The organism is Anaerotruncus massiliensis (ex Togo et al. 2026), from assembly GCF_030825285.1.
In the GTDB taxonomy this organism is placed as follows: domain Bacteria; phylum Bacillota; class Clostridia; order Oscillospirales; family Ruminococcaceae; genus Anaerotruncus; species Anaerotruncus massiliensis.
Genome location: NZ_JAPJQF010000002.1, coordinates 68,673 through 125,916, shown reverse-complemented (window position 1 = coordinate 125,916; position 57,244 = coordinate 68,673). Strand labels below are relative to the sequence as shown.

General features: G+C 63.8%; 54 protein-coding genes (1 of these 54 running past the window's edge). 40 read left to right on the top strand and 14 right to left on the bottom strand.

Annotation, left to right across the window (positions count from 1 at the left end; all coding sequences use genetic code 11):
- The 10 genes from RCI06_RS01675 to RCI06_RS01630 all read left to right on the top strand — a co-directional run.
- Positions 1-886 carry the 3' portion of a M20 family metallopeptidase gene (locus tag RCI06_RS01675; RefSeq protein ID WP_121586044.1) on the top strand. The gene continues 335 nt to the left of window position 1, outside the view, so 886 of the gene's 1,221 nt are visible here — the last part of the coding sequence; its start codon lies beyond the left edge, outside the window; the stop codon is at positions 884-886.
- Positions 879-2,117, top strand: a complete 1,239-nt coding sequence (thrC, locus tag RCI06_RS01670; protein WP_306573825.1) for a threonine synthase — start codon at positions 879-881, stop codon at positions 2,115-2,117. The genes RCI06_RS01675 and thrC overlap by 8 nt, the downstream gene beginning before the upstream one ends.
- A gap of 19 nt (positions 2,118-2,136) precedes the next feature.
- Positions 2,137-2,877 carry an MBL fold metallo-hydrolase gene (locus RCI06_RS01665; protein WP_101552164.1) on the top strand — a complete coding sequence of 247 codons (741 nt, stop codon included), beginning with the start codon at positions 2,137-2,139 and terminating at the stop codon, positions 2,875-2,877.
- A gap of 17 nt (positions 2,878-2,894) precedes the next feature.
- Positions 2,895-4,064, top strand: coding sequence for a pyridoxal phosphate-dependent aminotransferase (locus RCI06_RS01660; protein ID WP_306573823.1), 1,170 nt, complete (start codon positions 2,895-2,897; stop codon positions 4,062-4,064).
- Between the two features lie 18 nt (positions 4,065-4,082).
- Complete coding sequence (locus tag RCI06_RS01655) at positions 4,083-4,838, top strand: SDR family NAD(P)-dependent oxidoreductase (protein ID WP_306573821.1); 756 nt, start codon at positions 4,083-4,085, stop codon at positions 4,836-4,838.
- Positions 4,811-5,818 (top strand): hypothetical protein, encoded by a 1,008-nt coding sequence (locus RCI06_RS01650; protein WP_306573819.1) that lies wholly within the window; start codon positions 4,811-4,813, stop codon positions 5,816-5,818. Before RCI06_RS01655 ends, RCI06_RS01650 begins: the two co-directional genes overlap by 28 nt.
- 30 nt (positions 5,819-5,848) lie before the next feature.
- On the top strand, positions 5,849-7,372 hold the full coding sequence (locus tag RCI06_RS01645) for a sugar ABC transporter ATP-binding protein (protein ID WP_306573817.1): 1,524 nt from the start codon (positions 5,849-5,851) through the stop codon (positions 7,370-7,372).
- 3 nt (positions 7,373-7,375) lie between these two features.
- On the top strand, positions 7,376-8,383 hold the full coding sequence (locus RCI06_RS01640; RefSeq protein WP_306573815.1) for an ABC transporter permease: 1,008 nt from the start codon (positions 7,376-7,378) through the stop codon (positions 8,381-8,383).
- 58 nt (positions 8,384-8,441) lie between these two features.
- Positions 8,442-9,515 (top strand): substrate-binding domain-containing protein, encoded by a 1,074-nt coding sequence (locus tag RCI06_RS01635; protein WP_306573813.1) that lies wholly within the window; start codon positions 8,442-8,444, stop codon positions 9,513-9,515.
- A gap of 166 nt (positions 9,516-9,681) precedes the next feature.
- Positions 9,682-10,461, top strand: coding sequence for a hypothetical protein (locus RCI06_RS01630; protein ID WP_306573811.1), 780 nt, complete (start codon positions 9,682-9,684; stop codon positions 10,459-10,461).
- Between the two features lie 66 nt (positions 10,462-10,527).
- Here RCI06_RS01630 and RCI06_RS01625 read toward each other — a convergent pair whose 3' ends face one another.
- From RCI06_RS01625 to RCI06_RS01595, 7 genes are all read right to left on the bottom strand, one after another.
- Positions 10,528-11,460, bottom strand: a complete 933-nt coding sequence (locus RCI06_RS01625; protein ID WP_276870980.1) for a thiamine pyrophosphate-dependent enzyme — start codon at positions 11,458-11,460, stop codon at positions 10,528-10,530.
- Between the two features lie 12 nt (positions 11,461-11,472).
- Positions 11,473-12,651, bottom strand: a complete 1,179-nt coding sequence (gene porA, locus RCI06_RS01620) for a pyruvate ferredoxin oxidoreductase (RefSeq protein ID WP_306573808.1) — start codon at positions 12,649-12,651, stop codon at positions 11,473-11,475.
- Entirely contained in the window at positions 12,638-12,973 is a 336-nt protein-coding gene (locus RCI06_RS01615; RefSeq protein ID WP_101552181.1) for a 4Fe-4S dicluster domain-containing protein, read from the bottom strand. The genes porA and RCI06_RS01615 overlap by 14 nt, the downstream gene beginning before the upstream one ends.
- Complete coding sequence (locus RCI06_RS01610) at positions 12,970-13,548, bottom strand: 2-oxoacid:acceptor oxidoreductase family protein (protein ID WP_256151577.1); 579 nt, start codon at positions 13,546-13,548, stop codon at positions 12,970-12,972. Before RCI06_RS01610 ends, RCI06_RS01615 begins: the two co-directional genes overlap by 4 nt.
- Position 13,549: 1 nt before the next feature.
- Positions 13,550-14,524, bottom strand: coding sequence for a PHP domain-containing protein (locus RCI06_RS01605; RefSeq protein ID WP_306573806.1), 975 nt, complete (start codon positions 14,522-14,524; stop codon positions 13,550-13,552).
- On the bottom strand, positions 14,521-15,363 hold the full coding sequence (locus RCI06_RS01600) for a class II fructose-bisphosphate aldolase (protein WP_158595546.1): 843 nt from the start codon (positions 15,361-15,363) through the stop codon (positions 14,521-14,523). Before RCI06_RS01600 ends, RCI06_RS01605 begins: the two co-directional genes overlap by 4 nt.
- A 76-nt stretch (positions 15,364-15,439) precedes the next feature.
- Complete coding sequence (locus RCI06_RS01595; protein ID WP_101552190.1) at positions 15,440-16,171, bottom strand: GntR family transcriptional regulator; 732 nt, start codon at positions 16,169-16,171, stop codon at positions 15,440-15,442.
- Positions 16,172-16,505: 334 nt separating this feature from the next.
- On the opposite strand from RCI06_RS01595, the gene RCI06_RS01590 reads away from it, so the two are divergent.
- The 8 genes from RCI06_RS01590 (at position 16,506) to RCI06_RS01555 (ending at position 25,771) form a co-directional block, all read left to right on the top strand.
- Positions 16,506-17,303 carry a helix-turn-helix domain-containing protein gene (locus RCI06_RS01590; protein WP_101552193.1) on the top strand — a complete coding sequence of 266 codons (798 nt, stop codon included), beginning with the start codon at positions 16,506-16,508 and terminating at the stop codon, positions 17,301-17,303.
- Positions 17,304-17,640: 337 nt separating this feature from the next.
- Positions 17,641-18,822 carry a PLP-dependent aspartate aminotransferase family protein gene (locus RCI06_RS01585; protein ID WP_121586124.1) on the top strand — a complete coding sequence of 394 codons (1,182 nt, stop codon included), beginning with the start codon at positions 17,641-17,643 and terminating at the stop codon, positions 18,820-18,822.
- A gap of 24 nt (positions 18,823-18,846) precedes the next feature.
- A complete protein-coding gene (locus RCI06_RS01580) occupies positions 18,847-20,289 on the top strand; it encodes a sodium:alanine symporter family protein (protein ID WP_121586059.1) in 1,443 nt (480 codons plus the stop codon).
- Positions 20,290-20,363: 74 nt separating this feature from the next.
- Complete coding sequence (locus RCI06_RS01575; RefSeq protein ID WP_276870996.1) at positions 20,364-21,710, top strand: amidohydrolase family protein; 1,347 nt, start codon at positions 20,364-20,366, stop codon at positions 21,708-21,710.
- A gap of 71 nt (positions 21,711-21,781) precedes the next feature.
- Positions 21,782-22,954, top strand: coding sequence for an iron-containing alcohol dehydrogenase (locus tag RCI06_RS01570; RefSeq protein WP_306573802.1), 1,173 nt, complete (start codon positions 21,782-21,784; stop codon positions 22,952-22,954).
- 18 nt (positions 22,955-22,972) lie between these two features.
- The gene (gene deoC, locus RCI06_RS01565) at positions 22,973-23,680 is read left to right on the top strand and encodes a deoxyribose-phosphate aldolase (protein WP_101552201.1); all 708 of its coding nucleotides are present in this window, start codon (positions 22,973-22,975) and stop codon (positions 23,678-23,680) included.
- 25 nt (positions 23,681-23,705) lie between these two features.
- Entirely contained in the window at positions 23,706-25,241 is a 1,536-nt protein-coding gene (locus RCI06_RS01560; RefSeq protein WP_306573799.1) for an FGGY-family carbohydrate kinase, read from the top strand.
- An 83-nt stretch (positions 25,242-25,324) separates the two neighbouring features.
- The gene (locus RCI06_RS01555) at positions 25,325-25,771 is read left to right on the top strand and encodes a VOC family protein (RefSeq protein ID WP_101552205.1); all 447 of its coding nucleotides are present in this window, start codon (positions 25,325-25,327) and stop codon (positions 25,769-25,771) included.
- A gap of 61 nt (positions 25,772-25,832) precedes the next feature.
- On the opposite strand, the gene RCI06_RS01550 is transcribed toward RCI06_RS01555, so the two are convergent.
- Both RCI06_RS01550 and RCI06_RS01545 read right to left on the bottom strand, forming a co-directional pair.
- Positions 25,833-26,954 carry a 4Fe-4S binding protein gene (locus tag RCI06_RS01550; protein WP_306573797.1) on the bottom strand — a complete coding sequence of 374 codons (1,122 nt, stop codon included), beginning with the start codon at positions 26,952-26,954 and terminating at the stop codon, positions 25,833-25,835.
- 16 nt (positions 26,955-26,970) lie between these two features.
- Positions 26,971-28,038, bottom strand: coding sequence for a LacI family DNA-binding transcriptional regulator (locus tag RCI06_RS01545; RefSeq protein WP_306573795.1), 1,068 nt, complete (start codon positions 28,036-28,038; stop codon positions 26,971-26,973).
- Between the two features lie 370 nt (positions 28,039-28,408).
- On the opposite strand from RCI06_RS01545, the gene RCI06_RS01540 reads away from it, so the two are divergent.
- Positions 28,409-29,728: a uracil-xanthine permease family protein gene (locus RCI06_RS01540; RefSeq protein ID WP_101552211.1), complete on the top strand. Its 1,320-nt coding sequence runs from the start codon at positions 28,409-28,411 to the stop codon at positions 29,726-29,728.
- Between the two features lie 10 nt (positions 29,729-29,738).
- On the top strand, positions 29,739-31,139 hold the full coding sequence (locus tag RCI06_RS01535) for an amidohydrolase family protein (protein WP_306573793.1): 1,401 nt from the start codon (positions 29,739-29,741) through the stop codon (positions 31,137-31,139).
- Positions 31,140-31,295: 156 nt separating this feature from the next.
- Here the strand turns inward: RCI06_RS01535 and RCI06_RS01530 are convergent, their stop codons facing one another.
- A complete protein-coding gene (locus RCI06_RS01530; RefSeq protein ID WP_158595548.1) occupies positions 31,296-32,249 on the bottom strand; it encodes a sugar-binding transcriptional regulator in 954 nt (317 codons plus the stop codon).
- 416 nt (positions 32,250-32,665) lie between these two features.
- Between RCI06_RS01530 and RCI06_RS01525 the strand changes: the two genes are divergently transcribed.
- The 14 genes from RCI06_RS01525 (at position 32,666) to RCI06_RS01460 (ending at position 45,911) form a co-directional block, all read left to right on the top strand.
- Complete coding sequence (locus RCI06_RS01525) at positions 32,666-33,562, top strand: dihydrodipicolinate synthase family protein (RefSeq protein WP_306573791.1); 897 nt, start codon at positions 32,666-32,668, stop codon at positions 33,560-33,562.
- 27 nt (positions 33,563-33,589) lie between these two features.
- Complete coding sequence (gene deoC / locus RCI06_RS01520; RefSeq protein ID WP_276872535.1) at positions 33,590-34,249, top strand: deoxyribose-phosphate aldolase; 660 nt, start codon at positions 33,590-33,592, stop codon at positions 34,247-34,249.
- A gap of 27 nt (positions 34,250-34,276) precedes the next feature.
- Positions 34,277-35,593 (top strand): amidohydrolase family protein, encoded by a 1,317-nt coding sequence (locus RCI06_RS01515; protein ID WP_306573789.1) that lies wholly within the window; start codon positions 34,277-34,279, stop codon positions 35,591-35,593.
- 56 nt (positions 35,594-35,649) lie between these two features.
- Positions 35,650-36,750 (top strand): BMP family ABC transporter substrate-binding protein, encoded by a 1,101-nt coding sequence (locus RCI06_RS01510; protein ID WP_242970868.1) that lies wholly within the window; start codon positions 35,650-35,652, stop codon positions 36,748-36,750.
- A gap of 108 nt (positions 36,751-36,858) precedes the next feature.
- A complete protein-coding gene (locus RCI06_RS01505) occupies positions 36,859-37,680 on the top strand; it encodes a nucleoside phosphorylase (RefSeq protein WP_276872533.1) in 822 nt (273 codons plus the stop codon).
- 33 nt (positions 37,681-37,713) lie between these two features.
- Entirely contained in the window at positions 37,714-38,526 is an 813-nt protein-coding gene (locus tag RCI06_RS01500) for a nucleoside phosphorylase (protein WP_101552227.1), read from the top strand.
- 5 nt (positions 38,527-38,531) lie between these two features.
- A complete protein-coding gene (locus tag RCI06_RS01495; RefSeq protein WP_306573787.1) occupies positions 38,532-40,061 on the top strand; it encodes an ABC transporter ATP-binding protein in 1,530 nt (509 codons plus the stop codon).
- Positions 40,051-41,130 carry an ABC transporter permease gene (locus RCI06_RS01490; protein WP_158595549.1) on the top strand — a complete coding sequence of 360 codons (1,080 nt, stop codon included), beginning with the start codon at positions 40,051-40,053 and terminating at the stop codon, positions 41,128-41,130. The genes RCI06_RS01495 and RCI06_RS01490 overlap by 11 nt, the downstream gene beginning before the upstream one ends.
- Positions 41,114-42,070 (top strand): ABC transporter permease, encoded by a 957-nt coding sequence (locus RCI06_RS01485; protein ID WP_306573784.1) that lies wholly within the window; start codon positions 41,114-41,116, stop codon positions 42,068-42,070. The genes RCI06_RS01490 and RCI06_RS01485 overlap by 17 nt, the downstream gene beginning before the upstream one ends.
- Positions 42,071-42,082: 12 nt before the next feature.
- A complete protein-coding gene (locus tag RCI06_RS01480) occupies positions 42,083-43,264 on the top strand; it encodes a phosphopentomutase (RefSeq protein ID WP_276872532.1) in 1,182 nt (393 codons plus the stop codon).
- Positions 43,265-43,288: 24 nt separating this feature from the next.
- Positions 43,289-43,630, top strand: a complete 342-nt coding sequence (locus tag RCI06_RS01475; protein ID WP_306573782.1) for a phenylpyruvate tautomerase MIF-related protein — start codon at positions 43,289-43,291, stop codon at positions 43,628-43,630.
- Between the two features lie 139 nt (positions 43,631-43,769).
- Positions 43,770-44,582 (top strand): AraC family transcriptional regulator, encoded by an 813-nt coding sequence (locus RCI06_RS01470; RefSeq protein WP_306573780.1) that lies wholly within the window; start codon positions 43,770-43,772, stop codon positions 44,580-44,582.
- A 7-nt stretch (positions 44,583-44,589) separates the two neighbouring features.
- On the top strand, positions 44,590-45,522 hold the full coding sequence (locus RCI06_RS01465) for a DMT family transporter (protein WP_306573864.1): 933 nt from the start codon (positions 44,590-44,592) through the stop codon (positions 45,520-45,522).
- Positions 45,489-45,911 (top strand): DUF2000 domain-containing protein, encoded by a 423-nt coding sequence (locus tag RCI06_RS01460; RefSeq protein ID WP_306573778.1) that lies wholly within the window; start codon positions 45,489-45,491, stop codon positions 45,909-45,911. The genes RCI06_RS01465 and RCI06_RS01460 overlap by 34 nt, the downstream gene beginning before the upstream one ends.
- Before the next feature lie 59 nt (positions 45,912-45,970).
- Here RCI06_RS01460 and RCI06_RS01455 read toward each other — a convergent pair whose 3' ends face one another.
- Together RCI06_RS01455 and RCI06_RS01450 are read right to left on the bottom strand one after the other, a co-directional pair.
- Positions 45,971-47,446, bottom strand: coding sequence for an amidase family protein (locus tag RCI06_RS01455; RefSeq protein ID WP_306573776.1), 1,476 nt, complete (start codon positions 47,444-47,446; stop codon positions 45,971-45,973).
- A 32-nt stretch (positions 47,447-47,478) separates the two neighbouring features.
- The gene (locus RCI06_RS01450; RefSeq protein WP_121586080.1) at positions 47,479-48,870 is read right to left on the bottom strand and encodes a short-chain fatty acid transporter; all 1,392 of its coding nucleotides are present in this window, start codon (positions 48,868-48,870) and stop codon (positions 47,479-47,481) included.
- Positions 48,871-49,329: 459 nt separating this feature from the next.
- Between RCI06_RS01450 and RCI06_RS01445 the strand changes: the two genes are divergently transcribed.
- Together RCI06_RS01445 and RCI06_RS01440 are read left to right on the top strand one after the other, a co-directional pair.
- Positions 49,330-50,121 carry an HAD-IIA family hydrolase gene (locus RCI06_RS01445; RefSeq protein ID WP_121586081.1) on the top strand — a complete coding sequence of 264 codons (792 nt, stop codon included), beginning with the start codon at positions 49,330-49,332 and terminating at the stop codon, positions 50,119-50,121.
- Positions 50,122-50,156: 35 nt separating this feature from the next.
- Positions 50,157-50,957, top strand: a complete 801-nt coding sequence (locus RCI06_RS01440) for a class I SAM-dependent methyltransferase (RefSeq protein ID WP_306573774.1) — start codon at positions 50,157-50,159, stop codon at positions 50,955-50,957.
- A 51-nt stretch (positions 50,958-51,008) separates the two neighbouring features.
- On the opposite strand, the gene RCI06_RS01435 is transcribed toward RCI06_RS01440, so the two are convergent.
- Together RCI06_RS01435 and RCI06_RS01430 are read right to left on the bottom strand one after the other, a co-directional pair.
- On the bottom strand, positions 51,009-51,272 hold the full coding sequence (locus tag RCI06_RS01435; RefSeq protein WP_101552251.1) for a metal-sensing transcriptional repressor: 264 nt from the start codon (positions 51,270-51,272) through the stop codon (positions 51,009-51,011).
- 1 nt (position 51,273) lies between these two features.
- Positions 51,274-53,823, bottom strand: coding sequence for a heavy metal translocating P-type ATPase (locus RCI06_RS01430; RefSeq protein WP_306573772.1), 2,550 nt, complete (start codon positions 53,821-53,823; stop codon positions 51,274-51,276).
- A 176-nt stretch (positions 53,824-53,999) separates the two neighbouring features.
- On the opposite strand from RCI06_RS01430, the gene RCI06_RS01425 reads away from it, so the two are divergent.
- From RCI06_RS01425 to RCI06_RS01410, 4 genes are all read left to right on the top strand, one after another.
- The gene (locus tag RCI06_RS01425) at positions 54,000-54,806 is read left to right on the top strand and encodes an amidohydrolase family protein (RefSeq protein WP_306573770.1); all 807 of its coding nucleotides are present in this window, start codon (positions 54,000-54,002) and stop codon (positions 54,804-54,806) included.
- A 313-nt stretch (positions 54,807-55,119) separates the two neighbouring features.
- Positions 55,120-55,620: a small multi-drug export protein gene (locus RCI06_RS01420; RefSeq protein WP_101552257.1), complete on the top strand. Its 501-nt coding sequence runs from the start codon at positions 55,120-55,122 to the stop codon at positions 55,618-55,620.
- Positions 55,621-55,654: 34 nt separating this feature from the next.
- Entirely contained in the window at positions 55,655-57,043 is a 1,389-nt protein-coding gene (locus tag RCI06_RS01415; protein ID WP_306573768.1) for a lipopolysaccharide biosynthesis protein, read from the top strand.
- 13 nt (positions 57,044-57,056) lie between these two features.
- On the top strand, positions 57,057-57,244 hold a 188-nt coding region (locus RCI06_RS01410), incomplete at its 3' end, for a hypothetical protein (RefSeq protein ID WP_306573766.1).

Here is a 57,244-nt window from a genome sequence, read left to right as displayed (position 1 = left end):
CCGGCTCTACGGGCGCGGCGCCTGCGACATGAAGGGTAGCATCGCGGCGATGCTCCACGCGCTGGAAGTTCTGCGGCAGTGCGCGGTGCCCCTGCGCGGGGAGGTCCTGCTGGCGCTCGACGTGGACGAGGAGACCAGCAACAAGGGGATGCGCCGCCTGCTGGCGTCGGGCGTCCGGGCGGACGCCTGCATCGTCGGAGAGCCCACGGATTTGGAAATCAACCTGGGGCACAAGGGCGTGATGGGGCTGTGGCTGACCTTCTCAGGACGGCGGGCGCACGCCTCCCGCCCCGAAATGGGCGTCAACCCGATCGTACATGCGGCGGAAATGGTTGAAAAGATCCGCGCGTTCCAGTCCGGGACGCTCGACAAAAGGCAGTCCCGCCTGCTCGGGCACTCCACCATGACGGTGACCATGCTCCAGGCGGGAAGAGAGCTCAACTCCATCCCCGACCGGTGCGACATGCGCGTCGACAGGCGCTACCTGCCCGGGGAGACGGCGGAACAGATTCTTGCGGAGACGCAGCGGCTGATCGACGAGGTCTCGTCCGTGGAAGAGGGATGCCGCTGCACCCTGCAGATGACCACCAATTGCCCGCCCGGCGAGATCGAGGCGGAGCACCCGCTGGTCAAGGCCATGATGTCCGCCGTTTCCCCCGGCGAACCTGAGCGGGCGGCGCTGAAGCCCTTTCTGGCGAGCTGCGAGATGGCGATGCTCATGGAGGGTCTGGGGATCCCCGCACTGATCTTCGGGCCGGGCAGTATCCGGCAGGCACACATCACAAACGAGTACGTGGAGCTGGACCAGCTGGCGCGGGGCGCCGAAATCTTCGCCCGGATGGCCGTGGAGTATCTGGGTACCGCACAGGAGGATCGTCATGGGTAATTATTCGCTCGTCTGCAGAAGCTGCGGGGAGAGGTGCGAAGGCGACGCCTACCGCTGCCCCTCCTGCGGCGGCATCCTGAACACGGAATATCCGTTCGACCGGCGGGACGCGCTTTGCTCCGCCCTGCGAAACGCCCGGCAGTACTGGGATTACGAACCCTTCTTCCCCATTGGCCGGGAGTGTGAAAAGGTGACGATGGGCGAGGGCTTCACCCCCCTCGTCCCGACCCCCGGGATCGCCCGGGCGTTCGGCATCCGGCAGATGTCCATCAAGAACGAGGGGCTGAACCCGACCGGGACCTTCAAGGACCGTTGCATGAGCATCTCCATCAGCAAGGCAAAGGCGCTCGGCGCGTCCGCCGTTGTGATCGGCTCGGCAGGCAACGCGGGCGCCGCCGCCGCGGCCTACGCGGCCCGGGCGGGCATCCCCTGCTATGTCATGGTGCCGGCGTCCACCCCGCCCGAACGGGTCGCGCAGATCCAGCTCTACGGGGCGCGCGTCATCCTCGTGCGCGGCTCGGTGACCGACTGCATCGACCTGATCGCCAGGGTATACCGGGAGCGCGGCTGGCACAACGTGACGACGGCGAGCGCCTACAACCCCTTCCAGGCCGATTCGGAGAAGGCGATCGCCTACGAAATGGCGAAGGCCTCCGGCTGGGAGGTCCCCGACTGGCTCTTCGTCCCGATCGGCGGCGGCGGAATCCTGTCGGGCATCTACAGGGGCTACCTCGATCTCTTCCGGCTGGGACTCGTCAAAAAGCTCCCCCGGATGGTCGGCACGCAGGAGGAGGGCTGCTGCGCGGTTGTCAACGCCTTCCGCGCGGGCAGAAAGCCCACGCAGATCGAACGGGTAGAGAACCCCGCCGGCATCGCCGTCGCAATCGCCGACGCCTACCCGCTCGACGGGGAGACCGCCCTGCAGGCGATCTACGACTCCGGCGGCTGCAGCGAATCGGTCTCATCGGCGGAAATTCTGGAGGCCCAGCGGCTTTTGGGGCGCACCGAGGGAATCTTTGCCGAGGCCGCCAGCTCGACGACGCTGGCGGCGGCAAAAAAGCTGCGGGAAAAGGGCGTCGTACAGGCGGGCGATTCGGTCGCCTGCGTCGTCACGGGCAGCGGGCTCAAGGACCTGCAGCTCGCCGCGAGGCACATGCCCCGCCCCGCCGAGGTGGAGATCGACCCGGCGCAGCTGAACCGGGTCGTCGACGGGATGGAAGCAGCCGTTTGACAGGAAGGGAGAACGGAGCATGAAGGTTACACGCAGCATTTCCCTCGCAGCCTCGGGCGACAACGGCCTCGGGCTGACCCACCCGCTCGACTGCAACGCATGGCTGATCGATTCGGGGGAGGGGCTCATCCTGGTGGACGCCGGGGTGAATCTCGACAACCTCCGGATCGAGGAGGAGATCGCCGCGGACGGATACCGGCTTTCCGACATCCGCTATCTGGTCGTCACGCACGCGCACGCCGACCACGCCGCCGGGGTCCCCCACTTTCTCCGGAGGACGGGCGCGCGGCTCGTGGCGGACGCGCACGAGGCGCGCGTCCTCGGGGACCAGTCCCTGCTCGACCGCACGATGGCGGAATACATAGAGGCCGGGCTCTACCCGGAGGGCTTCTCCTTCCCCGGCGCGCCCGCCGGGCAAATCGTCAGGGACGGCGAACGCCTCCGGCTGGGGCGGCTGGAGCTTACCTGCCTGGTCCTGCCCGGGCACACGGGCGGCGGACTCTGCCTCTACGGCAGGGTGGACGGAAAGCAGGTCCTGTTCGCCGGGGACGTCCTCTTTTTCGGCGGCAGGATCAACCTGCTCAGCACCTTTGATTCCGACCTGCTGCGCTACCGGGAGAGCATCCTGCGGCTGGAAGGGCTTCCGGTCGACGCGCTCTTCCCCGGGCACTTGCAGCCGGTCCTGAACCGCGCGGACCGTGTGGTCCGGAAAGCCGCCGACGGCTTCCGTTCGTTCAGCATCCCGCCGACGCTTTTGTAACGACAGGGAGGACCGCTATGGAATGGATTAACACGCGCGCCGGGCAGATGCAGAAAAGCCCGATCCGAAAGCTCTTCGACCGTGCGTCCGGGATGCGGGACGTGATCCACCTCGAGATGGGGGAGCCCGACCTGCCGACCCCCGCGGGCGCCGTCGAGGCGGCCGACCGGGCCGCGCGGGACGGCAAAACCCACTACACCGCGAATAACGGCATCCCGAGCCTGCGCCGGGCAATCGCCGCTTCCCCGTTTGCCAACGGGCTCTCCTATGATCCCGAAACGGAGGTCATCGTGACGGTCGGCGCGATCAACGCGCTCGCGCTCGCCCTGATGTGCATCATCGAACCGGGGGAGGGCATCCTCGTCCAGGACCCCGTCTGGCTGGACTACTTTGAGCTGGCAAAATTTGTGGGCGGGGAGGTCCGCCACATCCGCACCGTCCCCGAGGAGGGCTTCCGGGTCAGCGCCGAGCGCGTCCGGCAGGCCCTGACCCCCAACAGCAGGGTCCTGATGCTGAACACGCCCGGCAATCCCACCGGCGTGGTGCTCAGCCGCCCGGAGCTGGAGGAGATCGCCCGGGTGGCGGTCGAACACGACCTGCTGGTCGTCTGCGACGAAGTCTATCGGACGCTTATCTACGACGGCGTCCCCTCCGCCTCCATCGCGGAGTGTCCCGGCATGAAGGAACGCACGCTGGTCGTCAACAGCGTTTCCAAGGCGTTCGCCATGACCGGCTGGCGGGTAGGCTTCGCAATGGGCCCCGCAAAGCTGATCGCCAAGATGACCCAGCTGCAGGAGTACCTGAACGCCTGCGTCGCCACCCCCTGCCAGTACGCCGCGCAGTGGGCGGTCGAGCATTTTGAGGCGGCGGACGCCATGCGTGAAATCTACGACGCCCGCCGGAAGGTTATGGTCGCGGGGCTCCATTCCATCCCCGGGATCCGCTGCGCAATGCCCGCGGGGGCCTTCTACGCCTTTGCGGACGTGCGCGCGTTCGGAATGGAGACCCAGATTCTCTGCGAACGGATTTTGGAGGAGGCCCGTGTCGTATGCACGCCCGGCAGCTGCTTCGGCAGCTGCGGAGAGGGCTTCATCCGTTTCAGCTACGCAAATTCGATTGAAAACATCGAGGAGGCAATCCGCCGGCTGCGCACGTTCGCGGCCCGACTGCCTCAAGCGGATTTCTGAAAAGGGAAGGTGGATTCTATGCAAAAGACCGCACTGGTCACCGGTTCCAGCCACGGCATCGGGCGCGCGACCGCCATCCGCCTCGCCGAGGCGGGATATGACGTCGGCGTCACCTACCACAGCCGCGAAGAGGGCGCGCGCGAAGTCGCCGCCGTCATCGAGGGGCTCGGAAGGCGCGCCGTGACGATCCAAGCGGACGTCTCCGACCTTGAAAGCATCCGGCGGATGTACGACGCCTTTCTGGATGCCTTCGGGCGGATCGACCTGCTCGTCAACAACGCGGGCGTGGGGCTCACCGCCCCCTTCCTCAAGACGACGCCCGAGTTGTTTGAAACGGTGATCAACACCGATCTGCGGGGGAACTTCTTCGGCGCGCAGCGCGCGGCGAAGGAGATGATTTCACGCGGCGTCAGGGGCGTGATCATCAACATCTCCTCCAACCACGCCGTCGGCTGCTGGCCCGACTGTTCCGTCTACGCGGCAGCCAAGGCAGGGCTTTCCAAGTTCACGAAAAACTGCGCCATGGAGCTTGCCCCCTACGGCATCCGGGTCGTCACCGTACAGCCCGGCTACACCGATATCGGCTGGGACAAACAGAACCCCATCTGGTCCGCGGAGCCGCGCATCCCGCTCAAGCGGTTTGCCGACCCGTCGGAAATCGCGGACGGCATCGTCTTCCTCGCCTCCGACAAGGCTGCCTATATCACCGGCGCGACCATCGATATCGACGGCGGCGCACTGCTGGCGTGCGTGCCGGAGAACATGTTCGTTTAGCGGTGGCGGTCAAGATCGTCCCCGCCCGCTATAAGCAGGCCCCCTGCCTGCGGCTGGAAAACGAGGCGCTGCGCCTGCTGGTGCTCCCCGGACGGGGCGGGAACATCGCCTCCCTCTTTGATAAGCGCGCGGACCGGGAGCTGCTCTACCAGCGCCCCGGAGACGTCCTCCGCCCGGTCCCCCGCGGGCTGCGCTTTGAAGACGCGGAGTGCGCCGGGATCGACGACATGTTCCCCAACGCCGCCGCGGCGGCCGTTGAAACGGTGGACGGGCGGCGGGTCCGCCTGCCGGACCACGGGGAGGTCTGGTACCGGACTTTGCGCGCGCGGCGGATGGAGGACGGCGTAAGCCTGCAATACCGCAGCCGCCGGTTCCCCTGCTTCTTTGAAAAGCGTATCCGCCTCAGCGGGCCAGCGGTCCGGATGGACTACCGCGTCCGGCATACCGGAGGGCCGGGGTTCCCCTTTCTCTGGGCCGCCCATCCGCTCTTCCGGGCGGAACCGGGCATGGAGGTTCTTCTGCCCGGCGGGGAGGCAAAAGCGGATATCGCCTGCGCCGAGGGGTTTGTCCCCTCCCGCGTCCGGGAGGCCCCGCTCCGAAATCTTCCGCTGGAGGGCGGAGGAATTCTCGACCTCACCCGGATGCCTCCCGCGGGAATGGGCTGCAAATATGTCCTTTCCCGGCCGGTATCCAAAGGCTGGTGCGCCCTTTGGGCGCCGAAATCCCGCTACGCGGTCGAGATCACCTTCCCGCCCGACCGGCTCCCCTTTCTGGGAATCTGGATGGACGCGCGGGCCGGCGGTCCGGAGGAATGGCAGATCGCGCCCGAGCCCTCCACCCAGAAATCCATCCACCTGGCCGAGCGCAGCGCGGCGGACACCGGCTGGGTGGGAAGCGGGCGGCAGTCCGCCTGGTGGATCGCCTTCCGCGCGGGGCCCGCGCATGGGGCGGAGCCCGGCGGCGGGATCCGGTTTTATTGAAGTATGACAGACAGAATGGAGGGATGAGGAATGAAGGAAGAGGCCCAAAAATCCCCGGCCAAAAACATCGTGGAGTTCCGGGAGATCTGTAAGTATTTCCCGGGCGTCCGGGCGCTTGACCGGATTTCATTCCGTGCGGAAAGCGGGCAGGTCTACGCGTTCGTCGGAGAGAACGGCGCCGGAAAATCCACGCTCTTGAAAATTCTCAACGGGGACTACACCATGACCTCCGGGAAGGTGCTGCTCAACGGACGGGAGCAGCATTTCACCTGCCCGAAGGACGCGATCGAGGCGGGCATCAGCGTCATCTATCAGGAGCGCCAGGTCATCCTCGATATGACGGTCGCGGAAAACGTCTTTTTGGGGAGCTGGGCGCGCGGAAAGGACCGCCTGATCGATTATAACCGGATGCTCGCGGAGACCCGGAAGGTCATCGAGGAATTCGGCGTCAGCATCGACCCGGCGGCCCGTGTGCGCACCCTCTCCACCGCCCACCAGCAGATGGTCGAAATCATGAAGGCCTACATCCGCAACGCAAAGGTCATCGCGTTCGACGAGCCCACCGCCAGCCTGACCGACAACGAGATCGGCGTGCTCTTCCGCATCATCCGGAAGCTGCGCGCGCAGGGAAAGATCGTATTCTACGTCTCCCACCGGATGAAGGAGCTGGAACAGATCGTCGACAGGGTGATCGTCTTCAAGGACGGGCAGCTGGTCGCGGAGGTCGGCCGGCAGGAATGCACCAACCAGGACCTTATCCGCATGATGGTCGGCCGCGATCTCGGGGACCTGTTCCAGTCTCTCGAGCGCAGCGACTCCATCGGTGAAACCATTCTCGAGGTGCGGGACCTCTGCAACTACTATGTGAAAAACGTCTCCTTCGAGCTGCATCGGGGCGAAATCCTGGGCTTTTCCGGGCTGGTCGGCGCGGGGCGCACCGAGCTCATGCGCTCGATCTACGGTGCCGACCCGACCCTCTCCGGGACCGTCCTGCTGGGCGGGAAGAAGATCGAAAACCGTTCGCCCGCGCAGGCCATCGCGAACGGGATCGCCCTCTGCCCCGAGGACCGCAAGGAGCAGGGGATCATCCCCACCCTTTCGGTCGGCATGAACATCTCCATCAGCGTGCTGAAGCGGCTGCGCAACGCCTGTCTGCTGATCGACGCCAAACGGGAGACGCAGTTGATCGAGGGCGGAATCCGCCAGTTTAAGATCCGGACGCCGAACGCGCAGAAAAAAATTCTCGAGCTCTCCGGCGGCAACCAGCAGAAGGCGGTCGTCGCCCGCGCGCACGAGACCAACCCCGACGTCATCATTCTGGACGAACCCACCAAGGGGATCGACGTGGGGGCCAAATCGGAATTCTACAAGATGATCTGCGAATATGCCCGGATGGGCAAGGGGGTCATCCTGATTTCGTCTGAGCTTCCCGAGATCATCGGGCTGAGCGACCGGATCATCGTCATGCGGGAGGGCCGCGTCACCGGCGAGGTCTCCCGGAAGGACGCCACGGAGGAACTCATTTTGCAGTACGCCATGCTGGGAGGGGACTAAGCGATGGATAAGAGAAAATCGTTTTTGAAAAACAGCGGATTCGTGGAAAAAATCGGCCTGATGGTGGCCCTGTTCATCATCGTCGTGGTCTTTACCGTGATCAACAAGAACTATTTCAGCACCCAGAACCTACTGAACATTCTCACCTCCGCGTCCCTGACCGGCCTCGTGGCAATCGGCGAGACCTATCTGATCATCGCGGGACTGATCGACCTTTCGCCCGGCTCGATCGCCGCCTTTTCCTCGGTTGTCGCGGGGCTTCTGTTGACAATGGGCGTGCCGAGCATGCTGATCCTCCCGCTGGTCGTTCTGATCGGCCTGCTGATCGGCTTTTTGAACGGGATGGGCGTCAACAAGCTCAAGCTGGAACCGTTCATCGTCACCCTTTCCGCCATGTCGATCTTCCGGGGGCTGGGCTACATCCTCTGCGGCGGAAAACCGGTCTTCATCTCAGACAAATCCTTTACCGACATCGGCTCCAGGCAGGTCCTCGGCATCTTCAATCTGCCGGTGCTGGTACTGATCCTCGCCTTCCTCGTCTCCGCGATCGTCCTGAGCAAAACCTTCTTCGGCCGCAGCGTCTATGTGCTGGGCGGAAACAAATACGCCGCCCGGCTGGCGGGCTTAAATCCCGAAAAGATCTCCACCATCCTCTTTATGATCAGCGCGGGGCTCTCCGCGCTCGGCGGCGGACTGCTCGCCGCGCGCATGCAGTCCAGCCAGCCCTCTTCCTGCAGCGGGCTCGAGTTCGACGCGATCACCGCGTCGGTCCTCGGCGGCGTGGCGATGTCCGGCGGCGTGGGGTCGGTCGGCGGGATGATCCTCGGCGTGCTGATCCTCCAGTGCTTCAACACCGGGCTCATCATGGCGCAGGTCCAGGTCTACTGGCAGACCGTGGCGCGCGGCCTGCTCCTGCTGATCGCGCTCGCCTTCGACTTCTACCGCCGCAACAAGCACCAGAAGAAGATGCTGATGCAGAGCATCGAGGCCGGGCGTTCCGGCGCAAACTAAGTCGTCAGCGCGGCTCTGCCGCGTGGTCATTATCGGTATGAATGAGAGGAGAACTAGTATGAAAAGAACATTGGCCATTCTGCTCGCACTGACAATGGCGGTCACCCTCCTGGCCTCCTGCGCACAGTCCGCCCCCGCGGAGCCCGCGCCCGCTCCCGAATCGGTGGCCGAACCGGCGGCCGCCCCCGAAACGCAGCCCGATGCCGCGGAGCCGGCACCCGCCGAAAAGAAGGACGTCGTCATCGCCGGAATCTACAAGTTCGCCGACGCGACCTGGTTTATCAATGAGGGCGTGGCGGCCGGCGAAAAGGTGAAGGAGCTCGGCGCCAAGGACTGGATGTACCTCGACGCCAAGGACGACGGCAACCTCTTCCTCCAGATGGTCGACACCGTCATCGCACAGAAGGTGGACGGCGTCATCTGCTGCCCGCCCGACCAGACGCTTTCGCAGGTCGCGGTGGAGAAGCTTGAAAAGGCCGGCATCCCCGTTCTGGCCGCCGATGACGCGCTGATCGACGACGCGGGCAACAAAATCGCGCCTTGGGTTGGAATCGACGCCTATATGATCGGCCAGGAGAGCGCGAAGTGGCTGGTCAACTACATGCAGGAAAACAACCTGGTTGACGATCCCGAGTGCGGCATCATGATCATGACCACCGACACCGTCACCAGCTGCATCCCCCGTTCGGAGGGCCAGCTCGACATCATCGCCGAAATGCTCCCCGATTTCCCTGCGGACCACATCTTCAAGACCGACTATAAGATGGACCTGAACGTCGCGTTCCAGTCCGCCAACGGCGTGATCGTCGCCAACCCGCAGATCAAAAAGTGGATGGTCCTCACCACCGGGGACGAGGGGACCGTCGGCGCGACCCGCGCGATCGAGCAGGCCGGCCTCGCGGACGGCTCCTGCACCGTCGGGCTCGGCGGCTATCTGGCCCCCGCGGAGTTCGAAAAGGGCTCCTGCTTCAAGGCCGCCGCGTATTTCTCCGCCCTCGAGGTCGGGCGGATCAGCGCGGAGCACATCATGATGATGGTCAACGGCGAGGAGCCCCCCAAGGAGACCGCCGTCAGCTGCATCATGGTCACCAAGGACAACTACAAGGAAGCCATGCCGGAATACCTCCAGTAAGGAGGCCCCGTCAGGGGAGACCTCCTCCACATGACGCAAAAGCGGCCCCGCAAAACTGCGGGGCCGCTTTTTCCTTCGCTTCCGCCGGCAATTTGAACGGTTCGGTTGGGCGCGCCATAGACTGATATGGGAGAATTCCCAATCCATTTTTACGGAGAGATGCCACATGACAATATACCCAAACTCCAGCGCCCCCAACAACTCCGCCCGGTGCTGTCCGGTCCCTCCCCCGCCGCCCTGCTGTCCTCCGCCATGCAGACCCGGACCCACCGGGCCTGCCGGTCCACAGGGACCCGTCGGCCCACAGGGACCCGTCGGCCCGCAGGGACCCGTCGGCCCGCAGGGACCCGTCGGCCCGCAGGGGCCCATTGGGACCGCCGGGCCGACCGGCGCAACCGGCCCACAGGGGCCCGCAGGACCGCAGGGCGCGACCGGCGGCACCGGCCCCCAGGGACCGACAGGACCCGCCGGAACCGCCGACAACGGGCTTGCCGCCTACGGCGGTCTCTACAACGCCACCACCCAGCTCCTGTTCTTTACGCAGGCGGACACCTATCTCCCGGTTTCCCTAAACACCCCGATGCCCGCCCGGAATGTCGCTTACCCCGCCGCGAACTCCCTGATGGTGGCCGAGCCGGGGGACTACGAAATCAACTACAACGTCCTGTTGAACGCCAATAAGGCGGTGGACGCCGCGATCGGCGTGCGCAGGAACGGCGCCATCATCCAGCAGACCCGCGGCTCGCAGACCCTATCCGCCGACGGCAGCACCGGACTGACCTTTGACGCGAGGCTCTCCTGCTCGACGATCGTGACGCTGGCCGCCAACGACGTCCTGGACCTGGCGATCGCGATCCTGCGGACGCTTCCCGCCAATCTGGACGCAATCATCAACGGCAACGCGAACGCGACCCTGACGGTCAAAAAGCTGGACCCGATCGCATAAACACGCGGCAGAGGGCCCGCCGGAATTTCCGGCGGGCCCTCTGCCCTTTTGTATCATAATGAGCGGTTACGCGTTGCAGGCGGCGCACAGCCGCTCCCACCTGCGGTCGACCTCCTTCTGGCAGGTCTCGATCATCCACTCGTTTCCCGGTGCGAACATGTGCTTGAACCGGCCCTGCCGCTTGAGGTACTCTTCGACCGGAAGCTTGTTCTTGGGCTGGTAGTTGAGCACCCACCGGCCCTCGATGACCTCAAACAGCGGCCAGACGCAGGTCTCCACCGCCAGCCTGGTGATCTCCATCAGTTCCTCGGAGGGGTAGCGCCAGCCGCGCGGGCAGGGGGCCATGACGTTCAGGAAGGCCGGCCCGGGCGTGTAAATCGCGCGCTCCGCCTTTTCGCTGATGTCCCGGAAGTTTCCGAGGAAGGTCGTCTGGGCGACATAGGGGATGTGGTGCTCCGCGACGATGCGGGTCAAATCCTTTTTCTCCTGCGTTTTCCCGGGGACGACCCGGCCCGCCGGGGAGGTCGTCGCGTCCGCGAAGTGCGGCGTGGAGGAGGACCGCTGGATTCCCGTGTTCATGTAGGCCTCGTTGTCATAGCAGACATAGACCATGTCGTGCCCGCGTTCCAGCGCGCCGGACAGCGACTGGAAGCCGATGTCGTAGGTTCCCCCATCCCCGCCGAACGCAATAAATTTGCAGCTTTCCTTCACCTTGCCCTGCTTTTTGAGGGAGGCGTACGCCGTCTCCACGCCTGAAATGGTCGCGCCCGCGTTTTCAAACGCGCTGTGGATAAAGCTGTCCTTCCAGGCCGTATACGGATATAAAAACGTGGACACCTCGAGACAGCCGGTCGCGCAGCAGACGACCGCCCGGTCCTCCGGTTTGACGGCGCGCAGCACCGTCCTGACCGCGATGGGAGACCCGCATCCCGCGCACATCCGGTGCCCGCCCGAGAGCCGCTCGGGTTTCGCCAGTTCTTCCTTTAAGCTGTATGACATGTTTTCTCCTCCTTATCCCCGCACATCCAGCCAGCGGCAGGGCTCCGCCGCCGCTCCGGACCGGAGCGTCTCCTCGAGCTCTCCAAACACCCGCTCCATGCTGTCCACCGTCACATCCCGCCCGCCGAGGCCGTAGGTGTAGCTGACGAGCAGGGGACGCGGCGCGGTGCCGTACAGGGCCGCGCAGACCTCCGCGAACAGCGGGCCGCCCGCCGCGGAGAAGCCCGCGCACTTGTCCATTACCGCGACGGCGCCGCAGTTTTGGAGCGCCGCCGCGAGTTCCTCCGCCGGGAAGGGCCGGAAGGCGCGGATTTTCACGAGCCCGACCCGCTTCCCCGCCGCGCGGAGGCGTTCGACCGCGGCCTTCGCGGTCCCGGCCGACGAACCGATCAGCACCAGCGCACATTCCGCGTCCTCCATCCGGCAGGTCTCGATGAGGCCGTACCCGCGCCCGGTCATCCGCTCAAACTCGCGCGCGACATCCAGGATGACCCGTTTGGCGTTGATCATCCCCTGCGCCTGGTGGCGCTTGTGCTCCATATAGTAGGCGGGGACGTCATATGGACCGACCGACATCGGTTCCGGCCCGAGCAGGCTGTGCTCCGGACGGTACTGGCCGGCAAACGCCCGGACCGCGTCGGTTTCAACCAGCTCGATATTCTCGATCGCGTGGCTGGTGATGAAGCCGTCCTGGCAGACCATGACCGGAAGCTGCACGTCCGGATGCTCGGCGATCCGCATCGCCTGGAGCATGTTGTCGTACGCCTCCTGGTTGGTCTCCGCGTAGAGCTGGAGCCAGCCGCTGTCCCGGGCACCCATCGAATCGCTGTGGTCGTTGTTGATGTTGATCGGCCCCGAAAGCGCCCGGTTGACGCACGCGAGGGTGATCGGCAGGCGGGAGGACGCCGCCACATACAGCAGCTCCCACATCAGCGCAAGCCCGCAGGAGGAGGTCGCCGTCACCGCGCGCGCGCCCGCGGCCTCCGCGCCGATGCAGGCGGAGAGGGCGCTGTGCTCCGATTCGACCGGGATAAAAGCGGTGTCGACCTCCCCGTTGGCGACATACTGGGAAAAATACTGGGGGATTTCGGTGGAGGGCGTAATGGGGAACGCCCCCATGACGTCCGGGTTTATCTGCTTGAGCGCGTATGCCACCGCCTCATTTCCCGAGAGCCGTTCACGGATTCCCATCGCCGTTCACCTCCTGATGCGTTTCCTTTTCAAAGCTGATCGCCTGGAAGGGGCAGACCTTGAAGCAGATTCCGCAGCCCTTGCAGTAGAAATAGTCGAAATCCTCCCGTTTACCGTCCTTTACCGGAATAGCCATGTCTGGACAAGTTGGGGCGCAAAGAAGGCACTGCCTGCACCGATCCGCGTGGAAGACCGGGCGCATGACCCTCCAGTCCCCCGTCTTCACCGCCGAAGCGGTTCCGCCCTCATAGACCGCGCCGCCCGGTGTAATCTCCTGCCAGCGGATATCCTCCCGGATTTCCGCCGCTCGTTTGCTATTCACCCGATGAGCACCTCCTGCATTGCTTTGACAAGCGCCCGCATATTTCCCTCGATCATCTGGGGCTTGGTGGCGAACTTGTGCGCGAAGGACTGGCGCATGTCCTTCACGAAGTTTTCTTCCGGGATGACGCCGCTCACCTTCACCACCGCGCCGAGCATCGGCGTGTTCGGGAAGTTCTTTCCAAGCGTCTCCTCCGAGATCCGTCCCGCGTCCACCGTGCAGATTTTTCCCCGGTAGCCGTGCAGGCTCCCACGCAGCTCCTCCGGCTTTTTGTCCGAATTGACGATCACCGCGCCCTCTTCGCTGAGCCCCTTCGTTACGTCGACCGCGTAGAGCAGCGTCTCGTCCACCACCACAACGTAGTCGGGTTCATAGATGTTGCTGTGCACCGTGCAGCGCTCCCGGCTGATCCGGTTGTAGGCGGTGATGGGCGCGCCCATCCGCTCGGGCCCGTATTCCGGGAATCCCTGCACATACCTGCCGGTGTTGAAGGCCGCGTCCGCAAGCAGCAGCGACGCCGTCTTTGCGCCCTGGCCGCCGCGGCCGTGCCATCTGATCTCCACAATCTCTTTCATCTTAACCTCCCGTCCGGTACAGGCGCGCGAAGACGGGGACGGATAAAAACTCTTCCATTGTCAGCCCGCATTCCCCGAGGTCGCGCGGATTGTCCTGTCCTTTCTTGTAATCAGCATGATAGTCGGAGCCGCCCGAGACAAACAGCCCCTCCGGCATCCGCGACCGCACCTCCGCCCAGATCGCTTCCGGCGGGCGGCGGTCCTTGCAGGTCGTCTTATCGTAGGTATAGCGCACCTCCATGCCGTCGAGCCCGGCCCCGGCCAGCCGCTCGATCAGCCGCCACCGCCCGATCCGCTCCCCCTGGAAGCGGACCTGCTCGTCAATCAGATAGGGATGCGCGAGGATCGCCGTCCCGCCCGCGCGGTGGATCGCCTCGATGATCCGCAGCGCGCCGGGCTTCTCCCGCTCGACATTGAGGGCGGGGTCCTCCCGGACCAGGAGCTTCGCCTCGCTCCAGGCGGAGACGTACCCCTTTGCCGCCATGTAGTCAAAAATCGCTTTCTTTTGCAGCTCCGCGACGGGGATCTCCCGCCCGCCCGCGGCGAGCAGCTCCGCGAGGTCGATCCGGTAGCCCCGTTCGTTCAGCCTGCGGATGAGCTCGAGGTAGGAGCCCGACTTGCTCTCCGCGATGCGGGCGACCTCCCGGGCCATATCCGGCCCCTCCCAGTCGCAGCCGAGGCCGACGATGTGGACGTCCTGAATCTCCGTTTCGCAGGAAAACTCGATGCCGCGCAGCAGGCAGACGCCCCGCTCCCCGGCATAGGCGTGGATTTCCCGGACGCTCCCGTCGGGGAGGGATACCTCCGCCGGCGGCAGGACGTCGTGGTCGGTGATTGCGAGGATCCTGAGCCCGCGCGCCGCCGCGCGGTCGATCGACTCCCGGGGAGTGTCGTTCCCGTCCGACCGGGTCGTGTGGCTGTGCAGGTCGCATTCGTAAGCTGCCCGGCCGGCCGGGCCTACCGTGACAGGTTTCACAGCTCGACGTCCTCCCCGGCGAACAGCCGAATGAACTTCTCCATCAGCAGGGAGGCCGCGTTCTCGACCGCCTCGTCGAAGGCGACCGGGGCGACGTCCGGGTTCTCAAGCTGTCTGCGGGACTCCCCGAGATAGACCTGCTTGAGCGCGGTGGAAAGATTGATCTTCGCGGCGCCGAGGGCGATCAGCCGGCGGAAATCCGCCGCGGGCAGCCCCGTGCCGCCATGGATGACGATGGGGACCGGCTGCGCGGCGAGCCGCTCCACCAGCCCGAAATTGAGCGCCGGCACGCCGGTATACAGCCCGTGCGCCGTCCCGATGGAGGGCGCGATGGCATCCACGCCCGCCCCTTCGATGAAGGCGAGCGTGTCCTCATAGGACGCGGCGCTGGCGGTCTTGCTCGAGACCTCCTCCTCCACGCCCAAGATGACGCCCACCTCCCCCTCGACCGCAACGCCGCGCGGGTGCGCGTACGCGGCCATTTCACGGGTCTTCCGGATGTTCTCCTCCAGCGGCAGCGCGGAATAGTCCATCATGACCGCGTCCCATCCGGCATCGGCGCAGGCGCGCGCCAGTTCTTCGTCCCTGCAGTGGTCCAAATGCAGCGCGACGGGGACGGACGCCGCCGAACGCAGCCCGTCGATCATCCGGAACATTTCGGAGACCCCATAGCGCCGCACCGTACCGACGGAGGGCTGCAGGATTACCGGGCGCCCCGCCCGTTCGGCCGCGTGGATGACCGCGCGCGCGGTGTTGTAGTTGAGGATGTTGATGGATGCACAGGCGGTCGAGGACTCCCTCGCCCGCCTCAAAACGCGGACAAACAGATTGCCGTTCATAACAGCCTCGCTTTCCGGCAGGCGGAACGCGGCTGTTTCCCGCTCTCCCTGCGGCATACCGCGGCCGAATGCCTGATTATTTGGTTTCGTATTCAAAATGGAGTTTGATCTTATCCCCCCGGAAGAGCACCTTGCTGTATTCAAAGATGCGCCCAGCCGGGGACTTGTTGACGTCCTCAAGCATCAGGAGAGGAAACCTTCGGTCGATCTCCAGCAGCTCCGCCTCCTCCTCGGTGGCCAGCACCGATTCGAGCGATTCGGAAACCGCGGCGGCCTTCAGTCCGAACTGTTTTTCCACGATCACGCAGAGCTGCTCGGTCTCCAGGTACTCCTCCGTGAGGGAGGGGCACATGGCCTTCGGCAGGTAGGAGAGATGCAGGCTGAGCGGGCAGCCCTCGACCAGGCGCACCCGTTCGATGAAGACGACCTCGTCCCCACGGGTGATCCCCAGCTTTCCGGCAATGTGCGCGTTCGCCCTGACCGTTTCGAAGCGGACGAGGCGGGTCGAGGTCTGATAGCCCATCCGTTCCAGCTGCTCGCGCACGCCCATGTAGGCCAGCGATTTCGTGGAGATTTTGGGCTCGGCGACAAACGTGCCCTTCCCCTGCACGCGGTAGAGCATCCCTTCGTTCACCAGCTGGGTAATGACGGCGCGCACCGTCATCCGGCTGATGCTGTACATCCGGCTGAGTTCAATCTCAGACGGGATGGCATGATTCACTTCCCATTCCTTGTTGAGGATCGCGGTGCGCAGGATGTCCTCCAATTGCGCGTACAGCGGCTTCGGGCTGTTTTTGTCCAGTACCATACTTTCCCTCCGGTTTCCGACGCTTTATCAGCAGTTGGAAATTTTTATGTATCCTCCTTCATTATATTACGTGTCTGGACAATGTCAAGCAAGCGGACAGGGTCGTGCCAAACGCCTGTAGACAGGCATTTGGCGTGCAAGCGGGATAGACAGGAACCGTCCCCGGCGCGGCAGCCTCCCTCTCCGCCTTTACTTGAACGTTCCTGTATATACAAATATAGTAGCGTCTGCGGACCCACTTGTCAAGAGATTTATATGCACAAAATCATACTTGCACAATATATGATCGTATTGGTATAATCATGTTAGGTTGATTTAACAACGGAGGTGCGTTATGAAAGAATTGTATACCATTGGCGAAACCGCGGCCTTGATGGGCATTACAACGCGCACCCTGCGCTACTACAATTCCATGGGGCTGATCTCCCCCTCCTACACCGACCCGGACACCGGGTACCGCTACTACTCCTTCAAGCAGTTTCACTACATCGACCGCATCAAGTACCTGCAGAGCTTCGGCCTGTCGCTCGAGAGCATCAAGGAGGTCATCCTCTCGGGAAGCGTGGAAACGCTGCTCTCCCACCTCAACGAGCAGCGGGAAAAACAGCGGCGCGCCATCGAGGAATCGGAAAAAATCCTGCGGGACATCGAGTGGTATATCGAATACTTCACCTACGGGGCCTCCGGCAGACCGCCCGAGGAGTTTTACCGCGTCCATCTGGAGGAGCGGTATATCCTCAACACCCCCTGTTTCGCGGGGGAGCCCGTCGACGAAAAGGCGGTGCGGCTGGCCGCCCTGAAGAGCCGGAAGCAGGAGGAACGCCTCGCCTACCGCCGCCAATACGGCTTCCTGATGGATTTCGACGCCATGCTCGAGGGCCGCTTTCTGGAGGCTGGCTACTTCGTCTACCTCCGGGAGAAGCCCGCCGTCCTCTCCCCGGGCATCCGCAGCCTGCCCGCCGGGGAGTACCTCTGCTTTCGCTCGCGGATTTTCCTCGACGACATCGACACCCACCGCATCCGGGACTACATCCGGGAGCCGCCCCCGCACACGCTCGTCATCGCCAACGAGTATGAGGACAACCTTAAGGAGTACGAGCGGGCGGAGTACGAAATCCAGATCCTCCTCTGAAAAAACGGGAACCAAAGGTTCCGCGGCCCGCCGGACGGCCGGCCTGACAGGATTGTTGACGTTTGAGACAGCCCTGCCAGGCCGACCGTTTTGTGTTTCCCACACGCGGGTTGTATTGGCTTGTTTGATCAATAATTGGCTAAATCTACAGAATATTTTGTTCGATTCTCCAACAAAACGTGAATAGACCTTTACGTAGCGTCAAGGTCTACAATGAGGTCGTCAAGCGGGCAACTGTTAAAATCCCCTGTACCGTCGGGCCTGGTCGCGACAGGCCCCGGACGGCACGGAACCATTCACCGGACACCGGCGATACCAATTTTTGAGGTGAGTTATGATGAACCAAATGAAAGACGATACCGGGCTTCTTTACGCGGGAGACGAGCTGGACGGGGACGTCCTGCATGCGGACGCGCCCCCGATTTTCCTCGCCAGCGCCTACGCCATGGGCGACCTGCACGAGCTCGTCGAAACGGTGGACGCGGACGGCTACGTCTACAACCGGATCGCAAACCCCGACCGCAACGCGCTGGGCAAGGCGATCTCCTACCTGGAGAACGGGCAGAAGACCTTCGTCTGTTCCTCCGGCATGGCGGCGATCAACCTTGCCCTGCACACCTGCACCAAACAGGGGGATCACATCCTGGCCAACAGCTCGCTCTACGGCGAGACGATCGACCTGATGGACAACATCCTCCCCCGGTACGGGATTGAGACAAGCTATGCCGATTTTACCAACCCGGACGAAATCCGCAAGGCGATCCGGCCCAATACAAAGGTCCTCTACACCGAAGTGATCTCCAATCCGCTCACCACGCTGGTGGACCTGGACGAGGTCGCGGCTGTCGCGCACGGCGCGCGCGCCGTCCTGATGGTGGACAGCACCTTTACCACCCCGTTCGTCATCAAGCCGCTGGAGCACGGCGCGGACCTTGTCATGCACAGCCTCACCAAGTATTTCGGCGGCCACAGCGATCTGACGGCGGGCTCCATCACCTACAACGATCCCGAGATCGGCGCGGAGCTGCGCAACCAGTATATCTTGACCGGCTGCTGCGCGGACCCGGTGTCCTCGTGGCTCTGCCTGCGCAGCGTCCGCACGATGGGCCTGCGCGTCAGAAAGCAGATCGAAAACGCCGAACTGCTCTCCCGGGCGCTGCTTAAAAACCCGCACGTACGGCGCGTCAACCATCCGAGCCTCGACACCCACCCGCAGCGGGAGCTAGCCAAGCGGATGTTCCCCCACGGCTGCGGAGCGATGCTGAGTTTTTCGGTGGCGGACGACCGGGAGAAGATCAACGAATTCCTGCACCGTCTCCAGTTCGTCAAATACCTGACCACGCTGGGCGGCCTGCGCACCAGCATGTCCCATCCGGTTTCCTCCTCCCACTACGGCGTGCCCGAGGAAATCCGCCTCAAGATGGGAATCCATGAGGGGCTGCTGCGCGTCTCGGTGGGAACGGAGGACATTGACGACCTGATTTCCGAATTTAATTCCGCATTGGACGTATTCACCTGACAGATCAGATGAGGAGGAAAGATAATGGATTTCCTGGTTAACGGCATACAGGCGGTCGCCAATTTCCTGTGGGGGACCCCGATGACGATCGCCCTGCTGGGCATCGGTATCTACATGACGATCAAGTTCAAATTCAAATACCAGTTCTCCCTCAAGTTCATGTTCCAGAATTCCATCGGCAAGCTCTTCAAGAAGGGGGAAAAGGGCGAGGGGACCATCTCCAGCTTCGCGGCCGGATGCACGGCGCTCGCCAGCACGGTCGGGGTCGGAAACATCGCCGGCGTCGCGACGGCGGTCACGATGGGCGGCCCTGGCGCCATCGTCTGGATGTGGGTCGCCGGACTGGTGGGCATGTCCACCAAGGCGGCCGAGATCATCCTCGGGCAGCGATACCGCGTCCGGTATAAATCCTCCAACGAGTTCATGTGCGAGCGCGCGTTCGTCGTGCGCGACGCCATGGGCTGGAAGGTCGGCGGCTTCCTGGTCGGCCTGTGGTGCGTCATCTCCGGGCCCTGGTCCAACCTGACCCAGAGCGAGGCGTTCACCAACTCGATCCACGAGGCGTTCGGCATCGACAAGCGCTTCATCCTCGCCTTCCTCGGCATCACGGTGTTCATCACTGTCGCCGGCGGCCTCAAACGGATCTCCGCCGTTGCGGAAAAGGCCGTCCCTTTCATGGCGATCCTCTATATCGTCGCCTGCGTCGGCATCCTGGTCATTTTCCATGACCGGATTCCCGCGGCCTTCGGCTCGATCTTCTCCCACGCCTTTACCCCGATCGCCGGCGTCGGCGGCTTTGCGGGCGCCACCGTCCGCGACGCGGTCCGCTACGGCCTCGCACGCGGGATGTATTCCAACGACGCCGGCACCGGGCTCGGCATCGTCCTGCACGCCCCGGCCAGGACCGACCATCCGGTCCGCCAGAGCGCGTGGGCATGGGGCGAAATCTTCGTGGACACCATCGTCATCTGCACGATGACCGCGCTCACCCTGATCATCACCAACTCCTACATCGACTACGGCGACATCACCAGCGGCCAGCTCTCCACGATCTCCTTCCGCATGGCTTACGGCGAGTGGGGCGCCTACCTGATGGCGATCATCCTGGGCTTCTTCGTCTGGACGACGATCATCGCGCTCTTCTATTCCTGCGAAAAGTCGCTGAACTTCTGTCTGGGCAAGCGGCGGCTGACGCCCGTGCTCAAATACGCCCACATCTGCTACTACGTCCTGCCGCTGGTCTTCCTCTCCACGCTGGACGTCGCCGCGATCTGGGCCCTGCAGGACCTCATCAGCGCCGTCTTCATCCTACTGACGGTCACGCTGATCATCGGGAACCGCAAGGAGATCATGCGCCTCTTCCACGACTTCTTTGACAATTACCTGCCCGCGCTCAAGCGCGGCGAAAACCCCGAGCCGGTGATCTACGGCGAGGTGGTCGACGACGAGGCCTCCGCGAAGGCCTAAACGAACCAAAGGACGGGAGCGGCCGGGGAGCCCCGGGTTCCCCGCCGCTTCCGCCATTGAAAGGCAGGGGTCGCATGTTTGATCTGAAACTTGAAAACGGCATCATCGTCACGATGGAGCCCGGCTGCCGGCCGTTCGTCGGCTCCATCGGCGTGACGGATGGACGGTTTGCCGCGGTATGCGAGGGCGCGCTCCCCGGCGAGGCGCGGGAGCGCGTCGACGCGGCGGGCAAAATCATCTTCCCCGGCATGGTCAACGGCCACGTCCACGGCGACATGACCGTCCTGCGGGGGCTTGGGGACGGCCTCACACTGCTGGAGCAGAACGAAATTTACGAGCCGCGCCGCTATTTCCTGGAGGACCTCACGAAGGAGGACCTCTTCTGGTCGCGCCAGCTGACCTATATCGAGGCGATCATGTCCGGCACCACCTTCCTCCTCGAGCACGAGTACACCTCCCTCGGGAAGGACTCGATACGGGCGATGGCCGAAACGGGAATCCGGGGCGGCGTCTCCGACGACATCCAGGACCGTCTCGCCGCCGGCGGGGCAAAAGCCCTGCGGGAGGACTATGCGGCGTTCTTTTCGGAGTGCCGGGAACAGGGCATCCTGCCCGTCGTCAGCAGCCTTTCGGAGGAATTTTTCGACGAGGAGCAACTGCGCCTGATCGAGGAATTCGCGCGCGACAGCGGGGTGCTCATTACCCAGCATTTCGCCGAGACCGACTGGCGATCCCGCCACATCGCCGAGCATTTCCGCACAACCCCCGTGCGCTACCTCCAGGAGCGCGGGCTTCTCGATATCGCCCCCATCATCGGCTCCCATGCGGTGCAGGTGGACCGGGAGGAGGTTGGGATGCTCGGCAGGGCCGATTTCCGCGTCGTCAACACCCCGCTCTGCGAGATGAAGATCGCTGACGGGGTCGCGCCGATCCCCGATTACCTCGCCGCGGGCGTCCCGGTCGGGCTCGGCACCGACGGCGGGCTGTGGAACAACAGCAACGACCTCTTCCGCGAGATCAAGGGGATCCTGCTCCTGCACGCGATCACGGGCGGCGTCCGCGCGGTCAGCGCACGGCAGGCGCTCGAGATGGCCACCATCCAGGGGGCGCGGGTCTTTGGGCTGGAAAAGGAGCTCGGGAGCATTGCAGTCGGCAAGCGCGCCGATTTCATCACGATCGATACCGACGCGCCCCACCTCTGCCCGCTGCGCCTCGGCCACTACGACAACGTCCTCTCCACCCTCGCCTACAGCGTGACGGGGCAGGACGTGCGCGACAGCTATATCGGCGGGCGCGCGGTCATGCGCGACCGCAGCCTCTGCCGCGTGGACCGGAAACGGATCATGGAGGCCGCGCGGGAGGCCGGGGAACGGGTACTCGCGCGGTACGGCCCGCGGGAGCTCCTCCGGCCGGAGGACTGAACCGCGGGGCCGTCCACAAACCAGAGGATGTTTTGCTCGCGCAAACACATCCCAGCTTTAGGAGGAACACCATGGAATTCAATTGGAACACGCCGGTCAGGCTCACCTTTGGCCCCGGGAAAATCAGGGAGGCCGGAGAAGTTGTAAAGCAGTATGGGAAAAAGGCGATGATCGTCACGACCGGGCCCTTCTTCCGGGAAAACGGCCTGCTCGCGCGGCTGGAAAAAATCCTTTCGGACAGCGGCGTCGCGTCGGTGGCGTTCACCGATATCAGCCCCAACCCTCTCTCGGTCGATGTCGACCGGGCCGCGACGCTTGCCATGGACAGCGGCGTCGACGTCCTGATCGGCCTCGGCGGCGGCAGCGCGATCGACGCCGCCAAGGGGATCGCAATTGCGGCGGGGCACCTGGGAAAGATCTGGGACTTCGCCCCTACCCCGAGCGGCGGACGGCAGGCGATCACGGGCGCGACCTTACCGGTCGTTGCAGTTACCACCACGTCGGGCACCGGCAGCCACGTGACCCAGTATGTGGTCATCACCAACCCCGAAACAAAGGAAAAGCCCGGCTTCGGCTGCGACTACACCTGGGCCAGGCACGCGATTATCGACCCCGAGCTCATGCTCAGCCTGCCTCCGAGGATTACGGCGAGCACCGGCTTCGACGTCTTCTGCCACGCGCTTGAAGCCTACACCAGCCGCATGTCCACCCCCATCTCCGACCTCTACGCCGAGTGGGCGATCTCGATAGTCGGCAGATACCTGCGTGAGGCGGTCATACAGGGCGGCAGCCTCGAGGCCCGCTCGCAGATGGCGCTGGCGGACACGCTGGCGGGCATCGCCATCTCGATGGGCGGCGTGACCAACTGCCATGCCGTCGCCCATGCCGCTGGCGGCATCGACAACGTCGTGCACGGCGAATTCCTGGCGGCGCTCGCGCCGGTCGTCTACGAGTACGACATGCGCTCCAATCCGGACAAATACAAGGTGGTCGGGAAGCTGCTGAACCCCGCGGCTAAGACGGAGGGCCGCTCCGACGAGGAACTGCTGGCCGGCTCGATCGATGAGATCAGGGCGCTGCTCCGGGATATCGGGCTCGACAAGACGCTGCGCGAGGTCGGGGTGGGCCCGGACGTGCGCGCGATCGCCGAGGCGACGGTCGCCTATATGGGCGTGGGGCTGGATAACGACTATCAGACCCTGGACGCCGCCGACATCACCCGCCTGCTTGAAAAAGCCTACTGATTGCTGGAGGGATTCGGAATGGTTGATCTTGCGCACATCTCCAAAAAGGAACTCGGCAAGCTGTTCGACCACAGCGTGCTCCCCAAAAACGCCTGCGAACGGGAGATCCGGGAGGGCTGCCGCACCGCGCGCGCCTACAACTGCGCGGCGTTCTATTCCGCGACCAGCTACTGGACCCCTGTCGTCCGGGAGGAGCTGGCAGGGAGCGACCTTTTGATCGGAACGGGAATCGACTTTCCGTTCGGGGCCTCCCCCCTGCCCGTAAAGATCGCCCAGATGGAGGAGGCGCTCCGGGCGGGCTGCAACACCCTCGACCTGATCATCAACGTCGGGGCGGTCCGCGACGGCCGCTACGACGTGACGAAGGCGGAGCTGGACGCGTTCAAGCGCATCGCCGGGAAGGACGCGCTGACTAAGGTCATCCTGGAAGTGTGCTTCCTGACGGATGAGGAGATCACGCGGGTATGCGGGCTCATCGCCGAGGCGGGACTGGACTACGCGAAAACCTCCACCGGACAGTACGAGGGCCCCAGCATGGACCAGTTCCTTGTCATGAAAAAGGCGCTCACGGGCACCGGGGTCAGGCTGAAGGTGGCCGGCGTCAAATTCCCGCGTCCCCAGAACGCCTACGCCTTCATCAAGGCCGGGGCGGAACTCATCGGAACGCGGGCGTCCGGCCAGATCATCGACGCGTACGACCAGATGAAGGAAATCGGCCTCCTCTGACGGGCCGGGAAAGGAGAAGCTCTGTTTGGAACATTATATCGCGGCAATCGACGTGGGCACCACCGGCGCGAAAGCGATGATCATCGGGACGGACGGCTCGGTGGCGGGGCAGGGGTACCGGGAATACGGCGCCGCCTATCCCCGCCCCGGATGGGTGGAGCAGGATTCGGAGGAGATCGTCGAAAAGACCTTTGAGGCCTGCCGGCGCGCCGTGGAAGCGGCGGCCGTCGACCCCTCCCAGCTCGCCTGCGCCAGTTTTTCCTGCCAGCGGTCGACGTTCGGCTTCCTGGACGATGAAATGCGGATGATTGACCGCCGTCTCTACGGCTGGCAGGACCAGCGCGCGGCGGAGACGATCGACGAAACGGCCGGACGGATCGATCCCGGCGAACTCTACCGCATCAGCGGGATGCCCGTCTCGCCTCCCTTCGCCATCCATAAGCTCGTCTGGATTTTGAAAAACGACCCGGATACATACCGCCGCGCGAGGTGGATCGTACACCTCGGGGACTATGTGTCCTACCGGTTCGGCGCCGGGGAGCTGCGCGCCGAGCTGACGGCCGCCTGCACGCTGGGGCTGGTGGATTTCGCCGCGCGCGGCTGGTCCGACCGCATCCTGACGGCGACCGGTATCGACCGTGCAAAGCTGCCGCCCCTCGTGGAATCCGGCGCGCGAATCGGCTCGGTCTCAGCCGCGGCCGCCGCCCGCTCCGGGCTTCCGGAGGGACTGCCGCTGATCGCCGGTTCGGGCGACCAGCAGTGCGCCGCCATCGGCGCGGGCGTTGTGAGCGACGGCATGGCCTCCCTTACTCTTGGCACCTCCGGTTTTCTCGTGGCGGGCGCGCAGTCCCTCGACCTCAGCAAGACCGCCGGCCTGATGGCCCCGCTCTCCCCCGCCTTCGGCATCTGCGAGCTGGAGGCCAACCAGCTCGGGGCGGCGAGCGCCTATCGGTGGGCGCGCGACGTCCTCGCGGAGACGGAATGCGCCCGCGCGGAAGATACCGGCACGGACGCCTACCGGCTGATGGATATCCGCGCCGAACAAAGCCCGCCCGGTTCAAACGGGGTCGTCTTCCTTCCCCACCTGACCGGAAGCGGGTATCCCAACTGGGACCCCGACGCCAGAGGGGTCTTCGCGGGGCTGACCTTCTCGAGCACCAAAAACGACCTGCTCCGCGCCGTCATGGAGGGGATCACCCTCGAGGCGAAGGACATGTACGAGACAATGCGGGAATCCGGCGTCTCCATCCGTTCTCTCGCCATCACGGGGGGCGCCACGAAATCCCGCCTCTGGCGGCAGATCATCGCCGACATGTTCGCCACGGAAGTCAAGGTGCTTGCCGTCGCGGACGCGACGCTGGTCGGCGCGGCGATCATCGGCGCGGTGGGCGCGGGCCTCTTCGCCGACGTGCGGGAGGGTGCGCGCGAAATGGTGCACATCTCGCATACCGTGCCGCCGATCCCGGAAAACGCCGAGACCTACCGCCGACTCCACCGCGTCTACCGGGAGGTGTACGCCTCCCTGCGCGGCGGCGCTTTCCGGCAGCTCTCCTCCCTGTGACGGCGGGCGCTTCCGCCCGCCCCAAGCACCAAGTACCCGGCCGCATAACCACGCGGTAAAAATAAATATGAAGGAGCGATTTTATGAGCGCGGTTGAAAAACTGGACAACATTGAAGCCATCTGTTTTTTCCCGAAGGACTTTGACGGTTCCCGCCGATTCTTTGAGGACAAGTGGGGATTCCAGCCGAAGCGGATCCAGCCGACGGTGGAAAACCCCAACTTTATCGAGTATTCCTTCCGCGGCGCGACGATCGCAATCTGGGCGCGGGACGCCGTCGCCGAGATCATGGGCGAGCAGAACCTCATGGATGAGGCGCACAACTTCATGACCGCGATCAAGGTCCCGCGGGTGGAGGACGTGGACGAAATCTACGAGGATTTCACCTCCAAGGGAGTGGTCTGCATCAGCAAGCCCGAGACCTTCGGATTTGGTTCGCGCGCCGCCTACTTCCTCGACTATGAACGCAATATCTGGGAGATCTTCGCCTGGGTGGAGGGAGGGGACGGGCCCGCGCTCGTCAATCCATAAGGCAACCCATATCAAAAGAGGCCGCTGAACAGGTTCAGCGGCCTCTTTTTGGTATGTGCGCCTATTTCCGCAGGGAAAAATGTCCGCCGGGGCAGAGCGAAACGCAGAGCCCGCAGCCGGAGCACCGCTCCCGGACGACCCGGACGCGGTCTCCCTCCCGGACGACCGCGCCGTCGAGGCAGGCGGTGACGCAGGGACAGCCGCCCTCCCCGCAGCTTTGCCCGCAGGGGGAATCCAGCGAGGCATGCAGACGGCGGGTGAGGATCTCCTCAAAGGGGGAGAGGGAGTCCAGCGCGATCCCGCGCAGCTCCTCGACCGAGCCATACCGGTGCACCCGCATCCACGCCTCCAGATCCTCCACCGTCCGGGTGATCCGCCCATATCCTCCCAGCAGGACCGCCGAGCCCAGCTGGACCACCGAAGCTCCCAGCATGAGGAATTCCAGCGCGCTGAGCGCGTCCTCCACCCCGCCCATCGATGCGATCTGGCAGTCCGCCAGCTGGCTGAGCATGGCGGTCGCCGCCAGCGAAACCGGACGGATATGCGGGCCGGAATACCCGCCGATCGTGGGCGTCCGGGAGCGGCCGCGCTCGACGTCCACCCCGATGAGCCCGGAGAGGGTTTCGATCGCGCTGACAGCCTTCGCCCCGGCGCGCTCCACCGCCTGGACGAACTCCCGGGAGGACGCCGCGTGATGGGGCAGCCGCACCATCACGGGGACGGAGACCTTTTGGGTGACCTGCCGGATCATCTCGTAGATCTCATCCGGATGGATCGCGAGGTTCTCCATCTTGGTCCCGATGGGGGTGAAGCAGCAGAGCTCCAGCGCGTCCGCGCCGAAGCGATCCACCGCCGTGGCGGTGTAGGCCAGCTCGGAGGGGGTGCCGCCGCGGATGTTGCAGATCAGGAAGCTGTCCCCCTTCCGGACCTGCGAAAGCTCCCGCTCCAGCTGCTCGAAGGACAGCGTGCTGTAGAGCGTCGTATTAAGTAGCCGCCCCTCCTGCCGGTAGATGCGCGGCCGGAGAAGCTGGCTCTTTTCCAGTGTGATGGTTTCGGTGACGACGGCCGCCGCCCCCGCGTCGATCGCCTTTTGGATCGACGCGGCGTCCCGCGACCAGGGACCGGCCGCCACGATGACCGGGTTTTTCAGGGGCAGGCCCATAAAATCCACCGCTGTGCACATACCGCTTCCCCTCCCCTCACTCGAACTGCTCATAGATATTCTTCTTATTGCCGCAGGATTTGCGGATCTTCAGCTTGGATTTCAGCACGATCTCCTGCGTTTCGATGTCGTAAAGCTCGCTGTTCTCGATAAGGTCGATCAGCCGCCGGGCCGCCACCGTCCCCAGCCGCTCATACGGATGCTCCACCGTGGTGAGCGCCGGGCAGACGACCGTGGCCATCTCGGAGTCCGTGAAGCCGGCGACCGCCAGCTGGCGGGGAACCGCGAGCTTCTCCTCCTGCGCCGCCTTCATGATGCCGACCGCGATGCCGTCATCGGCGGCAAAAAACGCCTGCGGCAGGGCTTCCCCCTCCGCGAGCATCTCCTTTAAAACGATGTACCCGCCCCGGACGCTGTCCTCCGTCTCCAGAATGGGACAGCCGCCCGCGTCCAGGCCGCCCGCCGCGAGCGCCTGCAAAAAGCCCGCCGTGATCTGCGGCTTTTCCGGATAGTCCGCCTCGGTCTGCACCAGCGCGATACGGGTGTATTTCATGTCGATCAGGTGGGCGGTGAGCTTGGCGGCGGCGTCCTGGAAGTTGATGCTGCAGTTGTTCTCGCTCTCCGCGTCCGCGCACTTCCCGATCAGGACGACGGGAATCCCCGCCTGCCGGAGCGGCCCGAGCTCCGGCGGGGCTTCGTAGCCGCGCACCAGGATCACGCCGTCCGGCCGGGAGGCCGCGACCGCGCGGATGCTTCCGTTCTCCCCGCCCCGAAAGCCGCTCGTCTCGCAGATCGTCAGCTGGTAGCCGTTGGCCTGCAGGACCTGGCGGATGCCGGCAAGAATGCCGTAATACCGCGGCAGGACCGGGACGATCAGGACGACGGCGCCGGTTTTTTTCCTGGGCGGCTTGGCGGCCAGCTTGGGCGAATAGTTGCAGGACTCCAAAATCCCCAAAACGCGCTCCCTCGTCTCGGGCGCGACGGTCTCGGGATGGTTGATGACGCGGGAAATGGTGGCGATGGAAAGCCCCGCCTGCCGTGCGATCTCCCGGATATTCAAAAGCCTCACCTGCCGTTTCTGGACGCATCCTGTCTTTTTTTCCATCTTAGCACAGCAATCCCTTTTCATCAAGTATTCCGCGTGAAGTTTCCGAATAATCAGTGAAACATATCCCGGTAACATCGTTATGTTACATCAGTTCCAGCGCAAGCGACCCCATTCACTCGTTCAGCCGGCGGGTGGTAATTTTAAAAAATTTGCTCCGTTTCAAGCGTTTTACACAACAAATCCGGGTTTATTTCTGTCGATGTAACGATTGACAGCCTTTTGGCAATGTGGTATTTTGTAAATGTAACAAGTGCATTTGTTACATTCCATTTTCATCAGCGGGTCTGCGCGCGAATTCCCGCGGAGGGCACTGGAAAGCTGATTTCTGTGTGTGTCACGAGTTTCTCGTGAGTAAGGAGGAAACAGAATGTTTAAGAAAATTCCAAAAGGCTACGGGCTCAACGAATGTCCCCCCCTGCGGGAAGCGATCGCCCTTGGATTTACGCATCTGCCGGTGCTGCTGCTGAACACGGTCCCGATCCCGCTGCTGATCGGCGGCGGAATCGGCCTGCCGGCCTCGGAGATCACCATTTTGATCGCCGCCTGCCTGTTTGTCGCGGGCATCGCCAGCATCCTCCAATCGATCGGCGCGGGTCCCGTCGGCGCGCGGCTGCCGGTCTTTCTGGGCAACAGCTTCGTCTTCGTGGCGCCGGGCATCGCCATCGCCGCCCAGCACGGGCTCGACACCTTCACGGGCGCCTGCCTGGTCGGCAGCGTCGTCTGCCTGATCGTGTGGGGCGGACTCTACAAGCAAATTGCAAAGCTGGTAAAGCCCTACATCTCCGGCACGATCGTGGCGATCCTCGGCATCAGCCTGTGCGGCGTGGCGATCGGCTACTGCGCGGGCGGCACCGGGAGCGCCGACTACGGCTCCCTGAGCAACTACCTGCTGGCCGGCGGCACCATCCTGCTGACCCTCTTCCTCCAGCGGTTTACGAAGGGGCTCCTGCAAAAATGCGCCGCGCTCGTCTCGATGGTCGTCATGACGGCGGTCTACGGCTTTATGGGGAAGCTGGATTTTTCCGAAATGATCCAGTCCGCGTGGCTCCGGGTGCCGCAGCCGCTGCACTTCGGCATCCGCTTTGAGCTGGGCACCATCGTGACGGTGAGCTTCCTCTGCCTTGTGGCCCTGCTCGAGCTGCTCGGCGACCAGACCACCGCGGCCAACCTCGCCGAAAACCGGTTGCCCACCGGAAAGGAACAGCACGGCGGCATCCTCGCGCAGGGGATCAGCAGCGTGTTCGGCTCGCTCTTCAATCTCTGCCCGACCATTTCGATCAGCGCCAACCTCGGCCTCTGCGGCCTCACCGGCGTCACCAGCCGCTTTGTGATCGCGATCACCGGCGTGCTGGTCATGCTCTGCGGCATCTGCCCGAAAATCTGCGCCGTCTTCACCCTTGTCCCCAACGCGGTGCTCGGCGGCGTGGCGCTGATGACCTTCGGCGTCATCATCCTCTCGGGCATCAACATCCTCAAGAACTGCGAAATGGGCAACCGCGAAACCACAATCGTGGGAATTTCGCTGGCGGTCGGCATCGGGTTCAGCGCGGTGGCGGACAGCCTCGCGGCTTTCCCCTTCTGGGTCACCTCGATGCTCAGCGGCCTGCCGGGCACCGCCATCACCGCCATCCTGCTCAGCGTCCTGATCCCCGCCGAAAAGAAGGCGAAAGACACCGTATCAGAATAGGGGGCTCCTCATGAAAACCATCCTTTACCAAAACGCCGACTGGATTTTGACGATGGACGGCGACCGCCGCCGCTACCGCCACGGCGACCTGCTGATCAGCGGGAATGAGATCGTGGACATCGGCGAGCGCCTCGCCGAAAAGCACCGCGCGACCACCCCCGTCGACGAGGTGGTCGACGCCTCCGGGCGCGTCATCCTCCCGGGGTTCGTCAACGTCCACCACCACACCTGGCAGTCCCTCATCCGTAACATCAACGTTGCAAACGGGCTGGTGCTCGAGCCGTGGCTCCAGGTGATGTTTGAAATCTTCAAGGACCTGACTCCGGAGGTCGCCCGGGCGGGCGTCTACGCCGGGCTCGGCGACGCGCTCAAAACCGGCTGCACCACCTCCAACGACCTCTTCTATCCCCACCCGGTGGAGGGGCTGGTGGAGGCGACGATCCTGGCGGCGGAGGAGATCGGCATCCGGTTCCATCCCAACCGCGGCTTTGAATCGCTGGCAAGCAACATCGTCCCGCCCGAAATCATCAGCGCGCCGGAGGAGATCATCGCGGACACCGAGCGCCTCGTGAAGCGTTACCACGACCCGTCGCGGTTTTCCATGTGCCGGGTGGGCGTCGCGCCCAGCATGCCGCAGTACGGCACCCTCGAAAGCCTGCGCGCCGCGCTCGACCTCGCGGAAAAATACGACCTGCTCGTGCACGGGCACCTGGCGGAAAGCCGCTATGAGACCGAATTCACCCTCGAAAAATTCGGCTGCCGCCCCTTTGAATGGTTCCGGCGGCACGACCTGCTGGGCGAGCGCTTCTACTACGCGCACTGCGTCCACATCAACGAGGAGGAGGTGCGGCAGATGGCGAAGACGAACACCGGCATCGCGCACTGCCCCATCTCCAACATGTTCCTGAATTCCGGTGTGAGCCCCATCCCGGCCTACCTCAAGGCGGGCGTCAGCCGCATCGGCCTCGGCGTGGACGGCGCGGCCAGCAGCAACTCCTCCAACATGATGGAGGAGATCCGCAGCGCCTATCTCGTCAACCGGCTCACCTGGGGCCGGGACGCCGTCGGCCCGGAGGACATCCTCTACCTCGCCACGGCCGGCGGGGCCAAAACGCTTGGCCGCGACGACATCGGTTTCCTCGCGCCCCATATGGCGGCCGACCTGGTCGTTATGGACTGGAACCAGCTGCAATATGCCGGCGGCTGCAACGACCCCGCGGCCTGCATCGTCATCAGCGGCGACCCCCGCATGGTGAAGGACGTCGTGGTCAACGGGGAAACCGTCGTCAGGGACGGGAAGCTGACCCATATCGACGAGGCCGGGATGTGCGGGCTCGTCAACCGCGTCGGCAGGGAGCTGCTGACGAAGGCGTCCGTCCGGGAACCCCGGCTGAAGGCCGACCTGGTTTGACCTCCTCTCATTCACGATATCGCACCGCAAAGAAGCACACCCTCCGCACATTCCAAAGAATGTGCGGAGGGTGTGTCTCTCTATTCCGCGGGGTTCGCCCCGGCGCGCAAAAAAAGGACGCAGACGCGTCCTTTTTTATGGTCCTGTTTCACGCCCCTAATCCTCCGCGTAGGCGAGCAGGGTCTCCGCCGTGCGGGAGTCGATCGCGAGGACGTCGACCAGCCCCGCGCGCAGGCTGCCGACGAGCGGGGGCACCTTGTCGTCGCTGGCGATGCAGGCGCAGGAGTGGCGGGCGCTGCGCAGCGCCTCGAGTCCGATGCTGATCGTCCGCTCGTCGAGGGAGGGGTCCACGATCTCCCCCCGCTCGTTGATGAAGCGGCAACAGATGCAGCCCACCGAACCGCTCCGGTGAAGCTGCTGAAGCTCCTCTGTGGAAATGTATCCGGTGCGCCACAGGCAGTTCTCCTCGCTGAGTACGCCGATGTTCGGGAACGCCACGTCCACGCCGTTGACCTGGTTGATGATGTGGCTGATCTTGGAGTCGTGCAGCAGGAGGTCCACAATGATGGAGTTCTCCACCACCACCGGACAGGGCAGCGTGTTGAGCGATTTGACCCCCAGCTTTTGGGAAAAGTGCCGCACGATCTCATTGGCGAAGTTGTTGCTGTCGGCGTTGTCGAGATTCCCGGCGATCTGGAGGATGACCGAGGCGGGCATCGAAACCTCCTGCAGGTGTTCCGCCAGCTTCAGCAACGTATAGCCCCATGCGATCCCGATTTTGTCCCCGTCCCGCAGGAAGCCCTGGAAAAAGGGCGCGGCCTGCCGCACGGTATCGGCCAGCGCCCGTTTGTCGTCCGCGTAGGGCGATTCGGTCACCAGCACATGCTCGAGCCCGAACCGCGCCCGGATACGCTCCTCCAGCTCGTGCACGTCGCCGCAGGGCGGCGGGCTGATCTGGATATTCACGATCCCGTCCTCGCGCGCCTTGGCGAGCAGGCGGGACACCTTCGGGCGCGACAGCCCCATTTCGGCCGAAATCTCGGCCTGGTTCAGGTTGTCCAGATAGTAGAGCCGCGCGACGGTATAGAGCAGCTGCCCATCTCTGTTCATCGTCTTCCCCCCACGGTTGATTCCCATTATTTTGCTTCCTTCTCTTTCTCTAGAATAGAAAAAAATGATTGCTTTGTCAATAGATTTGGACTAAATTTCAAATTTAGTTTTTACTTTTCGAGAATAGTTTCAATTATTTTGTGTTTTATTCGTTTTTCCGGAAATAATCGTGTCCGGTTTTTTTGATCCTCGCCCATATCTGTAATTTCGCAAGCAACAAATTGAACAAATTTTCACTATTTAAGGATAAAACCAATAAATACGCATTCTTATTCTGGTTTTCTTGACAAAATTGATCTAAATTTCAATTATTTGCTTGAAAAACGCTCGGAAATGCCATATAGTAGGAACTGCAACAAGCAATCACCTGCAGAGTGAACGCAATTTCAAATTTCCACACAGGAGGTCAGCAGACCATGCAAAAGGAGCTCTTGTTCCACGGGCCCGCCTCAGAGGTCATCACGCCGTTCACAGCCGACGGGCGGATTGACTTTGCGCTGCTCGAAGAGGAGATCGAATACCTGATCACAAACGGCATCACCGGCGTATTTGTCAACGGCCTCGCGAGCGAGGCGCTCATGTTCCCCACCGAGCAGCGCGTGGAAGCGGTGCGCAGGGCCGTCAAGGCCGCGGACGGCCGGATTCCCGTGCTCGGCAACCTAATCTACAACAGCGTCGACATGGCCGTGGACTGCATGAAGCGGTATGAGGAATGCGGGTGCGGCGCGATCATCATTACGCCGCCCCTCGTCTACAAATACACCGAGGAGGGTCTCTACCGCTACTTCGCGGGGATCGCGGGCCAGACCAAGCTGCCCGTCTATCTCTACAACGCCCCCGAGACGGGCAACAAGCTCTCCCCCGAGCTCATCGGGAGGCTCTTTTCCGAGGTCCCCAACCTGTGGGGCTACAAGGACAGCACGCAGGACATCATCCACCAGCAGACGATGCTGCGCCTCATCGGCAGGGACCGCCACTTTGAACTGATGGCCGGCAGCGACGCGCAAATCCTCACGACGAGCCTGCTGGGCGGCGTGGGCGTCTTCTCCCTGCTAACCTGCATCTTCCCCAAGCTCATCGTCGGCATCTGCGGGGCGATCGACAGGGGCGACTGGGAGACCGCGAGGGCCATGCAGGAAAAGATCCTGCGCGTGCGCCAGGCGATGAAGATCGGGCCCTTTATGGCGGCCTACAAATTCGTCGGCGAACTTGTCGGCGCGCCGCTCGGCCGGATAAAAGCCCCGTTGAGCGAGGTAAGCGAGTCCGACAAACAAAAAATCGTAACCATCCTGAAGGAACAGGAGATGCTTTAACCAAAACAAGGCCAAGGAGGACCGGATATGAACAGAAAACAGTTAGCCAAAATGATGGACCACACGATTCTCAAGGCGACCGCCACCCCCGCGCAGGTCGAGCAGATCTGCCGGGAGGCGCTCGAGATCGGCGCGGCGTCGGTCTGCATCAACCCCTGCAACATCGAACAGGCCAGGCGCCTGTTGGACGGCAGCGGCGTCAGGGTCTGCACCGTCATCGGCTTCCCGCTCGGCGCGAACACCCCCGAGGTGAAGGCGTTCGAGACGCAGGACGCCATCCGGCGCGGCGCCGAGGAGGTGGACATGGTCATCAACGTGGGAGCCCTGCTCGCGGGCGACGACGAGACTGTCTACCGCGACATCAAGGCCGTTGTGGACGCCGCAGCGGGCACCCTCACAAAGGTCATCATCGAGACCTGCTACCTCTCCGACGATCAGAAGAAGACCGCCTGCGAGCTTGCGATGCGCGCGGGAGCGGACTTTGTCAAGACCTCCACCGGCTTCGGCACCGGCGGCGCGACCCCTCACGACGTCGCCCTCATGCGCGGCGTGGTCGGCTCCAAGCTGCAGGTCAAGGCCTCCGGCGGGATCCGCACCTACGAGGACGCGGCGGCCGTGGTGGAAGCGGGCGCCGACCGGCTGGGCGTCTCGGCCAGCCTGACCATTCTGCAGGGGATTCCGGAATAATCCCTGCTTTCTGTGGGAGAGAAGAAGATGTTTGATACCGTGATATCCGGCGGCGTGATCATCTCCGCCCACGACCGCTACAAGCCCCTTTCGGGCAGCGTCGGCATAACGGACGGCCGCATCGCCTATGCGGGGCCCCATCCGCTCACGGCGGCGGACGGGCGCGCCTTTGTGGACGCGCGCGGAAAGATCGTGATGCCCGGGCTCGTGAACGGGCACTGCCACGGCGATATGGGCTTTGCCAAGGGCGGCGCGGACAACACCACGCTGGGCGAGCAGATGGAGCGGTTTGCGGAACACAACTGGTATTACGACCGCGTCACCGACGAGGACCGCTACCACGCCCGCCTGCTGACCTATGCCGAGGCGCTGCTCAGCGGCACCACGATGCTGGTGGAGAACATGTACTGGAGCCTCGGGCCCCTCTCGCAGGAGGCGTTTGCGAAGATCGGCCTGCGCGGCGCGCCGGCGGAGGATGTGCGATACGACTTTTACCGTTCGGACGGGTTTTTGACCGACGGGATGCTCGAGGCCTTCCAATCCCGCTGCCGGGAGTACGGCCTCATCCCCCTGCTCGGCACGCTGCCGGAGGAGGAATTCACCCGGGAGCGCCTGCGCCGGGTACGGGAGATCGTCGAAAAGAGCGGCTGCCATTTCACGAGCCACCTCGCGGAGACCCCCTGGCGCCACGCGGCCGCGGTGGAGCGGATGGGCGAAAGCCCCGTCAGGGCGCTCGACCGCTGCGGCCTGCTGACGGAAAAATACATCGGCTCCCACGCGGTCTACCTCGACGGGGAGGAGATCGCGCTGATGGCAAAGCGGGGCGCCAAGGTGGTGAACACCCCCATCTGCGAGATGAAGATCGCCGACGGACTCGCCCCTATCCCCGCGCTTCTGAAGGCGGGGGTAACCGTGGCGCTCGGCACCGACGGCGCCATGTGGAGCAACTCCAACGACCTCTTCCGCGAGATGAAATGCCTGCTGCTCGTCCACAGCCTGCACGGCGGGGTACGCACCCTCACGGCGCACGACGCGCTCGACATGGCCACCGTGAACGGCGCGAAGCTCTTCGGCCTCGAAAACGAGCTCGGCACCATCGAGCAGGGCAAGCTGGCCGACCTCATCCTCGTGGACGCCTCCCGCCCGCACATGACGCCGCTGCTGACGGGGCGCGCCGAAAACGTGAGTTCCAACGTCGTCTACTGCGCCACCGGCGCGGATGTGACCGACGTGTTCGTCGGCGGCCGCCGCCTGGTGCAGGACCGCCGCATCCCCGGACTCGACCTCGGGGAGATTCAGCGGCGGGTCGCCGCCGTCTCCGAAAAAGCCCTCGGGGCGGACTGAACCCCCCGCCCCCATGACAACAGGAACCTTATCAAAACGCCTGCAAGGAGGAAATTATGAAAAAGCTCATCTCTACCGTTTTAAGCCTCTGCCTCATCCTGACGCTGCTGGCGGCCTGCGGCGGCAAGCCCGCCGGCGAAGCAGCCCCGGCGGATTCCGCCGCTCCCGCGGCGGACGGCGGGGACGCCGTGCGCGTCGTACTCATCGGCAACCAGAAGTTCGGCGACAACGGCCCCATGGACGACATGGCCGCCGCGGGCGAACGCGCCGCCGCCGAGCTGGGCGTGGAGTTCAAAAAGATCGAATCCTCCCCCGCCTCCTTTGAGGAGGACATCCGCAGCATGTCGCAGGAGGGCTACGACCTCGTGATCACCACCTTCGGCTACATGTCCGACGCGACCAAGCTGGTGGCGCAGGAGTTCCCCGACACCAAGTACGCCGCCATCTTCCAGGAGATCAACACCCCCGAGGAGCCGGTCGCCAACCTGTGGGACGCCGTCTTCCGCGGCCAGACCACCTTCTATGTCGACGGCTACATCGCGGGGCTGGCCACCAAGACCAACCGCGTGGGCTTCATCGTCGGCGGCGAGGAGCCCGGCCCGAACGCCGAGGGCAACGGCTTCATGCGCGGCGTGCGCGACGCCAACCCCGACGCGGTGGTGGAATTTGCCTATGCCAGCTATGAGGACAGCGCCAAGGCCAAGGAGGTCGCGCTCGCCATGATCGACAAGGGCTGCGACGTCATCCAGGGCGACTGCGCCGCCCCCGACGCGGGCATCATCGAGGCGGTGAACGAGACCGGCAAGGACGTCTTCGTCATGAGCTGCATCATGGACTACACCGACGCAAGCAAAAACTTCGTCGGCACGATCAAGATGAACTACGGCACCGCCGTCTACGACGCGATTCAGGCGGTCGTCGACGGGAACTTCCCCGGCGGGCAGCAGGGCATCCGCGACATCACCAATGACGGCTACTACCTCTACTGGGAGGCGTACGACTCCTTCCCCGAGCGCACCGACAATGCGGAATACGCCGCGGCTTTCAAGGACGCCATCGCCAAGGGCAAGGAGATCGAGGCGAAGATCAAGGCGGGCGAGCTCGTGGTCGAGTTCGACCCCATCGCGCCCGACTGGAACCGCATCGCGGCTGAATAGGCATCCCCCGGCGGGCCCTGCGCCGCGTTCGAGCGCGGCGCAGGGCCGCTTTCAAAAAAACGGGGCGGCCCCGCCGTCCGCATCAAATTTTCCGGGAGGTAAACTGTTATGGCAAATCAGGCTAGCAAGGCAACCGCGCCGACCGTCGACGGAAAGGTCTACCACCTGCGTCTCGCCAAGGGGGACGTCCCCCCTTACGTCGTCCTGCCCGGCGACCAGGCCGCGACCGAACACATCTCCGCCGTCTGGCAGGATACGAAGGAGATCGCTTACAACCGCGAATACCGCACCGTGACGGGCGTTTATGAGGGCTTCGACATGGCGATGACCTCCACCGGCATCGGCTGCCAGCCGGCGGAAATCTGCCTCAACGAGCTCAAGAAGGTGGGCGTGCACACCTGCGTCAAGGTGGGCTGCGCCGAAGCGATCCGCACCGACCTCGACCTCGGTGACATCATCATCCCCGCCGCCTGCATGCGGAAGGGCGGCGCCGTGACCCACTACGTGAAGCCCGAGTTCCCCGCCTTCGCCGACCCCCGCGTCGTAAAGGCCCTCATCGAGGCCTGCCGCCGGCTCGGCTACCGCTACACGATGGGCGTGGTCTGCTCGATCAGCTCCTACTACGTCGGCCAGGGCCGTCCGCTCGACGGGGACGAGGAGAGCTTCTTCCCGCCCGAGGCTGCGAACGTCGTCGACCGTCTGCGCAACGCGAAGGTCGTGGCGATCGACAACGAAACGGCCGGCGAGCTGGTCATGGGCTACCTGCACAAGATGCGCATGGGCGCGGTACTGGCTGTGAACGCGAACCGCGTCACCGGAGCCTGGGGCGACAACGGCGGCGAGGAGAAGGCCTGCCGCATCGCGAGCGAGGCGATCCGCATCCTGCGGGAGACGGACACCGAAAAAACCATCCGCACGCTCTACGCCTGAGGCGGAACCGAGAAACAGGAAAGGGGACCGACTATGAAAAAACTCGATCAGATACTCGACCCGAAGACGGAGGACGGGAGATCCTACTACCTGCACCTGCGGGAGGGCGACATGCCCGGCTATGTGATCATTCCCGGTTCTCCCGAGCGCACCGCAAAGATCGCCGCCAACTGGGAAAACGTGCGGGATGTGGCCCACAGCCGCCACTACATCTCCAAACGCGGCGTCTACCAGGGCATGGAGCAGGGCACCACCTCCACCGGCATCGGCGCGCTCAGCGCGGAGATCTGCTTAAACGAACTGAAAAAATCCGGCGTGCACACCGTTCTGCGCGTGGGCACCACCGGCTGCATCGACCCCAATTTTGAAAACGGCGACCTGCTCATCCCGGTGGCGTGCATCGCCCGGGACGGCTCCTCCGAGTGCTACATCGACCCCGAATTCCCCTCCTTCGCCGATCCCGTCATGGTCATGGCGCTGGCGGAGGCGTGCGAGCGGCTCGGCTTCCGCTACGGGCTCGCGCTCGAATACACCGCGGGCTCCTTCTACCTCGGGCAGGGCCGCCCGCTCGGCGACGAGCCGGACAGCTACTGGCCCTCCTGGGCGAAGGACATCATGCCCGACATCGAGCAGCAGGGCGTCAAGGTGCTCGAGATGGACACGGCCGGCCAGTTTATCATCGGCTATCTGCACGGCATGCGCATCGCGGCGGTCCTTTCGGTGGTCGCGGCGCGCAAGAACAACAATTTTGCCTACAACAACGGCGAGGAAAAAGCCTGCCTGGCTGCATCCGAGGCACTCAAAATCCTGAAGGAGTGGGATGAGCGGGGCGAGTTCGGGAGGTAAGGTCCATGCCCTCTGCAATCGAGCTTCTCCACATCACCAAGCGCTACCCCGGCGTCATCGCCAACGACGACGTCTCCATCCGCATCGGGCAGGGCGAGATCCACGGCCTGATCGGGGAGAACGGCGCAGGCAAATCCACCATCATGAGCATCCTCTACGGCATGGTGAAGCCGGACGAGGGGACCATCAAAATTTTCGGGCAGGAGTGTGAAATCTCCTCCCCGATGGACGCCATCCGCCGCGGCATCGGCATGGTGCACCAGCACTTCATGCTGATGCCCGACGAGACGGTGCTGCGCAACATCATCCTCGGCCGCACCCCGCGCAGGGGGCTTTCGATCGACGAGACGCGCGCCGCCCGGGAGATCACCGAAATTATGGACCGCTACAGCCTCAAGGTGGACCTCGGCGCGAAGATCAGCCAGATCTCGGTAGGCGAAAAGCAGCGGATCGAAATCCTCAAGGCGCTCTACCGGCAGGTAAAAATCCTCATCCTCGACGAGCCCACCGCAGTGCTGACCCCCGCCGAGACGGACGGGCTTTTGAACATCATGCGAAAGCTCCGGGAGCAGGGCTGCACGATCGTCTTCATCACCCACAAGCTCAAGGAGGTCCTGGCCGTCACCGACCGGGTCACGATCATGCGCAAGGGGGTCGTCACCGGCGCGGGCGAGACCTCCGAAATGAACGTACGCAGGCTCTCCGAACTGATCGTCGGGCGCGAGGTCGCCACCGAGGTCCCGATGAAGCCCTTTTCGCCCGGCGAAAAGGTGCTCGAGCTCCGGGAGGTGCGCACCGCGCCCCGGCCCGGGCGAATGCCGCTGCACGACGTGTTCCTTTCGGTGCGGCGCGGCGAGATCGTCGGCGTGGCGGGGGTCGAGGGCAACGGCCAGTCCGATCTTGCGGAGGCAATAGCGGGCATGATCCCCCTTGAGGCGGGCAGCGTCCGCCTCTGCGGCCGCGAGATCGGCCGGGACTCCATCCGCCGCAGGCGGCAGAAGGGGATCGGGCACGTGCCGGAGGACCGCCTCAAAACGGGCGTCTCCAAGAGCTGCACGATCAGCGAAAACCTCATCCTCAACCGCTATTACACCCCGCCCTACTCAAAGCGCGGCGTCTTTTCCCACGCGAAGATCTCCCGCTTTTCCGAGGAGCTCTGCAAAAGCTTCCTCGTCAAGACCCCTGACGCGACCTATCCGCTCTCCACCCTGTCGGGCGGCAACATGCAGAAGGTCGTCTTCGCGCGGGAGTTCGAATCGTCGCCCGAGCTGCTGATCGCGGCGCAGCCCACGCGGGGCGTGGACATCGGTGCGATCGAATACATCCACGGCAAGCTGGGCGAGCTGCGCGACGAGGGCAGGGGCATCCTGCTCATCTCCGCCGAACTCGACGAGATTCTCGCCCTCTCCGACCGGATCGTCGTCATGTACGAGGGGGAGCTTGTGGGGCAGTTCCTGCGCGGCGAGGCGGACGAATATGAGATCGGCGAATACATGCTGGGCGCGAAACGCCGGGAGGTGCGCGATGAAGAATAGTCTTTGGGCCAAGCGCATACGCGGCGCGGGCAAAGCGGTCGGCCGCCAGGTGGCGATGATGCTGGTCGCAATCGTGATCGTCATGATCTTCCTCGCCGTCTCCGGCTACGACCCCGCCGCCGTGCTCCAGGGGCTGGGGCGCGCCTTCACCCGCGACCTGGCCGGCACCATCCGCTGGGCCACCCCCCTCATCCTGGCGGGGGTCGCGGTCTGCATCCCCTTCAAGGCCGAGGTCTTCAACCTCGGCGTGGACGGGCAGATCTACCTGGGGGCGATCGCCTCCACCTGGATCGCGCTGGCCCTGCCGGAGACGACCGGCAGGCTGGGGCTTTTGCCCGTCTTTCTCGCCGGGGCGGCGGCGGGTGCGCTCTTCGCGCTCATCCCGGCGCTCATGAAGGTCTATTTCGGCACCGACATGGTCGTCACCACTCTGCTGCTCAACTTCGTCGGCCAGCTGCTGACCGAGTTCATGGCAGCCGAAGTGATGCGCGACCCGGAAAAGATCACCCAGATGAACGCGAGCCGTACCCTCCCCGAGGCTCTCTGGATGCCCAAGCTGGGGGCGTTCGGCGCCTCCTCGGCGAGCGTCGGCATCTACCTGGCGGTCATCGTCGCGCTCATCGCCGCCTTCCTCTTCTTCAAAACCACGCTGGGGTATGAGATCAAGCTCGTGGGCACCAACCAGCAGTTCGCCCGCTACGGCGGTATGAAGCCCAACGGCATCATATTGAAGGTCATGGCGCTCAGCGGCGCGGTGGCCGGCGTCATCGGGGCCATGGAGGTCACGGCGGTGCAGCACAAGCTGATCGCCGCCTTCAACCCCGACATCGGGTTCGACGGCATCGTGGTCGCGCTGCTCGCCAACAACAACCCCCTCGGCGTCATCCTGTCGGGCTTCTTCTTCGGCGCGCTCAAGAACGGCGGCAGCATCATGCAGCGGGTCACCAGCGTGCCCCAGATCGTCACCGAGATCATCATGGCCATCATCATCCTCACAATCAGCGCGGACGTCGGCTTCAAATTCATCCGCAGAAGGAAGGAGCGAAAGACCCATGGAAATGCTGTTTAACGCGAGCGTGTGGGCCGCCGCCGTGCGGGTGGCCACTCCCCTTCTGCTGGCGGCATTCGGCTGCCTGCTCTGCGACAAGGCGGGCATCACCAACCTCGCCATCGACGGCTTCATCACCGTGGGCTGCTTCATCTGCGTGGCCGTGACGGACCAGTGCGGCGGCAACGTCTGGCTCGGGATGCTGGGCGCCGTCGCCGGCACCGCCCTCTACAGCGCGATCTTCGGACTGGCGGTCGTGCGCTTTCGGGCCAACCACATCATCGCGAGCATCGCGATGAACCTGTTGAGCGGCGGGCTCACCACCTTTTTGATGGCGGCCGTCTTCAATACCCAGGGGCTCTACCGCCTCTCGAACATCCAGAAGCTCCCCCTCTTCCACCTCGATTTCCTCGATGGCATCCCTTTCGTCAACGCGTTCCTCAATAACCAGAGCTACGTCGTCCTGCTCACGATCGCGCTCATCTTCGTCATGCGCTTTCTGCTGCGGCGGACGGAATACGGCCTCAAGGTGACCGCCCTCGGGCAGTCGGAGGGCGCGGCGAAATCCGCCGGCATCTCCCCCGCGCGCATCCGCTGGAGCGTGGTGCTCCTGTCGGGGGCGTTCTGCGGGCTCGCGGGGGCCTACCTCTCCACCACCATCCTCTCGGAGTTCTCGGAGGGCATGGTGGCAGGGCGCGGCTTCACCGCCTATACCGCCGTCGTCTTCGGCGGCTCCAACCCCATCGGCGTGGCGCTCGTCACCCTGCTCTTCGGCTTCGCGGACGCCATCGGCATCCGGGTGGAGCTGCTCGGCACAGGCATCCCCTCGTCGATCATCTCGATGCTGCCCTACGTGCTGGCCCTCGTAGTCCTCACGATCAGCTCCGTCTCCACCAAGCTCCGGCAGGACGGCCGGTTCCATCTGCGCCCCCTCTCGGTTGGGAGCCACAATCTATCATAAAGGAAGGATTTTATGTCCAGGGTTACTTTGATCGTCCTTGACAGCGTGGGCGTGGGCGCCCTGCCCGACGCCGCCGCGTTCGGCGACGAGGGGGTCTTCACCCTCGGCCACGTCAAGGAGTATGCGGAAAAAAACATGGGCGGCTTTCGCGTCCCCAACCTGCGCGCCCTCGGCCTCTATAACATCGACGGCCTCGGGCTTGAGGGGGTGGACGCCCCCCGCGCGAACTACGGCAAGTGCCGGGAGTTCGCCCCCGCCAAGGACACCACCACCGGCCACTTCGAGATGAGCGGCCTGCTCGTGGAAAAGCCGAACAAGATTTTTCTGGACGGCTTCCCCAGGCGGATCACCGACGAATTGGAAAAGCGCATCGGCGTGGGGGTGATCGGCAACTACCTCGCCTCCGGCACCGAGATCATCCAGGTGCTCGGCGAGGAGCATATGCGCACCGGCCGCCCGATCATCTACACCTCGGCGGACAGCCTTATGCAGATCGCCATGCACGAGCAGATTATCCCCCTCGAACGGCAGTACGAGATCTGCCGCATCGCCCGCGAGCTGCTGATGGGGGACGACACCGTTTCCCGCATCATCTGCCGCCCCTTTGTCGGCTCCCCCGAGACCGGCTTCACCCGCACCGAAAACCGCAAGGACTTTTCGATCGACCCGCCGGGCAAAACCGTCCTCGAGTACCTGAAGGACGCCGGGCGCGACGTCATCGCGGTCGGCAAGATCGAGGACATCTTCAATAACGTGGGCATCACCGAGGTCGACCACACCCGCAACAACCGGGAGGGGATCGCGTCGACCCTTAAATACCTCGAACGCGATTTCGACGGGCTGCTCTTCGTGAACCTCGTGGACTTCGACATGCTCTACGGCCACCGCAACAACGCCCGGGGCTATGCCGAGGCGCTCGAATATTTCGATGAAAAGCTCCCCGAAATCCTCGCGCTCCTGAAGGAGGACGACATCCTCCTCATCACCGCCGACCACGGCTGCGACCCCACCACCAAGGGGACCGACCACACCCGCGAATACATCCCCCTGCTCGTGTACGGCCCGCGGCTCAAAAGCGGCGTGAACCTGCACGTGCGCGGCACCTTCGCGGACATCGCCGCGACGGTCGCCGACCGCTTTGACATCCACGATTTCCCGGCCGGGACCTCCTTCCTGCCGGAAGTCACCCCTTAATATCCAGCGAAAGGAGTTTTCACCATGCCCTTTTTGCATTTCAGCACCACCAAGGCGCTTACCCCGCCGCAGAAGGCCGCCCTTTCCGCCGGAATCGCGGACTGCGTGCGGCTCCTGCCCGGCAAGCCCGCCGACCGCGCCATGATCCGCATCGACGCGGGCTGCGAAATCTACCGGGGCGGCGAGATCGCCGAGTGCGCCTTTCTGGAGACGGTCTTCCAGAAGCCCCTGCCCATCGAAGCGCAGAGGGCGTACATCGAGGCGCTCTACGCCCTGATGAAGGAGCAGCTCGGCTTGGAAATCCCACAGGTCTACTTCGCGATGGTCGATCTCGACACCTGGGGCTCGCGGGGCACCCTCCACTGAACGGACGCGAAAAAGCGGCACGCCTTCGGCGTGCCGCTTTTTTCCTGCGCCGAAACCGGGGATTCCGTCAATTTGATACAAGACAAATTCCGCGCCGGGTGTTATGATAGGGGACAGACCGAAACCGGGAGGGATCGCCATGGCGGAGGAACGCCGCGTCTGTTACGATAGCGACCTGAAGATCGAGGCCTACCAGTTCCAGGGCCTGATGCAGAAATTTCCCAACCACTTCCACGACCACTACGTGGTGGGGTTTATCGAGAGCGGCAAGCGCCACCTCTCCTGCAAAAACCGCGACTACATCCTCGTGTCGGGGGATATGCTGCTTTTAAACCCGCGCGAAAACCACGAGTGCGAGCAGGTGGACGAGCGGGCGCTCGATTTCCGCTGCCTCAACATCCCCGAGGCGGTGATGGAATCGGTCATGGAGGAGATCACCGGCAGCCGCCGGCTGCCCGAATTTTCCGAGCCGGTCGCGCTCCAGGCGGAGGAGGCCCTGCTCCTGCGGGAGGTCCACGAGATGATCATGGAGGGCAGCGCCGACTTTGCCAAGGAGGAGGCATTCCTCTTCCTGATCGAGCGGGTGGTGGGCCGCTACGCCCAGCCGGCCGCAGGCCGTCCCGAGGCGGAAAACGCGGGCGTCCAGCGGGTGCGCGCCTTCGTGGACGCGCACTACGCCGAGCCGGTCTCCCTCGATGAGCTGGCAAAGGCGGCGGACATGAATAAATTCGTCCTGCTCCGGGCGTTCACGCGGGAGCGGGGCATCACCCCCTACCAGTACCTGCTGACGGTGCGCATCAACAAGGCGAAGGAACTGCTCGAACAGGGCGCGCAGCCGATCGAAGCCGCCATGTCCAGCGGCTTCACCGACCAGAGCCACTTCACCAACGCCTTCAAGCGCTTCATCGGCCTGACGCCCGGTCAGTACCGGGAGATTTTCCGTGAGAAATGAGGGAACCATCTTGCCAAAGCAAACCGTCCAGGGCCACCTCGCGGCGGCCCTGACCATCCTGATCTGGGGTACCACCTTTATCTCGACCAAGGTACTGCTCCGCGACTTCGCCCCCGTTGAAATCCTCTTCTTTCGCTTCTGCATCGGCTTTCTCGCCCTGCTTGTGATCTGTCCCCGCCGCCTGCGCTCCACCGGCTGGAAGCAGGAACGGTATTTCCTCTTTGCGGGGCTGACGGGCGTCACCCTCTATTTCCTGCTGGAAAACATCGCGCTGACCTACTCCCTCGCCTCCAACGTCGGCGTCATCATTTCGGTTGCGCCCTTCTTCACCGCGCTGCTCGCCCACTTCTTCCTGAACGGCGAGCCGCTGCGGAGCGGCTTTTTCATCGGCTTTGCCGTCGCGCTCGCGGGCATCGCGCTCATCAGCTTTAATGGGGCCGCCGTCCTGCGCCTCAACCCCCTCGGCGATCTGCTCGCCCTGCTCGCGGCCCTCGTGTGGGCGGTCTACGCGGTCCTCACCCGCCGCATTGCCGCGTTCGGCTGCCCCACAGTCCAGGCCACCCGCCGCGTCTTCTTCTACGGGCTGCTCTTCATGCTCCCCGCCCTGCTGTTCACCGATTTCCACTGGGGCTTCGCGCGCTTTGCGAATCCCATGCTCCTTTTCAACATCCTCTACCTCGGGCTGGGGGCCTCCGCCCTCTGCTTCGTCACCTGGAACTTCGCGGTCCGGCGGCTCGGCGCGGTCAAGACGAGCGTCTACATCTACTGCGTGCCGGTCATCACCGTCGCGACCTCGGTGATCGTCCTGCGGGAACGGATCACCCCCCTTGCGGCCGGGGGCGTCCTGCTGACGCTGGCGGGGCTGGTCCTCTCGGAACGGAATCCAGGGAAGGGAGATGTGTCGGTATGTCCAAAAGCGGACAAAAGTGCGTCCTGGTGATCGACGGGGCCCTGCCCGCGGGGGTGGCCGCGAATACGGCGGCCATCCTCGGGATCACGCTGGGCAAACGCTTCCCCGAGATCGTCGGACCGGACGTGGCCGACGCGGCCGGCCGGGTCCACACCGGCATCACCGGCTCCCCCATCCCCATCCTGAAGGGGGACCGCGCGCTGCTCCACGACCTGCGCGAGCGGCTTTGCACGGAGGAATTTTCCGGCCTGTTGACCGTCGATTTCTCCGATGTGGCGCAGCGGTGCCGCGTCTACGACGAATACATCAGCGGGGCCGCCGCGGCCTCCCCGGAGGAGTTCACCTACTACGGCCTGGCGATCTGCGGAGACGCCAAAAAGGTCAGCCGCCTCACCGGTAGCCTGCCGCTGCTGCGGTAACGAATAAAAACGCCCCCGTACCCGGCGCGCCGGGTACGGGGGCGTTGTGCATTTGATCCTTAAAGGTCGGGGGTCGTCGGCGGGGATTTGCGCAAAGGCGCGGCCTGCTGGAACCCGTAGGCGATCTCAATGAGGGTGGGCTCGCTCCACGGGCGGCCGATGATCTCCATGCCGACGGGCACGCCGATGGGGGCGTTCTCGTCCGGCGTGCTGTAGCCGGCGGGAACCGCGATCGACGGGAACCCGGTCACCGAGCAGAGCACGCCGTTGCGCTGCTGCTGGCTGCCGCCCGTCTTGCAGACGAGCTGCTGCTGGTGCGGGTAGACCATCGCGTCAAGCTCGTAGTCGGCCATCAGCTTCATGACCTTGGTCTGGGTCTGCGCGCGCAGGATCAGCCGCTGGTTGTATTCCGGCGTGCCGGTCGAAAGCTGCATCGCCTTCTCCAGGTTCTCCTTGATGCCGGGATGGAACTTGCCCGACGCCATGACCTCCTCCACCGAATGGACGGGGGCGCGCGGAGGCAGGGCGTTCAGGTAGATGTTGAGGTGGTCCTTGAGGTCGTAGAGATGGACGCTGACGCTCGAGGTGAGCCAGCCGGAGTCGATCTCCTCGGTGATGGGGACGACCTCGGCGCCCTGCTCGCGCAGGACCTCGATCGCCGCGCGCACGACGCGGTTGACCTCCTCGTGCACGTCCTTCTTGCCGAAGAAGCTCTCGAGCACGCCGATCCGCTTGCCGCGAATGCCGTCCTTCTTGAGGTATTCGGCGTAGCTGCCCTGCTGGAGCTTATCGACGCACCAGGCGGTCTCGTCGTCCTTCCTGTCGTAGCCCGCGATCACGTCGAGCACGGCCACGGCGTCCTCCACCGTGCGGCAGATGGGGCCGGCGGTGTCCTGCGTGAAGGAATAGGGCACGACCCCGCTGCGGCTCACCAGCCCGATGGTGGGGCGGATGCCCACGAGGGAGCAGGCGGAGGAGGGGGAGCGGATCGAGTTGATCGTATCGGTGCCGATGCCGAGGATGCCGAAGTCGGAGGCGATCGCCGCGCCCGTGCCGCCCGACGAACCGCCCGGCGTGCGGGTCAGGTCGTAGGGGTTGAGGGTCTGGCCGAGGATCGAGCTGATCGTCTCGCCCCAGATGGCAAACTCGTGCAGGTTGGATTTTGCGAGGATGATCGCGCCCGCTTCCCGCAGGCGCCTGGTGATGAAGGCGTCCTCGTCGGGCGTAAAGCCGCGCAGGCTCTCCGAGCCCGCGGTGGTCGGCATATCCGCCGTGTCGACGTTGTCCTTGAGGATGACCGGGATGCCGTGCAGCGGGCCGGTCAGCCCCTTCTCCTTAAGCGCCGCGTCGAGGCGGTCGGCCTCCTCGAGCGCCTTGGGATTGACGAGGATGATCGCGTTGAGGCAGGGCCCCTTCTGGTCATACGCGTCGATCCGCCCCAGGTAGTACTCCACGAGCTCGCGGCAGGTCACTTCCCCCGCCAGCATCGCGCGGTGCACCTCGGCGACCGTGGTTTCCTTAAAATTAAAAGGCATAACTGCAGGTTCCCCCTTTCAGGTCAGAGGCGTCAAACAGGCAGGAAGAGGACGCCCAGGATGAAGATCAGCCCGCTCATCAGCATGATGGCGGTGGTGTAGCCCATGATGTCCTTCGCCTTCAGGCCGGTGACGCCGAGCAGCGCGATCGCCCAGAACGGCTGGAACATGTTGGTCCAGGTGTTGCCGTAGCCGACCGCCAGCGCGGTCTTGATGATATCGGCGTTCATCATCATCGCCGACTGGACCGCGATCGGGCCCTGAACCGCCCACTGGCCGCCGCCGGAGGGGACGAACAGGTTGACGATCGAGGCGCTGATGAAGGTCCACAGCGGGAAGGTGAAGGGCGTGCTGATCGAGACGAGTCCGGTCGCGAGGATGTCGACGAGGCCGGAATACTTGATCATGCCCATGATGCCGGCATAGAGCGGGAACTGGAAGACGATGCCGCTGACGCCGCCGATGCCGTTTTTGACGGCACGGATGTAGTTTGCGATGTTGCCGTGCATGATGATGCCGGCGAAGAGGAAGATGGCGTTGACCATGTTGATATCGAGGTCAAAGCCCTTGGTCGCGAAGTGGTAGACGATATACACCACGCCCATCAGCGCAAGCGCATAGGCCAGGATGCGGCTGTGGTTGAGGCGGTCGCCCACGGAGGGGTTCTCGGGCATCTCGTCGACCGCTTCGCTCTCCAGCTCGATCATTTCGATCGCGGTCTTTTCGAGCGGGCTCACATGCTCCTCCTTGGGATGCAGCATGCCGGCGAAGATCGGCGGCAGCACGAGCAGCGCGATCGTAATGATGATGTTCATCGGGTTGAACATGTACTGGGAAATCGGGATGACGCCGATCTGGTCCTCGAGGAAGTGGCCCGGCGTCGCGATGAGCAGGCCGATGGAGGAGGAGAGCATCCCCTGCCAGGTCATCTGGCCGACATACGCACCCGCCGCAATCAGGCCGTACTCAAACGGGATCTTTTTGATGCGCAGCTCCTTGGCCAGCTCCTTGGCCAGCAGCGCGCCCACGATGAGGCTGAGGCCCCAGTGCAGGAAGGAGGCCAGGACGGATACGAAGGTGACCAGCCAGGCGGCCTGCTTGCCGCTCTTGGCGATCCCGGCCAGCTTGCGGATGCCCTTCTTCGCGATGGGCGCTTCCGCGACCGCGGATCCGGTGATGATGATCAGGCACATCTGCATTGCAAAGGCCAGCAACTCCCACAGACCCTTGTACCAGTTCTGAACCATCTGCATCGGAGTCTGCCGCGCGACCACAATGCCCAGGACAAACGCGATGAGGGTCAGCACGACCGCGAAAATACTCGGGTCGGGCATGTACTTCATCGACCATCTTGTCAGGGAGGCACCTACCCTTGCGATGACATTGCCTTCGTCCCTGCGGACCGGTTTCGACTCACTCGCCATGAAAACATCGCCTCTTTCTCTCTGTTTATTTATCCATCGGGGCGCGTCGTTACGCCCCGTTAGGACCACACACAGACAAGCAATTTCCAGTTTTCGACAATTTATATAATTTTTGATCACAATATTAACCTATTTTGTACAATCATCATACCACATCCGCTCCTCTTTGTACAGCGCGCCGGAAACGACAAAAAAATGGGCATCGTGGAAAAATTTCCACGACACCGTTGTCGTTTACGTAAATAATTATAATTTCGATCTTCCTCCTTGTCAATTCGCGCCATCCACCCCTTCGCAATTTTGGGGAGTCCTCCAAAAATTTCCCCAGAAAAAGTCGGGATTTTGCCTGTTTTTTCAACTCGCAGTTTGTGGAGCTTCCACTATGCAAATCCGCCCATTCGCGGTATAATGGTCTCGGACCGTTGTAAAAAATACCAATTCCCAAAAGGGGCGTGACAGATGCTTTCCGATAAGAAACTCTTCCTCTTCGACATCGACGGGACGGTCGCCATCGACGAAACGCTGATCGACGGAAGCCGCGAGCTCTTCTCCCACATCGATTCGATCGGCGGCAAGTCGATTTTCATCACCAACAATTCCACCAAGGGCGTCCGCGACTACATGGAAAAATTCCGGCGCATGGGGGTCGAGACCGACGAAAGCAATTTCATCACCGCCTCCTACGCGGCGGCCATCCATCTGCGCGCCCACTACCCGGGGAAAAAGGTCTTCCTGCTCGGCACCCGCTCCTTCGCCGGGGAGCTGCGCGCGGCGGGCGTCGATGTGACCGAGACGCTCGAGCCGGGCATCGCCTGCGCCGTCGTCGGCTTTGACAGCGAGCTCACCTACCGCAAGGTGGAGCTCCTCTGCGAGCTGCTCCTCACCCGTCCGGTCGACTACCTGGCCACCAACCCCGACCTCTGCTGCCCCGTGGGGTTCGGCGCGGTGCCCGACTGCGGCGCGATCTGCAAAATGATCGGCTGCGCGGTGGGCCGCGAGCCCCTCTTCATCGGCAAGCCCAACCGCGTGATGGTCGACCTCTGCCTGGGGGCCGCCGGCTTCTCCCCCGACGAAACGCTCGTGGTCGGGGACCGGCTCTACACCGACATCGCCTGCGGCGTCAACGCCGGCGTGGACACCGCCGTCGTCTTTACCGGCGAGGCGAAGCCGGAGGACATCCCCGCCTCCCGCTGGCAGCCGACCTGGCAGTTCCCCGACGTGCGCGCGCTGCTGAACGCGCTGCGCGAATAGACTTGAGAAAATCACACGAGCACGGAGGAACCGACATGGACTATATCCAGAATAACAAGGCCGCCTGGGAGGAGGCGTTCGAGCACCGGAAGCCCGGTTGGGGCGAGAACAACCACGAACGGCTGCTCGACGAACGTCTTCCCTTCTTCTGCGCGGACGTGGCAAGGGAGCTGGAGTCCGTCGACTGGAGCGGCAGGGCGGTCGCCCAGTTCTGCTGCAACAACGGGCGCGAGCTGCTCTCCCTCCTGCGCCTCGGCGCGGCGAGCGGGACCGGCTTCGACATCGCGGAAAACATCCTCGCGCAGGCGGCCGAAACCGCGAAAAAGGCGGGCGTCGGCAACTGCCGGTTCGTCGCCTGCAACATCCTCGACATCCCGGAGACCTTCCACAGTAGCTTTGACTTCGTCTTCTTCACCATCGGGGCGATCACCTGGTTCCGGGACCTGGGACCGCTCTTCCAAAAGGCGGCGGACTGCCTGAAGCCGGGCGGCCGGTTTCTGCTCCACGATTTCCACCCCTTCATGAACATGCTGCCCATGCCCGGCGAGCCCGCCTTCGACCCGGAACGCCCCGACCGGGTCGCCTACTCCTATTTCCGCCGGGAGCCCTGGCTCGAAAACGAGGGGATGGGTTACCTGTCGGAGCGGTACGCCTCCAAAACCTTCACCAGCTTTTCGCACACGATGGCCGACATCGTCGGCGCGGTCAGCGCGGCGGGGATGCGCGTCGAAAAGCTGCGGGAGTTCGATTACGACGTCGGGCTGACCGACGCCTACGACGGGAGGGGGCTGCCCCTCTCCTTCCTGCTCACCGCCGAAAAGGACCGCGCGAAGTGAGTTCTCCGCGGTGAAAAACCCCCGCCCCGGTACCCGGGGCGGGGGTTTTTGTCACCTCACCAGTTTGTCGAGCAGCGCGGCGATCTCCTCGATCTTTTCCTCCGCCGCGCCGTTTTCGCACGCGTCCCGCACGCACCCCTCAAGATGCGCGCGAAGCACCTCCCGGTTGGCGCGCCCTAAAATCGACTCGGCCGCCATGATCTGGTTGGACACGTCGATGCAGTAGCGGTCCTCCTCCACCATCTTGAGGATGCCGTCGATCTGCCCGCGCGCCGTGCGCAGCAGGCGGGCGACCTGTTCCCTGTCCGCCCGCATGTCAGCTCAGCGAGACGACGTCGTAGCCCGCGTCGGTGACGGCGGCCTTCAACTGCTCGTCGGACGCCCTGCCCTCCGTCTCAATGGAGGCGGTCTTGGCCTCGAGGTCGACCTTCGCCGTCACGCCGTCGAGCGCGTTCAGCGCCTTTTCCACCCGCGCGGAGCAGTGTCCGCAGCTCATGCCTTCGATCACCATCGTCTTTTTCATGGAAATGATTTCCTCCTTTGGGTTGATTTTTTCTTGCTGATTACTATTTGTATTGGAAGCCGCGGCCCTCCGCGGCTGGAACAGCTTGAGGCGCAGGGCGTTCGAGACGACGCACACCGAGCTTAAACTCATGGCCGCCGCGCCGAACATCGGATTGAGCTTCCAGCCGAACACCGAGAAGAAGACGCCCGCCGCCAGCGGGATGCCGATCGAGTTATAGAAGAACGCCCAGAAGAGGTTCTGCTTGATGTTGCGGATGACCGCGCGCGACAGGTCGATGGCCGTCACCGCGTCGAGCAGGTCGCTCTTCATGAGCACCACGTCGGCCGATTCGATCGCCACGTCGGTGCCCGCGCCGATCGCAATGCCCACGTCCGCGCGGGTGAGGGCAGGCGCGTCGTTGATGCCGTCGCCCACCATCGCGACCTTACGGCCCTGCTCCTGCAGCTTGGCGACCTCCCGCTCCTTGTCCTGCGGGAGCACCTCCGCCACCACCCGGCCGATGCCGAGCTGCTTCTGGATGGCGGCCGCGGTGCGCTTGTTGTCGCCGGTGAGCATCACCACGTCGACGCCCATCTGCCCGAACGCCTCGATCGCCGCGCGGCTGGTCGGCTTGACCGTGTCGGCCACCGCGACCACGCCGAGCGCCTTGCCCTCGCCGGCAAAGTAGAGGGGGGTCTTGCCCTCCCCTGACAAGGTCTCGCCCTTTTCAGCGAAGCCGCCGAGCTCGATGCGGTTTTCCTCCATCATCCTGCGGTTGCCCGCGAGGTAGCGGACGCCGCCCACCTCGGCCGCGACGCCCTGCCCCGCGACCGCTTCAAACCCCGTCACGGCGCGCAGAGAGAGGTTCCGCCGTGCGGCCTCTTCGACGATCGCGGTGGAGAGCGGGTGCTCCGACGGCTTTTCCACCGAGGCGGCGATCGTCAGCAGCTCCGTCTCGGAGAGGCCATCCGCCGTCCGGATATCGGTGACGCGCGGTTTGCCCTCGGTGATCGTGCCCGTCTTGTCGAGCACGACGGTGTCGATCGTGTGGGCGGTCTCGAGCGCCTCGGCGGATTTGATGAGGATGCCGTTTTCCGCGCCCTTGCCGGTGCCGACCATGATCGCCACCGGGGTAGCGAGGCCGAGCGCGCAGGGGCAGGAGATGACGAGCACCGCGATGCCGATCGAGAGCGCGAACTCCACCGTATGCCCGAGCAGCAGCCAGGTCACGGCGGCGATCACGGCGATGCAGATGACCACCGGCACGAACACGCCGCTCACCTTGTCGGCGAGCTTGGCGATGGGGGCCTTGGAGTTGGCCGCGTCCTCAACGAGCGCGACGATCTGCGCGAGGGTGGTGTCCGCGCCCACCTTGGTGGCGCGGAATTTGAAGTAACCGGAGCGGTTGATCGTCGCCGCGATCACCCGGTCGCCCGGGCCCTTGTCCACCGGGATGCTCTCCCCGGTGATCGCCGATTCGTCGACCGCGGCGCTGCCCTCGGTAATCTCCCCGTCAACCGGGATGCTCGCGCCCGGCTTGACGATCAGCAGGTCGCCCACCGCGACCTCCTCGACCGGGATTTCCGCTTCGACGCCCTCCCGCTCGACGAGCGCCGTCTTGGGCGCGAGGTCCATCAGCTTGGTGATCGCCTCGCTCGTCTTGCCCTTCGAGCGGGTTTCGAGGAACTTGCCGAGCGTGATGAGCGCCAATATCATGCCCGCCGACTCGAAGTAGAGATCCATCGAATACTGCTCCACCAGGGCGGTGTCGCCGTGCCCGAGCCCCCAGCCGATCATGTAGATCGCCACCACGCCGTAGATCATCGCCGCCGCCGAGCCGATCGCGATCAGCGAATCCATGTTGGGCGCGCCCTTGAAGAGGGTCTTGAAGCCCACCTGGTAGTATTTGCGGTTGACGTAGGCGATCGGAAGCGTCAGCAGCAGCTGGGTGAACGCGAAGACGAGCGCGTTTTCCGTCCCGTGCAGGAAATGGGGCAGCGGCAGGCCCATCATATGCCCCATCGAGATGTAGAAAAGCGGGATCAGGAAAACGAAGGAGACGATCAGCCGCCGCTTCATGTTGGCGATCTCGGCCGCCATCGGGTCGGCGGCTGGCGCTGCCTTCGCCTGCGGGCGGGACGAAGCCGCGCCCGCGTGCACCGAGGCTCCGTAGCCGGCTTCCTCGACCGCATGGATGACGGCGGCGTCGCTCGAGGCCGTCTCGTCGTAGTCGACCGCCATATTGTTGGAGAGCAGGTTGACCGTCACCGACCGGACGCCCGGGACCTTCGCCACGCTCTTTTCCACGTGCGCCGAGCAGGCGGAACAGGTCATGCCCGTCACATCGAATTTTTGCTTCATGGCTTTCATCCTTTCGATACCCCCCGGGGGTGGGGGTGGGTCTGCTGTTATTCTATACCGATTTTATCCACTTGTCAAGGGGTTTGCGCGCTTTACATCGGTAACGCGATGATGTATAATAAACTCTGCCTTATCTAAGATTCCCGGAACCATCCGGATTTATAGGGGGAAACACCATGCTCATCGACTTTCACACCCACATCTTCCCCGACGCGCTCGCCGCAAAGACGCTGCCGCGCCTCTCGCACATCGCCTATGACAGCCCCTACCACACCGACGGCACCGAGCGCGGCGCGCTCGACGCCATGTCCGCCTGGGGCGTGGACCGCGCCGTCGTGCTGCATATCGCCACCAAACCCGGCCAGCAGAAGACCGTCAACCGCTTCGCCGCCGAGGTGCAGGCGCGCAACCCGAACATGCTCTGCTTCGGCACCGTGCATCCGAAGGACCCCGGCGCGGCCGACGAGATCGCCGAAATCAAGGCCGCCGGCCTCTGCGGCGTCAAGCTGCACCCCGCCTATCAGGCGTGCTATTTCGGGGACGAGGCGTATTTTCCAATCTACGCCGCCATCGAAAAAGCGGGGTTGCCGCTCCTGCTGCACGCGGGGCGCGACCCCGTCAGCAGAGAGAATTTCGCGCCCGCCGGCCAGATCGCGGCCGTCGCGCGCGCCTTCCCGCGCCTCGCCCTCGTCGCCGCGCACATGGGCGCGCTTGGCCAGACGGAACCCGCCGAGCGGTATCTCTGCGATCTGCCCAACGTCTATTTCGACACGGCCATGAGCTCCGTCTACCTCGAGCCGGGCGAGTACCTCCGCCTCATCCGCAAGAAGGGCGCCGACCACGTGCTCTTCGGCACCGACTGCCCCTGGAACACCGTTGAAAACGAGCTCGGTATGCTCGAGCGCCTCGGCCTTACCGGGGAGGAACTCGAGGACATCAAGTGGAGGAACGCCGAGAGGCTGCTGCCCCAGGGGGACTTTTGAAAAAGTCCCCCTGGACCCCGAAAACTTTTAACAGGCCCGCCGCCCCGCGCCGCCGTCCGCTCGGCCCATGCGGCAGAGCTGAAAAACGGTCCCCCGGGCCCTCAAAACCTTTGGCGGGTCCGCCGTGCGGTTTGCCGCAAGCATATCCATCCCCCCGCCCGCCCTACGGGCGGGGGCTTCGTCTTTTTGCACGGAAATTCCGGCGCGGCGCGCGAATTTACAATATTCCATTGTCTTTTGCACATAATTTGATTATAATATGATTCTGCAATGGTATTTTTATCCGGGTTTATCCGGGCTTTCGGAGGATTTTATGCAGCAGCTCACCCAGCAGTTATTTGAGTTCCTGTCAGGCGCGGGCCGCGAGCTTGCCCTCTTCCTCGTGTCGATGGTGCCGCTCATCGAGCTGCGCGGCTCCATTCCGCTCGGCGCGCTCTTTGGGATGGACTGGCCGACCGTCTTTGTCATCTCGGTCGTCGGCAACCTGCTGCCCGTCCCGTTTATCGTGCTTTTCGGCAGGCCGCTCTTCCGCTGGCTCAAGTCCACGCGCCTGCTTTCCGGGCTTTCCACCCGCATCGAAAACCGGCTCATGGCAAAGTCGGACAAGGTCACCCGCTACGAGTCCATCGGGCTCTGCCTCTTCGTGGCCGTGCCCCTGCCGGGCACCGGGGCGTGGTCGGGCGCGGCGATCGCCGCGCTGCTCGGGATGCGTATGCGCCCCGCGCTGCTCTCGATCACGCTGGGCGTGCTGATCGCCGGGGTCATCATGACGGTGGGGTCCTACGGGCTGCTCGGCTTTTTGAATCTCTTCTGACGGCTGGTCAAATGAACGGAAAGGGGACGGCGGTGTGGACAAGTATAAAAAGCTGCTCTCCAACACGCTGATCTTTGCAGTCGGCACCTTCAGCTCGAAGGTGCTTGTTTTTCTGCTCGTTCCTTTCTATACCCGCGTGCTTGCTCCGGGAGAACTCGGCGACGCCAACCTGCTCGCACAGACCGCCAACCTGATCATCCCGCTCGCGTCGATCGGCATGTCCAACGCCATCATCCGGTTCGGCATCGACCGCGCCACCGACAAGCGGGACGTTTTTACCGGCGCGCTCACCGCCATTTTTTCCGGGTATGTGCTCCTGCTCGCCTTCTATCCGCTCCTCTCCCGCGTCGAGATGCTCGAGGGCGGCGCGCCGCTCGTCTACCTCTATGTGCTCACCTCCTGCATGCGCTCCCTCTGCGCCCAGTTCGTGCGCGCCAAGCAGTTCATCAAGCTCTATGCCTTCGACGGGGTGCTCAGCACCATTTTGGTCATCACCTTCAACATCATCTTTCTGGTGGTGTTCCACCTCGGCCTCACAGGGTACCTGCTCGCCACCATCGCCGCCGATTTCCTCTCCTCCGTCTTCCTTTTCACTATCGCGGGCCTGCGCCGGTATATCCGTTTCCGGGGTTGCGACTGGTCGGTGCTCGGCTCGATGCTGCGCTATGCCGTCCCCCTCATCCCCGCGAATATCTTCTGGTGGGTCACCAACGCCTCCGACACCTATTTCATCAAATACTACATCGGTTCGGACGCAAACGGCCTGCTCACCATCGCCTACAAGGTCCCCACGATCATCAACCTGCTCTCCGGCATCTTCACCGACGCCTGGCAGATGTCCGCCTTCACCGAGGACGGCCCCGGGCGCACCCGCTTTTTCAGCAACGTCTTCGCCGCCTATCAGGCGTTTATCTTCTCCGCCGCCTCGGGCCTGCTGCTCTTCAGCAAGTTCGTCATCCACATTCTTGCGCACGGCGAATACCTGGAGTCGTGGAAGTATACCCCCTTCCTGCTGCTGGCCACCTCCTTCTCCTGTTTCGTCACCTTCCTGGGCAGCATCTACATGACCGAGAAGAAGAGCGTCGCCACCCTCGTCACCACCGCGCTCGGCGCGGGCGCGAACGTCATCCTCAACGCCCTGCTCATCCCCCGCTTCGGCATCAACGGCGGCACCTTCGCCACCTTCGCCAGCTACCTCATCGTCTTTGCCGTGCGCATCGTCGACACCCGCCGCTTCATCAAGCTCCACTGGAGCCCCTTCAAGCTGCTGCTCAATCTCGCCATCCTTCTCGGCCAGACGTGGGTGCTCCTCAACCTTGAGGCCGGCTGGATCCTGCCCGAGGCCCTCCTCTGCGCCCTCCTGCTCGCCCTCAATTTCCGCCAGATGCTCGCCAACGCGCAGAAAATTCTGAAGAAGCGGTAGCCAAAGGGAACTTTTGAAAAAGTTCCCTTTGGAAACCCTCAAAACGTTTGGTTCAGGCGGCCTGCGGCAGCTTTCCGCACACGCCGCCCGTGCCGGAGGGAACCCGCATACCGGTTTCGCGGCCCAACCCGATCTCCTTTTTTATCAGTTCCCTTTGGAAACCCTCAAAACGTTTGGTTCAGGCGGCCTGCGGCAGCTTTC

Bases quoted from the DNA above. Each gene is read 5' to 3' on its own strand.
- thrC (WP_306573825.1), top strand. From the start codon at position 879: ATGGGTAATTATTCGCTCGTCTGCAGAAGCTGCGGGGAGAGGTGCGAA.
- RCI06_RS01665 (WP_101552164.1), top strand. From the start codon at position 2,137: ATGAAGGTTACACGCAGCATTTCCCTCGCAGCCTCGGGCGACAACGGC.
- RCI06_RS01660 (WP_306573823.1), top strand. From the start codon at position 2,895: ATGGAATGGATTAACACGCGCGCCGGGCAGATGCAGAAAAGCCCGATC.
- RCI06_RS01655 (WP_306573821.1), top strand. From the start codon at position 4,083: ATGCAAAAGACCGCACTGGTCACCGGTTCCAGCCACGGCATCGGGCGC.
- RCI06_RS01645 (WP_306573817.1), top strand. From the start codon at position 5,849: ATGAAGGAAGAGGCCCAAAAATCCCCGGCCAAAAACATCGTGGAGTTC.
- RCI06_RS01640 (WP_306573815.1), top strand. From the start codon at position 7,376: ATGGATAAGAGAAAATCGTTTTTGAAAAACAGCGGATTCGTGGAAAAA.
- RCI06_RS01635 (WP_306573813.1), top strand. From the start codon at position 8,442: ATGAAAAGAACATTGGCCATTCTGCTCGCACTGACAATGGCGGTCACC.
- RCI06_RS01630 (WP_306573811.1), top strand. From the start codon at position 9,682: ATGACAATATACCCAAACTCCAGCGCCCCCAACAACTCCGCCCGGTGC.
- RCI06_RS01625 (WP_276870980.1), bottom strand. From the start codon at position 11,460: ATGTCATACAGCTTAAAGGAAGAACTGGCGAAACCCGAGCGGCTCTCG.
- porA (WP_306573808.1), bottom strand. From the start codon at position 12,651: ATGGGAATCCGTGAACGGCTCTCGGGAAATGAGGCGGTGGCATACGCG.
- RCI06_RS01610 (WP_256151577.1), bottom strand. From the start codon at position 13,548: ATGAAAGAGATTGTGGAGATCAGATGGCACGGCCGCGGCGGCCAGGGC.
- RCI06_RS01600 (WP_158595546.1), bottom strand. From the start codon at position 15,363: ATGAACGGCAATCTGTTTGTCCGCGTTTTGAGGCGGGCGAGGGAGTCC.
- RCI06_RS01595 (WP_101552190.1), bottom strand. From the start codon at position 16,171: ATGGTACTGGACAAAAACAGCCCGAAGCCGCTGTACGCGCAATTGGAG.
- RCI06_RS01590 (WP_101552193.1), top strand. From the start codon at position 16,506: ATGAAAGAATTGTATACCATTGGCGAAACCGCGGCCTTGATGGGCATT.
- RCI06_RS01585 (WP_121586124.1), top strand. From the start codon at position 17,641: ATGAACCAAATGAAAGACGATACCGGGCTTCTTTACGCGGGAGACGAG.
- RCI06_RS01580 (WP_121586059.1), top strand. From the start codon at position 18,847: ATGGATTTCCTGGTTAACGGCATACAGGCGGTCGCCAATTTCCTGTGG.
- RCI06_RS01575 (WP_276870996.1), top strand. From the start codon at position 20,364: ATGTTTGATCTGAAACTTGAAAACGGCATCATCGTCACGATGGAGCCC.
- RCI06_RS01570 (WP_306573802.1), top strand. From the start codon at position 21,782: ATGGAATTCAATTGGAACACGCCGGTCAGGCTCACCTTTGGCCCCGGG.
- deoC (WP_101552201.1), top strand. From the start codon at position 22,973: ATGGTTGATCTTGCGCACATCTCCAAAAAGGAACTCGGCAAGCTGTTC.
- RCI06_RS01555 (WP_101552205.1), top strand. From the start codon at position 25,325: ATGAGCGCGGTTGAAAAACTGGACAACATTGAAGCCATCTGTTTTTTC.
- RCI06_RS01550 (WP_306573797.1), bottom strand. From the start codon at position 26,954: ATGTGCACAGCGGTGGATTTTATGGGCCTGCCCCTGAAAAACCCGGTC.
- RCI06_RS01545 (WP_306573795.1), bottom strand. From the start codon at position 28,038: ATGGAAAAAAAGACAGGATGCGTCCAGAAACGGCAGGTGAGGCTTTTG.
- RCI06_RS01540 (WP_101552211.1), top strand. From the start codon at position 28,409: ATGTTTAAGAAAATTCCAAAAGGCTACGGGCTCAACGAATGTCCCCCC.
- RCI06_RS01535 (WP_306573793.1), top strand. From the start codon at position 29,739: ATGAAAACCATCCTTTACCAAAACGCCGACTGGATTTTGACGATGGAC.
- RCI06_RS01530 (WP_158595548.1), bottom strand. From the start codon at position 32,249: ATGAACAGAGATGGGCAGCTGCTCTATACCGTCGCGCGGCTCTACTAT.
- RCI06_RS01525 (WP_306573791.1), top strand. From the start codon at position 32,666: ATGCAAAAGGAGCTCTTGTTCCACGGGCCCGCCTCAGAGGTCATCACG.
- deoC (WP_276872535.1), top strand. From the start codon at position 33,590: ATGAACAGAAAACAGTTAGCCAAAATGATGGACCACACGATTCTCAAG.
- RCI06_RS01515 (WP_306573789.1), top strand. From the start codon at position 34,277: ATGTTTGATACCGTGATATCCGGCGGCGTGATCATCTCCGCCCACGAC.
- RCI06_RS01510 (WP_242970868.1), top strand. From the start codon at position 35,650: ATGAAAAAGCTCATCTCTACCGTTTTAAGCCTCTGCCTCATCCTGACG.
- RCI06_RS01505 (WP_276872533.1), top strand. From the start codon at position 36,859: ATGGCAAATCAGGCTAGCAAGGCAACCGCGCCGACCGTCGACGGAAAG.
- RCI06_RS01500 (WP_101552227.1), top strand. From the start codon at position 37,714: ATGAAAAAACTCGATCAGATACTCGACCCGAAGACGGAGGACGGGAGA.
- RCI06_RS01495 (WP_306573787.1), top strand. From the start codon at position 38,532: ATGCCCTCTGCAATCGAGCTTCTCCACATCACCAAGCGCTACCCCGGC.
- RCI06_RS01490 (WP_158595549.1), top strand. From the start codon at position 40,051: ATGAAGAATAGTCTTTGGGCCAAGCGCATACGCGGCGCGGGCAAAGCG.
- RCI06_RS01485 (WP_306573784.1), top strand. From the start codon at position 41,114: ATGGAAATGCTGTTTAACGCGAGCGTGTGGGCCGCCGCCGTGCGGGTG.
- RCI06_RS01480 (WP_276872532.1), top strand. From the start codon at position 42,083: ATGTCCAGGGTTACTTTGATCGTCCTTGACAGCGTGGGCGTGGGCGCC.
- RCI06_RS01475 (WP_306573782.1), top strand. From the start codon at position 43,289: ATGCCCTTTTTGCATTTCAGCACCACCAAGGCGCTTACCCCGCCGCAG.
- RCI06_RS01470 (WP_306573780.1), top strand. From the start codon at position 43,770: ATGGCGGAGGAACGCCGCGTCTGTTACGATAGCGACCTGAAGATCGAG.
- RCI06_RS01460 (WP_306573778.1), top strand. From the start codon at position 45,489: ATGTCCAAAAGCGGACAAAAGTGCGTCCTGGTGATCGACGGGGCCCTG.
- RCI06_RS01455 (WP_306573776.1), bottom strand. From the start codon at position 47,446: ATGCCTTTTAATTTTAAGGAAACCACGGTCGCCGAGGTGCACCGCGCG.
- RCI06_RS01450 (WP_121586080.1), bottom strand. From the start codon at position 48,870: ATGGCGAGTGAGTCGAAACCGGTCCGCAGGGACGAAGGCAATGTCATC.
- RCI06_RS01445 (WP_121586081.1), top strand. From the start codon at position 49,330: ATGCTTTCCGATAAGAAACTCTTCCTCTTCGACATCGACGGGACGGTC.
- RCI06_RS01440 (WP_306573774.1), top strand. From the start codon at position 50,157: ATGGACTATATCCAGAATAACAAGGCCGCCTGGGAGGAGGCGTTCGAG.
- RCI06_RS01435 (WP_101552251.1), bottom strand. From the start codon at position 51,272: ATGCGGGCGGACAGGGAACAGGTCGCCCGCCTGCTGCGCACGGCGCGC.
- RCI06_RS01430 (WP_306573772.1), bottom strand. From the start codon at position 53,823: ATGAAGCAAAAATTCGATGTGACGGGCATGACCTGTTCCGCCTGCTCG.
- RCI06_RS01425 (WP_306573770.1), top strand. From the start codon at position 54,000: ATGCTCATCGACTTTCACACCCACATCTTCCCCGACGCGCTCGCCGCA.
- RCI06_RS01420 (WP_101552257.1), top strand. From the start codon at position 55,120: ATGCAGCAGCTCACCCAGCAGTTATTTGAGTTCCTGTCAGGCGCGGGC.